Source organism: Jiangella muralis (assembly GCF_001270745.1).
In the GTDB taxonomy this organism is placed as follows: domain Bacteria; phylum Actinomycetota; class Actinomycetes; order Jiangellales; family Jiangellaceae; genus Jiangella; species Jiangella muralis.
On sequence record NZ_LFXL01000035.1, the window covers coordinates 1 to 57,352 of the forward strand.

A 57,352-nucleotide genomic window follows, 5' to 3' on the forward strand; every position below is an offset into this window, starting at 1 on the left:
ACACCGCCGGAGCACACCCACACGCGCCTCGACCCCGGTTGACAAGACCTACAGCCAGCTAGTACGACCGCGCCGCCGCGACGTCGTCCAGGGTCCGGGCCGTCGACCACAGGCTCTCGAACGCGATCTTCAGCGTCGCCGCCAGCGCCTCGTGCTGCACGACCAAGGTCGTCACCGAGCCGTCGCCCTCGGCGGAGTCGGGCATGTTGAACGCCACCGAGCGGCCGTCGACGATGGTCAGCTTGAGCGGCAGCTCGCTGGTGAGCCTGATCTGCTCGCCCAGCGCCGCCCAGGTCCGCACCCGCTCGGTCATGACGGGGTCGTCCAGGATCGACGTCTCGTAGATGGACCGCTGGACGATGCCGGCCGGCACCGCGTCGGTCGACGGCGTCGACGCGCCGAGGTAGGGCGGGTGGACGAACGTCAGCACCTCGTGCCGGGCGTCGGACCACAGCTGTTGCACGCGCTCGACGGCGTGCTCGCGGTCGCGCAGCACGTCGACGTAGTCGAACGGGTCGCCGTGCTCCTGGCCGCGCTGGAACAGCGACCGCAACTGCCCGGCGACGTCCGTCGATGCCTGTGTGAGCCGGTCGAGTTCGCGCCGCCGGACCGCCAGCAGCAGCTCGGTGACGTGGTCGGGCGGCTGCGCGCGGTACCGGACCGCCTGACCGGGGACGTGCTGCACCAGCCCGCGCTCGGCCAGTGTCGCCAGGACGTCGTAGGCGCGCTGCCGCGGGATGGACGCCATGCGCGCGATCTCCGCCGGGGTGGCGTCGCGCCGGCCGATGAGTGCGACGTAGGCCCGCGCCTCGTACCTGGTCAGGCCGAGCTCGACCAGGGCGCCGACGTTCGCGGACGTGTCCATAGGCGCTCACCCTATTGTCACCATTGACAGTGGTGACAAGTTTCGTCTAGTTTCACCGGTTACCGGACACCTTGTGACACTGTGCGTCTCCGCACGTCATCCGTCCGGGAAACGCACGCTCCGTAGGAGGCCGGTGATGCCGACGCCAACGCGTTGTCACCGGCACCGCATCTCCTCCATCCCGTCAGCACGTACGCGTGTACCGCAGACCCGCCGCCACCACACCCCGGGATGGCCGGCGGGTTCGTCGTTGAAGGAGCCCGCATGTTGCGTCGCAGTTTGACCCTTCCGGCGGTGGTGGCTCTCGCCCTGGGACTCACCCAGGGCGCCGGAGCCGCACCCGCGGAACCCCCGTTGCCCGACCAGCTGGAGGCGGTGACCGACGTCTCCATGCAGCAGCAGGAGAAGGGGGTCGCTCTCCGGCTCGGCACCGCCGCCGCGCCGGAGCTGTACATCGTGCAGCTCGAGGCGCCGGCCGTCCCCGCGTACGACGGTGGCGTCGACGACCTCGCGGCCACCGGCCCCGAGGCGCGCGGCGCCGCCCCGCTCGACGCGGACAGCCGGGCCGCCCAGGCCTACGCCGGGCACCTCGAGGAGGCGCAGGCCGAGCTGGTCGCGCGGATCGACGACGAGATCGGCCGCGCGCCCGACGTCGCGTTCACCTACACGTACGCGCTCAACGGCATCGCGGTCGAGCTGACCAAGGACGAGGCGCGGGCGGTCGCGGAACTGCCGGGCGTCACGTCGGTCCAGGTCGACCAGCTGCTGGAGCTGCAGACCGACGTCGGCCCGGAGTGGATCGGCGCGCCGGCGCTGTGGGACGGCTCCGGCACCCCCGACGCCGGCGACACCGGCACGAAGGGCGAGGGCGTCGTCGTCGGCGTCATCGACACCGGCATCAACCCGTCCAACCCGTCCTTCGCCGACGTCGTCGCGACGGCGGACGGCGGCGACGGCCACGACCACACGAACCCGCGCGGCGCCGGCACGTACGTCGGTGTCTGCGACCCGGCGAACCCGGCGTTCATCGCGGACTGGGGCTGCAACGACAAGCTGATCGGCGCGTGGGACTTCACCAGCGTCGACGGCACCAACCCGTACGACTCCGACGGCCACGGCAGCCACACGGCCAGCACGTCGGCCGGCAACCAGGTCTCGGCCACCACGTTCAGCGCCGAGGGCACCGAGCACGAGTTCAGCGCCACCCGCACCATCAAGGGCGTCGCTCCGCACGCGAACGTCATCGCCTACGACGCCTGCAACGCCGACGGCTGCCCCGGATCGGCAACGCTGGCCAGCATCAACCAGGCCATCGCCGACGGCGTCGACGTCGTCAACTACTCCATCGGCAGCCCGTCGGCCTCGCCGGACCCGTGGAGCGACACGGATGCCGTCGCGTTCCTGAACGCCCGCGCGGCCGGCGTCTACGTCGCCACGTCCGCCGGCAACGAGGGCCCCGGCGCGGCCACCACCGGCTCGCCCGGCGACGTGCCGTGGGTGACCGCCGTCGGCGCCGCGCAGCACAACCGCCAGTGGCAGGCCGAGGTGCAGAACCTCACGGCCGACGGCGGCCAGACGCTGCCGGCGATCCGCGGCCAGGGCTTCAGCGCCGCCAGCGAGGCGTTCCCGCTGGTCAACGCCGGTGATCTGGGCAACCCGCTCTGCATGGCGAACGCGTTCCCGGCCGGTACCGACTTCACCGGCGAGATCGTCGTCTGCGACCGCGGCGGGAACGGCCGGGTCGAGAAGGGCCAGGTCGTCGGAGACCTGGGCGCCGAGGGCTTCATCCTCGCCAACGACGCCCCGAGCGGCACGTCGCTGAACGCCGACGCGCACGTGATCCCGGCGGTGCACGTCAGCTTCGACGACGGCGTCGCGCTGAAGGCGTGGATGGCGTCGGTCACCGGCGAGAAGGCATCGCTGTCCGGCGGCCTCGAGGTGATCTCCGATGACCTCGGCGACATCATGGCGTCGTTCTCCAGCCGCGGCCCGAACCGCGCGGTCGAGCTGATCTCGCCGGCCGTCACCGCGCCGGGCGTCGACGTGCTGGCCGCGAACGGCGTCGGCGACGAGGTCTCCTGGGGCTTCATCTCCGGCACCTCGATGGCCAGCCCGCACGTCGCCGGCTCGTACGCGCTGCTCAAGGCGCTGCACCGGGACGACTGGTCGCCGGCCGAGGCGCAGTCCGCGCTGATGACCACGTCCGTCACCGACGTCACCGACGTCGACGGCACGCCCGCCGATTGGTTCGACATGGGCTCCGGCCGGGTCGACCTCAACGTCGCCGCAATGGCCGGGCTGGTCCTGGACGTCACCCCCGCCGAGTACGCGGCCGCCGATCCGTCCGCGGGCGGCGACGTCAAGGCGCTCAACACCGCCAGCATGACCGACCGCCAGTGCCTCCAGACCTGTGAGTGGACGCGGACCGTCACCGGCACCTCGACCGGCGCCGGCACGTGGACCGTCAGCACCGAGTCGGTCACCGACGGCATCACCGTCACCGTGGAACCGTCGACGTTCACCATCGCCGAGGGCCAGGACATCGAGCTGACGATCACGGCTGACGTCACCGGCTCGCCGACCGACGCCTACCAGTTCGGCACCGTCGTCCTGACGCCGGCGGAGGGCTCGGCCGCGCCGGTCGCGCACCTGCCGGTCGCCGCGCTGCCGTCGAACGGCGTCCTGCCCGAGGACATCGACATCGACACCCGCCGCGACGCCGGCTCGCAGGAGTCCGCGCCGATCGAGTCGATCGAGATCGACGACTTCACCGCGACGGTGGGCGGCCTGGTCCCGGTCGAGGAGCAGCAGCTGTCGATCCCCGAGGACGGCACCAACACCGACCCGTACGACGGCAACGGCACGCAGACGATCCTGGTGGACGTGCCGGCGGACACCGCGCGGCTGGTCGCCCAGCTGTCCGACTCCACCGCGCCGGACCTCGACCTGTTCGTCGGCACTGGCGACACCCCGAGCGCGGCGACGATGGTGTGCTCCAGCGCCACCGGCAGCGCCGCCGAGTCCTGCGACGTGGGCAGCCCGGAGGCGGGCACGTGGTGGATCCTGGTGCAGAACTGGGAGGCGTCGGCGCCGGGCGGCACCGACACCGTCACGCTGGGCACCGCGGTCGTGACCGCCGGCGAGGGCAACCTGACGGTCGAAGGGCCGGCGTCGCAGCCGCAGGGCGAGCCGTTCACGATCCGCGCGTTCTACGACGAGCCCGACCTGGACGCCGGCGAGACCTGGTTCGGCGCGGTCGCGCTGGGTTCGTCGCCGGACTCGCCGGGCAACATCGGCGTCATCCCGGTCACCGTCACCCGGCACGCCGACGACGTCACGAAGACGGCGTCCGTCGACACCGCCGGGCCGGGCGACACGGTCAGGTACACGCTGACGGTCGCGCCGAACGTCACGCCGGAGGACCTCGCCTACACGATCACCGACACCCTGCCCGAGGGCACGACGTACGTCGAGGGGTCGGCGACCGAAGGGGCCACCGTCGAGGACGGCGTGCTGACCTGGTCCGGGACGCTGCCGACGCCGGTCGGGGCGGAGGGCGACTACGTCGTCACGACCAGCGCCACCGACGCCCAGTGCGTCAACCCGTTCGCCGGTGACGCGTCGTACACCGACCTGCAGGACTTCGGCATCCTGACGCAGGAAGGGCTCGAGGGCGACAGCATCATCATCAACGCTCTCGCGTCCCGGACGTTCGGCTTCTACGACCGTCCGTACGCCGGCATCGGGATGTCCGACGACGGGTTCCTGATCTACGACTTCCCCAACAACGGCGGCGGCCAGCCGGGCACACCGCAGACCCTTCCGTCGACGGCGCGGCCGAACAACCTGGCCGCGATGCTCTGGCAGGACATGGAGATCGTCTACGACCAGGCCGCCAACCACGGCGTCTCGGTCGCGACGGCCGGCGCCGACCTCGCCGTCGTCGAGTACGACGACCTGCGGCTGGCCGGCGACCCGACCGGTGCGCAGGGCACCTACGACATGGAGGCGTTCCTCTTCACCGGCAGCAACGACCTGGTGTTCGCCTACGACAACCTCACCGGGCCGCTGGCCGGGCCGCTCACCATCGGCACCGAGAACGCCGCCGGCACGTCGGCGACGGCGCTGGTCAACGCGGGCAGCGCGGCCGGCGTCATCGCGAACGGCACCGTCGTCTGCGCGAACTACGCCGGGCCGGACCTCGACCCGGTGGTCATCACCTACGACGTCACCGTCGACGCCGATGTCGCCGACGGCACCGTGCTGACGAACTCGGCTGTGCACGTCACCGACAACCCGGGCGCGCAGGAGGTCACCGTCTCCGACAGCGTGACGGTGTCCCTGCCGGTCGTCACGGTCGCGGCGACGGCGGACGCGGTCGAGCCGGCGACGGACGGCGCGCTGACGTTCACCCGTCCGGCCGGATCGGTGGCCGGTGAGCTGACGGTGAGCTACTCCGTCGAGAACAACCGCTACACCAGGCCGGGCCGCGACTACGAGCCGCTCGACGGCACGGTGACCTTCGCGCCGGGCCAGGCGACGGCGGTCGAGCTGGTCGGCATCATCGACCGGCGCGGACCCGCTCCGAGGGACCGTGCGGTGACGGTGACCATCGAGGACGGCGCCGGCTACCAGGCCGGCGACCCGGACTCGGCCACGGTCGACATCGTCAGCGACGGGCGCTGACGGTCTGATCCGCAGTGACGCCGGCGCGGCGGGCTCCCTCGGGGTCCGCCGCGCCGGCGTTTGCGTTTGTGCCGCGCGTCGTCAGGCCAGGCGGGCGTCCCTGGCCAGGGCGTCACTGAGCTCGCCGACACGGGCCGGGTCGAGGCCGCGGGCGGTGAACCAGCCGCCGACGTTGCGGACGTCGCGGTCGAGGAACTCGCGGCCGTGCGGGTTGCCCACCACGTCCACGATCTGCGGCACGTCGATGACCACCAGCCGGCCGTCCTGCACCAGCAGGTTGTACGCGGACAGGTCGCCGTGCGCGTACCCGGCCAGCGCCAGCACCGTCAGGTTTCCGGCGAGCTGTTCCCACAGGTCGTGCAGCTCGTCCGGGCCGGGCCGGAGCTGGGCCAGCCGCGGCGCCGCGCCCCCGTCGGCGTCGCCGATGAACTCCATCAGCAGTTCGGTGCCGACGATCTGCACCGGGTACGGGACGGCGACGCCGGCCGCCCACAGCGCCGTGAGCGCCGCGAACTCGGCGTGCGCCCACTGCCCGGCGACGGCCTCGCGGCCGAACGCGCTGCCCTTGGCCATGGCCCGGTTGACGCGGGACTCGCGGTCGCGGCGGCCCTCGCGGTAGCCGTCGTCGCGGTGGAACATGCGGTGCTTCGGGTCGCGGTACCGCTTGGCCGCCATCAGCGTGGCTCGTCCCGTGTCGGGGACCGAGCGCTCCAGCAGGAAGACGTCGGCCTCCTTGCCGGTCTTCAGGATGCCCAGCTCGGTGTCGACGGCGCCGAGCTCCGTGACGACCCAGTCCGGGTACGGCCGCGGCCCGCGCTGACCCGCGGTGGAGTCGTCCCAGGTGGTCCACCGATCCCCGTACGGCGGGTCGTCGGTGACCGCTTCCTCGCCGGGCGGGGTGAGCCCGTACTTCGCGGCATACTCCGCGAACACGTTGGGGCCGCGGTCGGCGATGTAGGCGCGGTCCTCACGGGTGCGGGCGCGGCCGCGGGAGCGCATGGGCTGGAACTGATCGTGGTTCGGCACTGCGGTGGTCTCCTGACGAGGAGGTCCCCACCGCGGTGTTCGCTCGGGTCAGGCGGTGGGAACGGCGAAGTGAGGGCCTTCTGGCGCGCAAGCGACAGCGCGCCGCCTCGAGTGGGCAGCCATCGGACACGCCTCCCTTCGCCTCGCCGGGTCAGTGCACCCGGACATCCGTACCGTCCAGCCAACCGTTTCTCCGGCCCCCTGCGCAACCGAATTTCGCGCGGCTCCCCGTCGGCGGCGTCCCCATCCGCGGCAGGACCGGCCTGGCAGCGGTACAGCGGCCGAGCGCGGGTGACGTGCCGCCGCGGCTCGCGAACCGGTCTGTGCCGGCGCATGGCGGGCCGTCTCACCGGTCCCAGCTGGCTGGCAGCACGAGCCCGGTCCGGCGTGGCGACGGCCAGTCGGCCGGCTCGGGCTCCACCGCGCCGACCCTCGGCACCTGCTTCCACCAGCGGACCGGCACCTCGCGCCGAGCGTTGTCGCGGAGCAGGGCGGCAAAGCGGGCCGCCAACTCGGCGCGATCGTGCCAGGCCAGGTCCCAACCGAACCGGACCACGTCGAGTCCCAGCTGCCGCAGCCGCCACTCACGTTCGCCCTGCAGCGCCACGATCCGCGACGCGTCAGACCGGTCGTCATACTTCAGAGCGCCGTCGGCCTCGAACACGGCGCCGTGGAAGGGCCACAGCCCGTCGACCCGGTACTCGGGGCCATCGGCGCCTACCCACGCGTTGCATACCGGCAGTGGCAGGTCGTACTGCAGGCAGGTGAACCTGCCGAGCGTCTCCAGCGGCGACTCCGCCCACGCGTCGGCGTATCGCGCCACCCACCTTGCTCGTCGCACGCCGGGCCAGTGCTCCATGTGCTCGATCGCTCCGGGCAGATCGGCGCCCACGGCCGCGGCCGCGTCCGCGGCGACGAGCGCGGGCAGGATCGGCCCAGTACGGGCGAGGTCGGCCACCGCCCACGCCCGGCTCACGACCTGCACACCGGCGACGCGACGGGCATGGCGCAGCGGGAGTGCAACGGCGCGCAGGTCGCCGAAGGGCGTGTTCCGCACCGAGTGGCCTGCGTCGACAGGGCGGACAGCGCTGTGGCGCGAGGGCGGCCGTCCGATGGCTGGCAGCCGCCACGTGGCCGCGGCCGACCACCCGGACAGGAAGGAGGACGGACCGCAGTAGCCCGCGAACGCACGCGCGCCGAGCCGGAACTCGTCCCACTCGTCCACCGCAACTGAGGTCGTCGCGGCGAAACAGCCGGGCATCAGCAAGGTCAGCAGGCCGGCCGTGCAGAGCCGGTGGAGCCGCCGCGGATCGATCCCCGCGGCCCGCGCGACGGCGACCGTCACCACACCATGCTCACGCGCAATGAGCTCGGCGATGTCGTCGGGAAGTCGGCACGGTCGTCCAGGCATTCGCCCAGCCTCGTCATCGATACGTCCGCACGACAGGGCATGGGGCCGATTTGTGGACGATCACCGAGATTCGGCTGCCCTGTGGATATCGGCAGACCTCACCCGGCCGAGGTACACCTCACTCGCGTGGAGACCGCATGACGAGCCGTTCCCGGGCCCAACCGGTCTTCAGACGAGTGAGGTGTGCCGGGCGCGGGTGAAGTCGGCCGGGTCAGGAGTCGGAGCCGGACGAGAGGCGGTCCCGCAGCGCGGCGCCCTTCGCCGTCGCCGCCTCCTCCAGCGCCACCCGGAAGTCGTCCAGGCGGGCGCGCACCACCGGGTCGGCCGCGCCGAGGATGCGGGCGGCCAGCAGGCCGGCGTTGCGGGCGCCGCCCACCGAGACGGTCGCCACCGGCACGCCGGCCGGCATCTGGACGATCGACAGCAGGGAGTCCATGCCGTCCAGGTACTTCAGCGGCACCGGAACGCCCACCACCGGCAGCGACGTCACCGACGCGAGCATGCCGGGCAGGTGGGCGGCCCCGCCGGCGCCGGCGATCAAGACCCGCAGCCCGCGGCCGGCCGCGTCCGAACCGTAGGCGAGCATTGCCTGCGGCATGCGGTGCGCCGACACGACGCCCACCTCGTGCGGCACGGCCAGCTCGTCCAGCGCCTCGGCGGCGGCGGACATCACCGGCCAGTCCGAGTCGGAGCCCATGACGATGCCGACCAGCGGCGCACCGGAACCGCGCGCCGTCACCAGACCGGAAACCTCACTCATCGATGATCCCTCGGATGTAGTCGGCGGCGTGCCAGGCCCGTTCCCGCAGCGACTCGAGGCCGGCGCCGTACGCCGTGACGTGGCCGACCTTCCGGCCCGGCCGCACGCCCTTGCCGTACCAGTGCACCTTCAGTTCCGGGTCGCGCGCCATGATGTGGCGGTACGTCGAGTACACCTCGGGGAGGTCGCCGCCGAGCAGGTTGACCATGACGGTGTACGGCGCCCGCGCGGCCGGCGAGCCGAGCGGGAGGTCGAGGACGGCCCGCAGGTGGTTCTCGAACTGGCTGGTGACGGCGCCGTCGATGGTCCAATGCCCGGAGTTGTGCGGCCGCATCGCCAGCTCGTTGACCAGCAGCCGGCCGTCCGTCGTCTCGAACAGCTCGACCGCCAGCACCCCCACCACGTCCAGCGCCGACGCCACAGTCAGCGCGAGCCGCTGCGCCTCCACCGCGAGCGACGGGGACAGCCCCGGCGCCGGCGCGACCACCTCGACGCAGATGCCGTCGCGCTGCACCGACTCGACGACGGGGTACGCGACGGCCTGGCCGTGCGGCGAGCGGGCGACGACGGCGGACAGCTCGCGCGCGAAGTCGACCCGCTCCTCCGCCAGCACCGGGACGCCGGCCCGGAACGGCTCCTCGACGATCTCGGCCGGCGTCGACGGCGTGACCAGCCAGACGCCCTTGCCGTCGTACCCGCCGCGCGTCGTCTTCAGCACGACGTCGCCGCCGGCGGACGCGGCGAACGGTGCCACCTCGGCCGGCGACGCCACGATCGCCCACCGCGGGCACGGCACGCCCAGCGCCGTCAGCCGCGACCGCATGACGCCCTTGTCCTGAGCGTGCAGCAGCGCCGCCGACCCGGGCCGCACCAGCACGCCATCGGCCTCCAGCGCTTTCAGCCACGCGGGCGGCACCTGCTCGTGGTCGAACGTCAGGACGTCGCACCCGGCGGCGAACGCGCGGAGGTCGGCCAGCGCCTTCTCGTCGCCGATGACGGGGTCGTTGACCACCTGCGCCGCCGACTCGTCCGGCGCCGCTGCCAGCACCTTCAGGCGGACGCCGAGGGCCACCGCCGCCGGCTGGGTCATCCGGGCCAGCTGGCCCCCGCCGACCATGCCCACCACGGGCCACGTCGCATCATCACCCACGGGCCACGAGCGTACGGCACCCGTCGTCCCGGCCGCCCCGGCCTCGCGCTGAGACGAACGATCACGATCTGACCTGCGCAAACCCGACGGGATATCCCTATCCGGGCGTTGTGCCTTACCCTGGGCGCGTGCTGGATACCGCGCCGCCGAAGCGCCGCGCCCCGCGACTGCCGGGCGCGGTGTCGCGACTCTGGTACGGACTTCACCACCTCGTCCGCGAGGCGGCCAAGTTCGCCACCGTCGGCGGTGTCGGCTTCGTCGTCGACCTCGCGATCTTCAACGCGCTGCTCTTCTGGGGCGCGGACGGCATCGGGCCGCTGCACGACTCCCCGCTCTGGGCCAAGACCATCGCCGTCGTCGGCGCCACGTCCGTCACGTACACCGGGAACCGGCTGTGGACGTTCCGGCACCGCGCCCGCACCGGGCTGGCCCGCGAGTACACGCTGTTCTTCGTGCTCAACGGCATCGGCCTGGGCATCGCGCTGGCCTGCCTCGGGTTCTCGCGCTACGTGCTGGGGCTGTCCGGCCCGCTGGCCGACAACATCGCCGCCAACGTGGTCGGGCTGCTGCTCGGCACGCTGTTCCGGTTCTGGTCGTATCGCACCTGGGTCTTCCCGGCGCACCGGGTTCAGGAGCAGGTCACCTAGTCAGCGGACGGCCGGGCCGGCCCGCAGCACCTGGGAGTCCAGCTTGCGCCCGACCAGCCGCTCGGCCAGCCCGGCCACCTCGATCAGGGCCGGCAGGTCGACCCCGGTGTCGATGCCCATGTCCTCGAGCAGGTACACCAGTTCCTCGGTGGCGATGTTCCCGGACGCGCCGGGGGCGTAGGGGCAGCCGCCCAGGCCGCCGACCGAGGCGTCGAAATCGGTGACGCCCAGTTGCAGCGCCGCGTAGACGTTGGCCAGGCCGGTGCCGCGGGTGTTGTGGAAGTGCAGGCCCAGCGGCAGCGACGGGTGCGCGGCCCGGGTCTCCTCCACCAGCCGGGTCACCCGCGGGGGCGTCGCCATACCGGTGGTGTCGCCGTAGGCCAGGGAGTCCACCCCGGCCAGAATCCCGGACGAGACCACGGAGAGCACCCGCGAGACGGGCACATCGCCCTCGTACGGGCAGCCCCACGCGGTCGACACGATCAGCTGCAGCGTCCCACCCGCGGCGTGCACCAGCTCGGACAGGGCCGGCAGGTCGGCCAAGGACTCGGCCGTCGTCCGGTTGATGTTGCGCCGGTTGTGCGTGTCGGACGCCGACACGACGACCTCGAGCTCGGTGAACCCGGCGGCCAGCGCCCGCTCGGCGCCGCGCACGTTCGGGACGAGCGCCGAGTACCGGATGTCGGGCGAACGGCGGACCCGCGACCACACCTCGTCGGCGTCGGCCATCTGCGGGATCGCCTTCGGGTGGACGAACGACACCGCCTCGATGCGCCGCAGGCCGGTGCGCCCGAGCGCGTCGATCAGTTCGACCTTCGCGTCGGCCGGGACCGGGTCCTCGTTCTGCAGGCCGTCGCGCGGGCCGACCTCGCGGACACTCACGCTGGAGGGGAACGTCATGTCACTCACCTGGCCAATCCGGACGTCGCTTCTCATTGAACGCCGCGACGCCCTCCGTTCTATCCCGGCTGAACGCGGTGGCCCGCCAGGCGGCGTCCTCGATGTCGAGCCCGGCCGCGAGCGGCGCGTCGAAACCCTGCCGCATGGCCCGCTTGGCGTTGCGCACCCCGACGGGGGAATGGGCGGCGATCGACGACCCCAGCGACAGCGCCTCGGCCCGGGCCGAGCCGGCCGGCACCAGGCGGTCCACCAGCCCCAGGCGGTGAGCCTCGGCGGCGTCGAGCCGGCGCGCGGTGAAGATGAGGTCAGCGGCGCGGCTCCAGCCCAGCCGCCGGGTCAGCAGCTGGGTGCCGCCGCCGCCCGGGATGACGCCGACGGACACCTCGGGCAGCCCGAGGACGGCGGACTCGTCGGCCACGATCAGGTCGCACGACAGCGCCAGCTCCAGCCCGCCGCCCAGCGCGTACCCGTGCACGCCGGCAACGACCGGCACCGGCAGCTCCAGCAGCTCGGTGAACATCGCCCGGAACACCAGCCGCTGCGCCCGCAGGCCGTCGTCGTCGATGGAGTTGCGCTCCTTGAGGTCGGCGCCGACGCAGAACGCCTTGGGCGCCGACGACGTCAGGACGACGGCGCGGACGGCGGGGTCGGCGGCCACCTCGCGGACGGTCGCGATGAGCTGCCGCGCGTGGTCGGTGGAGATGGCGTTGTGCGCCTCGGGCCGGTCGAGGACCAGCTCCGTGACACCCGGGACGTCATCGTGCCGGTTGATCGTCACACTGCCCATGCCGAGACCCTACCGGCCCGCGACTGCGGCTCAGTCGCCCAGCCGGGACCGCAGGGCCGCCAGTTCCTTGGCCGCCTCGGAGAGGTCCTTCGCGGTGTCGATGGCCCGCCAGTAGGTCTCGATCGGGTACCCGGCCAGCAGCCGCTGCTTGGCCAGCGACGGGAACGTGGTGCGCTCGTGGTCGCCGACGTCGGGCAGGAGGTCGAGGATGCGCGGCGAGAACACGTACACCCCGCCATTGATGGGGTACGGCGACGGCGGCGACTCGACGAAGTCGGTGACGCGGCCCAGCTCGTCCAGCTCGACGACGCCCCACGGCAGGCGTGGGCGGGCGAGCGCGATGGTGGCGACGGCCTGCCGCTCGAGGTGGTACGCCGTCATGGCGCGGAGGTCGAACCGGGTCCAGATGTCGCCGTTGAGCGCGTACCAGCCGTCATCGGGCGCGGGCAGCTCCTTGCCGGCGTACTTCAGCCCGCCGCCGCGGCCCAGCGGTTCCTCCTCGACGACCGTGCGCACGCGCACCGGCAGCTCGCGGGAGTCGAGGTGCGCCAGCAGCACCTCACTCAGGTGCCCCGCCGACACGACGACGTCGGTGACGCCGGCCTCGGCCAGCCAGTCCAGCTGGTGGTCGATGATGCACCGGCCCGCGATCTCGATCATCACCTTCGGGACGGTGTCGGTGTACGGCTTGAGCCGCGATCCCTGCCCGCCGGCGAGGATCACCGCCTGCCGCACGGTCGCTCCGGTCGTCATGCGCCGGACCCTACCCGGCCGGGCGCGCGTCCAGCACGCCGCGCAGCAGCTCCGGGTAGCGCGGGTCCGGCAGCGTCAGTTCCAGCGCCTCGGCCAGCGTGAACCAGCGCACGTCGTCGTGCTCCTCGGGCGCCCGGTTGGCCGGCGTGCCGGTCCAGCTCAGCAGCTGGACGAAGGTGATGTCCTCGTCGCGCTCGACCCAGCGGGCCAGCTCGCGGTGCGCCGTCCCCGCGTCGATGCCGAGCTCCTCGCCGCACTCGCGCCGCGCGCACTCGGCGGCCGTCTCGCCGTCCTCCAGGTGGCCGCCCGGGAAGTCCCAGACGTCGGGGTACCACGAGCGGTCGGCCCGGCGGTGGCACAGGAGCACGCGCCCGCCGGAGACCAGCACCGCGACAGCGACCTGGTGCTCGATCACGCGGGCGTCCGCGGGTCGCGGCGCGGGGTGACGGTGAACGCGTTGACGACGCCGAGCCCGCGCACCGTCGTCGGCGGGAGGGCGCGCAGCGCGAAGGCCGGCACCGCCGCCAGCTCCTTCGCCGTCGCGTCGTCGACGAGGACGGTGTTGCGCTCGGCCAGCGCGGTCAGCCGGGCGGCGAGGTTCGTCGGGGTGCCGAAGACGTCGCCGAGCCGGGCCACCACGGGACCGGTCGCGATGCCGACCCGGATGTCGGGGAGGTCGGCGTTCTCGCCGATTTCCTCGACCAGCCGGCAGCCGATCTCCGCCGCCGTCTCCGGGTCGTCGGCGGTGAACACGACCTCGTCGCCGAGGGTCTTGATGACCCGTCCGCCGGTGCCGAAGATGACGTCGTTGGTGGTGGCCTCGAACTGCTCGACCAGCTGGCCCAGCTCGTCGACGCTGAGCCCGCGGGACAGCCGGGTGAAGGACACGAGGTCGGCGAACCCGACGGAGGCGGGCGCGGCCAGCAGCGGCGCCTCGCCGATGCGCCCGATCGCGACCAGCCGGTTCACCGACGCGGCCAGCTTGCGCCGCCACGCGTAGATGAGCAGCCGCTCGAACTCGGGCAGCAGCTTCTGCGCCACCAGGTACGCCGACGTCAGCCGGCTGCCGGTGCCGCGGCCGGCGGCCTCGTTGTCCTCGATGATCTCGGCCAGCGTCTCGACGTGCCATTCGGCGAGGCGGCCGGTCATCCGGCCCAGCGCGCGCACCATCTGCACCGCGGTGGCCTCGTCGACGACGCCGTCCTCGATCAGCTCGGTGACGCCGCGCAGCGCCTCCATGTCCCAGACGGTGAACGCCTGCTCCTCGCCGACGTCCGGGAACCCCAGCGCCCGCCAGTACCGCGTCACCTCCTCGACGGTGAGCCCGGCGCCCTCGGCGATCTGTTCCCGCGTGTAGCGGCGGGACGCGCCGAGCAGCAGCCGTTCGAGCTCGTCGGTGGTGGGCTTCCGCGGCGGTTCGGGCGGCAGCGTCACGTGCGTTCGTCCAGGTCGTGCGCCTCACGCACGAGTTCGCTGAGCCGCAGCTGCACCTGGTGCACCCGCGGGACGTCGTGCAGCCGCACCTGGCCCTGCTCGCTGGCGGCCGAGACCACCAGCGTGCCGCAGCGCAGCATCCGGTCGGTGAGCTGCATCTCGTACGCGACGTCATTGATGACGGTGTGCGGGATGTCGCGGCCGGTACGGGTGATGATGCCCTGCCGGGTGATCAGCCGCTCGCTGGTGATGGTGTACGTCGTGGTCAGCCAGGTGAGGAACGGCCAGATGACCCACGCGCCCAGCGCTACGACGGCCACGATGACGATGGCCCAGCGGCCCACCGTCCCGATCAGCTCGTCGTCGGGCAGCGCGCCCAGGCCGAAGCCCACGCCCGCGGCCAGGATCAGCAGCACGAGTACCGGCACGATCAGCGCCTTCACGTGCGTGTGCAGGTGATAGATGACCTGCTCGTCGTCGCTGAGGTGCTTGTCGGAAAACCCCATGGCGTGCATCCTGGCACGTCGGGCCCGCCGGGGAGAACTGGCACTCTCACCGCGGACGGAGATGGACGACGTCGCCGGCGCCGACGGCGACCGGGTCGCCGCCGGTGAACGGCGTGATCAGCAGCCGGCCGGCGTCGTCGACGGCGGTGGCCCGGCCCTCGACGGTGTCGCCGCCGGGCAGTTCGGCCCGGACCTCGCGGCCGAGCGTGTCGCAGCGGGCGGCGTAGGCCTCGGCCAGCCCGGACGCGGACGGGTCGCCCCCGGCGGCGCGCCAGGTCTCGTACCGCGCGGCCAGCCCGGTCGCGACCGCGTCGAGGACGGCGTCGGTCCCCGCGCCGTACGGTGCCAGCGACGCGCCGCCGGGCGGCAGCTGGTCCGGCGTCTGCGCGACGTTCAGCCCGATGCCGACGACGGCGGCCGCACCGGACGGCGTCTCGACCCGTTCGACGAGGATGCCGGACAGCTTGCCGCCGTCGAGCAGCACGTCGTTCGGCCACTTGAGGACGGCGGCCGCGTCGGCCACCGCGTCGACCGCGTCGACCACCACGACGCCGGCCAGCAGCGGCAGCCACGACCACCGGATGACCGGCACGCCGTCCGGCCGGAGCAGGAACGACATGGCCAGCGACGTGCCGGGCGGGGCCTCCCAGCGGCGGTCCAGCCGGCCGCGGCCCGCGCTCTGGTGCTCGGCGACGACGGTGTAGCCCTCAGCGGCGCCGGACCGGGCCGCGGCGGCGACGTCGGCGTTCGTCGACCCCGTGCTGGCGACCCGGTGGACGTCCCACATCAGCCGGTGTTCTGCAGGCCGGCGGCGACGCCGTTGACGCTGATCTGCAGCAGCCGCCGGGTGGCGGCCTCCTCCGCGGAGCCGGCCTCGACGTCGTCGCGCCGGAGCGCTCGCAACGCCCGGACCTGCAGGTACGACAGCGCGTCGACGTACGGGTTGCGCAGCGCGACGGCGCGGCCCAGGACGTGGCGGTCCTCGAGCAGCCGGCTGTGCCCGGTGACGTCGAGCACCCAGCGGGTGGTCAGCGCGTGCTCGGCGAGGATGCGGTCGGTCAGCTCCGGCCGGTCGCCGAGCGCGAGGTAGCGCGCGGCGATGCGGCGGTCGGACTTGGCCAGCGACATCTCCGCGTTCTCCATCATGACCGTGAACAGCGGCCACTCCTCGTACGCGCGGCGCAGCACGTCGAGGTCGCCGACGGCGGCCAGGCCGGAGCCGAGGCCGTACCAGCCGGGCAGCGTGACGCGGGTCTGCGACCACGAGAACACCCACGGGATGGCGCGGAGGTCGTCCAGCGACGACACCGTCAGCCCACGCCGGGCCGGCCGCGAGCCGATGGGCAGCGAGCCGACCTCTTCGAGCGGGGTGACCCGGGCGAACCACTCGGGGAAGCCGTCGGTGCGGACCAGCGCGTGGTACGCCTCGCGGGCCGCGGTGTCGAGCACCGACGCGACCGAGGAGAACTCGACGGAGGCCGCGCGGGCCCGCTCCTCGACCGCCGGCGTGGACGCCAGCAGGACGGCGGACGCGACCTGCTCGATGTGGCGGCGCGCGATGGCGGGATCGCCGTACCGGGCGAAGATGACCTCGCCCTGCTCCGTCAGCTTGAACCGGCCGTCGACCGAGCCCGGCGCCTGCGCCAGGACGGCCCGGTTGGCCGGCCCGCCGCCCCGCCCCAGCGCCCCGCCGCGGCCGTGGAACATCGTCAGCGTCAGCTCGTGCTCGTGCGCCCACGCGGTGAGCCGGTCCTGTGCGTCGTACAGCGCCAGCGTGGCCGACACCGGCCCGACGTCCTTCGCGGAGTCGGAGTAGCCGAGCATGATCTCCAGGCGCCGGCCGGTCTCGGCCAGCCGGGCCCGCACCTCGGGCAGCACAAGCACGCCGTCGAGGATGTCGACGCAGGCCGCGAGGTCGGCGCCGGTCTCGAACAGCGGCACGACGTCGAGCGCCACCGGGCGGCCGTCGAGGGCGTGCCGGGCCAGCTCGAACACGGCGGCGACGTCGTCTGAGGACTGGGTGAACGAGACCACGTAGCGGCGACAGGCGTCGGGGCCGAACCGGGCCTGGATCTGCGCCATGACCCGGATGGTGGCCAGCACCTCCTCGGTGCGGTCGGACAGCACGCCGCCGGCCCGGATCTCCTCCAGCGCCGCCCGGTGCACGGCGCTGTGCTGGCGGACCTCCATCTCGGCCAGGTGGAACCCGAACGACTCGACCTGCCAGATGAGGCCCTGCAGCTCGCCGTAGGCCTGCCGCGCCGCGCCGGCCTCGGCCAGGCTGGCCTGGACGGCGCGCAACTCGCCCAGCAGCTCGCCCGCCGACGCGTAGGCGAGGTCGGCGTCGCGGCGGCGGGTGGCGGCGATGCGGGCGGCCGCGTAGAGGACGGCGATGCGGTGCGGTTCGTTCGGCGAGCGCGACGCCAGCTCGGTGTAGAGGTCGGGCTGCGCGGCCTGCGCGTCGGCCAGGATGCGGCGCAGCTCGGTGGCGGCCGGCGTGCTGCCGGCGTCGAGCGTCAGCCCGCGGCCGACCCGGGTGCACGCGCCCTCGAGCGCGATGAGCACGTGGTCGGACTGGATGGCCATGGCCTGACGGGTGACGGCGCTGGTGACGTGCGGGTTGCCGTCGCGGTCGCCGCCGATCCAGGAGCCGAGCCGGACGAACGCCGGCACCTGCGGCGCGGAGACCGTCTCGGCGCCGCCGGCCAGCGCCATCTCGGCCCGCCGGTACACCTGCGGCACGACGTGGAACAGCACGTTGTCGAAGGCGGACATCGCGGTGCGGACCTCGTCGAGCGGGCCGGGACGGTCGACCCGCAACGGGGCCGTGCGCCACAACACGTCGATCTGCTCGAGCAGGTTCCGCTGCGTCTCGGCGTCCTCGGACGCGCCCAGCCTGGGGTCGTCGCGGCGTTCGAGCAGGTGCGCGATGCGCCGGATGGAGGTGACGATGGCGCGGCGGCGGGCCTCCGTCGGGTGCGCCGTGAGCACCGGACGGAACTCCAGGCCGTCGAGCAGGTGCTTGGCCTTGTCGTGCCCGGCGAGGCGGGCGACGTCCTCGACCGCCTTCGCGACGGTGCCGGCCAGCGGGTGGTCGGCGCGGTCGCCGGCCCGCAGCGAGCGGACCCGGTGGTACTCCTCGGCGGCGTTGACCAGGTGGAAGTAGACGGTGAAGGCGCGGGCGACCTCGTCGGCGCGGGCGAGCGACCACGACGCGACCAGGTGCTCGGCCTGCGAGGCGGCGTCGTCGGCGACCGTCTGGTCCTCGTGGTGCGAGGCGATGGTCAGCTCGCGCAGCCGCTCGACGTCGGCCAGCAGGGCGTCGCCGCCGTACTCACGCAGCACCTGGCCCAGCGCGTCGCCGAGTTGCCGGACGTCGGCACGCAGCCGTTCGGGCATCTCGAAGCGCGCGGCTTCGCGGGATCCGGTGGCAGTGGAGGCCATGCGCCCAGCGTAGACACGCGGCATGGAACGCCGTGGCCGTGCCCCACAGAGCGAGACACCTGTGCTCTACCCTGCTAGGGCTCCACCTCACCACGGAGGCACGACATGACGACGCACGACGGCCCGGACATCCACACGACCGCGGGCAAGCTGGCCGACCTGCGCCGGCGGATGGACGACGCCGTGCACGCCGGCTCCGAGCGGGCGGTCGAGAAGCAGCACGCGCGCGGCAAGGGGACGGCCCGCGAGCGCATCGCGATGCTGCTCGACGACGGCTCGTTCGTCGAGTTCGACGGGCTGGCCCGGCATCGCTCCACCGCGTTCGGCATGGACGGCAACCGGCCCTACGGCGACGGCGTCGTCACCGGCTTCGGCACCGTCGACGGCCGCCAGGTCGCGGTGTTCGCGCAGGACTTCACCGTCTTCGGCGGCAGCCTCGGCCAGGTGTTCGGCGAGAAGATCGTCAAGGTCATGGACTTCGCGCTGAAGACCGGCTGCCCGATGATCGGCATCAACGACTCCGGCGGCGCGCGCATCCAGGAGGGCGTCGTCTCGCTCGGCCTCTACGGCGAGATCTTCCGCCGCAACGTGCACGCGTCCGGCGTCATCCCGCAGATCTCGCTGATCATGGGCCCGTGCGCCGGCGGCGCCGTCTACTCGCCGGCCATCACCGACTTCACCGTCATGGTCGACCAGACGTCGCACATGTTCATCACCGGCCCCGACGTCATCAAGACCGTCACCGGCGAGGACGTCGGCTTCGAGGAGCTCGGCGGCGCCCGCGCGCACAACACTCGCAGCGGCAACGCCCACTACATGGCCGGCGACGAGTCCGACGCCGTCGACTACGTCAAGGCGCTGCTCTCATACCTGCCGCAGAACAACCTCGACCCCGCGCCGTCGTTCGCCGGTGTCGAGGCGTCGCTGGAGGTGAGCGAGTCGGACCTCGCGCTCGACACGCTGGTCCCGGACAGCGCGAACCAGCCCTACGACATGCACGCCGTCATCGAGGCCGTGCTCGACGACGCCGACTTCCTCGAGGTGCAGCCGCTGTTCGCCGGCAACATCATCGTCGGCTTCGGCCGGGTCGAGGGCCAGTCCGTCGGCGTCGTCGCGAACCAGCCGCTGCAGTTCGCCGGCACCCTCGACATCGACGCGTCGGAGAAGGCCGCGCGGTTCGTCCGCACCTGCGACGCGTTCAACATCCCGGTGCTCACCTTCGTCGACGTGCCCGGCTTCCTGCCCGGCACCGACCAGGAGTGGAACGGCATCATCCGCCGCGGCGCCAAACTGATCTTCGCCTACGCCGAGGCGACCGTCCCGCTGGTCACCATCATCACCCGCAAGGCCTACGGCGGCGCCTACGACGTCATGGGCTCCAAGCACCTCGGCGCCGACGTCAACCTCGCCTGGCCGACCGCGCAGATCGCCGTCATGGGCGCGCAGGGCGCCGTCAACATCCTCTACCGCCGCGAGCTCGCCGACGCCGGCGACCCGGCCGAGCGCCGCGCCGAGCTGGTCACCGAGTACGAGGACACCCTCGCCAACCCCTACGTCGCCGCCGAACGCGGCTACGTCGACGCCGTCATCGAGCCGTCGCGCACCCGGGGCGCGGTGACGCAGGCGCTGCGGGCGCTGCGCACCAAGCGCGAGACGCTGCCGCCGAAGAAGCACGGCAACATCCCGCTCTGAGCGCAGCCGTTAGAGTGACGGACGTGAGCGATACGCCGAGCTTCCGAGTCGTCCGCGGGACACCCACGGACGAAGAGCTGGCCGCGCTCACCGTCGTGCTGACGGCGAAGGCGGCGGGCGGGCAGGCGCCGGCCGAGCCGCCGCGGTCGGCGTGGGCGTCGTACTGGGCCCGGCGCCGGGCGCCGCTGACGCCGGGCGACGGCGCGTGGCGGGCCAGCGCGCTGCCGCGCTGACCCCAGGGTGTGTCTCCCGGGTCCGTAGATCTGCCCGTCGTCCGTCCTTTTCGCGGGAAGGATCGCCCGGATAAGGTCGGCTGCGTGACGACTTCGCAGCCGCGCTCCGTCGACGACATCGCTGACGCCTACGTCGACGAGTACGCCGCCCTCGACCCGTACACCGCCACCTACGCCGGCCTGAGCGGCTACGACGCCCAGAGCACGGACCTGTCGCCGGACGGGTTCGCGCAGCGCCGGGCGCTCGTGCAGCGGACCCTCGCCGCGCTCGAGACGGCCACCGCGGCCGACGAGCGCGAGCGGGTCGCGGGCGAGGCGATGCGCGAGCGGCTGTCGCTCGATCTCGAGCTGGACGACGCCGGGCTGAACCGCAACCTCAACGTCATCGAGAGCCCCATGCACTGGGCCCGCGAGAACTTCGACCTGATGCCCACCGACACCGACGAGCAGTGGGCGAACATCGCCGCCCGCATGCGCGCCGTCCCTGTGGCACTGGAGCAGTACCGGCGGACGATGGACGCCGACCTCGCGGCGGGCCTGCCGCCGGCCCGCCGTCAGGTGCTCGCCGTCGCCGAGCAGGCCGGGCGGGTCGCGAACACGTTCTTCACCGGGCTGGCCGGCGGCGGTCCCGAGTCGCTGCGCACCGACCTCGACGCGGCCGCCGCGGCCGCGTCCGAGGCGTTCCGCTCGTTCGGCGGCTACCTCGGCGAGACGGTCGCCCCGGCGGCGCGCGAGCGCGACGCCGTCGGCCGCGACGTCTACGCCGTCGCCTCCCGCTACTTCCTCGGCGCCACCGTCGACCTCGACGAGACCTACGAGTGGGGCATCGCCGAGCTGGCCCGCCTCGAGACCGAGCTGGCCGAGGTCGCGCAGGACATCGTCCCCGGCGGCACCGTCGACGACGCCGTCGCGGCCCTCGACGCCGACCCGGCCCGCCGCATCGTCGGCACCGACGGCCTGCAGGAGTGGATGCAGAAACTGTCCGACCGCACGGTCGAGGCGATGAGCGGCGTGCACTTCGACATCCCCGAGCCGATCCGCCGGCTGGAGTGCCGCATCGCCCCCACCAAGGAGGGCGGCATCTACTACACCGGCCCCAGCGACGACTTCAGCCGGCCGGGCCGCATGTGGTGGTCCGTCCCCGAGGGCGTCGAGGAGTTCTCCACCTGGCGCGAGACCACGACGGTGTTCCACGAGGGCGTGCCCGGCCACCACCTGCAGGTCGCGCAGGTCATGTACCGGCGCGAGGTGCTCAACCGCTGGCAGCGGCTGCTGTGCTGGGTGTCCGGCCACGGCGAGGGCTGGGCGCTGTACGCCGAGCGGCTGATGGCCGACCTCGGCTTCCTCGACGACCCCGGCGACCGCCTCGGCATGCTCGACAGCCAGACCTTCCGCGCCGCCCGCGTCGTCGTCGACATCGGCTTCCACCTGGGCAAGGAGGTCCCGGCGTTGCTGGTGGCGGCCGACGGGCTGCCGGCCGGGGTGTGGACGCCGGAGTCGGCGTACGCGTTCCTGCGCGCCCACTGCCGCATGCCCGACGAGTTCCTCCGCTTCGAGCTGGACCGCTACCTCGGCTGGCCGGGCCAGGCGCCGTCGTACAAGATCGGCGAGCGCATCTGGCTCGCCGCCCGCGACGACGCCCGGCGGCGCCAGGGCGACGCGTTCGACCTGCGCGAGTTCCACCGCGCCGCACTCGACCTCGGCTCCATCGGCCTCGACCCGCTGCGCGAAGCGCTGGCCCGGCTCTGACCACCGCCCCGCTGCTCGACCCGGCGAGTTACCCCGGTGTGCCGGTCACGACCTCCTGCCTCGTGACCGGCGCCGCGGTGCTCCCGCTGCCCGACGTGCGCCTGGACGGACGGCGACCGCTGCTCGCCGTCGGCTCCAACGCCTCACCGAGCCAGCTCCGGCACAAGTTCGCCGCGTCCGGCCGGGACTTCGCCGTCCCGGTCTTCTCGACCCGGGTGGACGGCCTGGCCGTGGGTCATTCGGCGCACGTCAGCCGGGCCGGGTACATCCCGTACGCGCCGTACGCGGCCGCCGGGCAGACCCTGCGTACGGCGATGCTGCTCTGGCTGGACGACGCTCAGCTGGCCCGCATGGACGAGACCGAGCCGAACTACGACCGGGTGCCGCTGGCGTCGGCGGACTACCGGCTCACGCTGGAGTCGGGCCCGGAGGTGGCCGAGTACTTCGTCTACCGCAGCGTCCACGGCGTGATCGTGGACCTGCCGGCCACCACCCAGGCCGACGCCTTCGCGCAGCTCGCGCGGCGGCCGGACTTCCCCGCCGACCCGCTGCCGGTGCTCGCCGGGAGCGCGCTGCGCCGGGCCGCCGTCACCGCTGCCCTGGCCGCCCACGCCACCCCATCCGGCCTGAAAGTCGGAGAAATCTTCCCGAACCGGGAATAGCCAGGTCACACCGGGTCGTTGAGCACGCTGACATGGTGAACATCTGGGGTCTCACTCAGCGCCTGCACGTCGATCTGCGACGTCAGGCCAGCTCTGCCTGTCCGGCCTAGCACCCGCTGCATCCGCGCGCGCCCGGGCGGGGCCCTGTCCCCCGCCGGCGCCGCCGCCTGCCCGCGCGCGGCCCTCGCCTCACCCCGTCCCCTCCTCCGTTCCGGAAGGTTTCCGCATGTCCGAAACCGCGACCGCCGGCGCACCCGCCTCTCGCCGGCTGCGTCTGCCCTCGTTCTCCGTCCAGGTCCTCCTCGGCCTGGCCCTGGGCGTCATCCTCGGGTTGGTGGCCCGCGAGCTGGGCCCGGCCGCCGATGGCAACCCCAACTGGCTGACCAGCACCCTCGACACCGTCGGCGGGCTGTTCGTCGACCTGCTGCGGGCCGCCGTCATCCCGCTGATCTTCACCGCGATCGTCGCGAGCATCGCGAACCTGCGCAACGTCACCAACGCGGCCCGGCTGGCCGGGCAGACGCTGCTGTGGTTCGCGCTCACCGCGTTGATCGCGGTCGGCATCGGCATCGCGCTCGGCCTGATCCTGCAGCCGGGCGAGCACACGTCCGTCACCCAGGACCAGGCGGCCGAGCCGGGCCGCACCGGCGACTGGTGGGCGTTCCTCACCAGCCTGGTGCCGACCAACTTCCTCGCCCTGACGGCGAACACGTCGATCGACCCCGAGAGCGGCGCCGCGGCGACCAGCCTGAGCTTCAACGTGCTGCAGTTCGTGGTCGTCTCGGCGGCCATCGGCATCGCCGCGCTGAAGCTGGGCGAGAAGGCCGAGCCGTTCCTGGCGTTCAACCGGGCGGCGCTGTCGATCGTGCAGAAAGTGCTCTGGTGGATCATCCGGCTGGCCCCGATCGGCACCATCGGCCTGCTCGGGTACGCCGTCGCCGACTACGGCTGGGACGCCATCGGCTCGCTCGGCCGGTTCACCGTGGCGATCTACGTCGGCCTGGCGCTGGTGCTGTTCGTGGTCTACCCGATCCTGCTGCGGGCGCACGGCCTGAACCCGGTCAAGTTCTTCTCCGGCGCCTGGCCAGCCATCCAGCTGGGCTTCGTGTCCCGCTCGTCGATCGGCACGCTGCCGGTGACGGAGCAGGTCACCGAGCGCAACCTCGGCGTCTCGCGGTCGTACGCGTCGTTCGCGGTGCCGTTCGGCTCGACCACGAAGATGGACGGCTGCGCCGCGATCTACCCGGCCATCGCCGCGATCTTCGTGGCGCAGTTCTTCGGCCTCGACCTGTCGATCTCGGACTACCTGCTGATCGTGCTGGTCTCCGTCGTCGGCTCGGCCGCGACCGCCGGCACGACCGGCGCCACCGTCATGCTCACGCTGACGCTGTCGACGCTGGGGCTGCCGCTGGCCGGCGTGGGCCTGCTGCTCGCCGTCGACCCGATCCTCGACATGGGCCGGACGGCGGTCAACGTCGCCGGGCAGGCGCTGGTCCCGACCATCGTCGCCAAGCGCGAGGGCCTGCTGGACCTGGAGATCTACAACTCCGACCGGCGCGGCGACGTGTTCGCCGACGGCGGCGAGGAGCGGCCGGCCGAGCTGGCGACGGCCTGAGCGATAAACCGAGACAGGGTGGCGTACTACGGGTTAATCTCTCCGTGACCATGATCACCCGATGATCGTCGGCGGTCGAACCTGTTTCAGGCATCGACCGCCGATGATCATTTTCGGTAACGTGAGGTCCGTGGTGCGCCTGCTGCTCGCTTCCCAGTCCCCCGCCCGGCTGGCGACCCTGCGCTCCGCCGGCATCGAACCGGTGGTCCAGGTCTCCGGTGTCGACGAGGACGCCGTGCTGGCCGACGCCCGCGCCCGCGGCCCCGTCCCCCCGCACGACGTGCCGATGCTGCTCGGTCGCGCCAAGGCCGAACGGGTCGCCGGCAAGACGTTCGCCGGCATGGTCGTGCTCGGCTGCGACTCCGTCCTCGAGATCGACGGCGAGATCCACGGCAAGCCCGACGGCCCCGTCGACGCCGTCCGCCGCTGGCAGCGCATGCGCGGCCGGTCCGGTGTGCTGCACACCGGCCACTGGCTGATCGACCTGCGCGAGCCCGACGACGGCGGCACCGGCCGATCCATCGGCGACACCGCCAGCACCACGGTGCACTTCGCCGACCTCTCCGACGCCGAGATCCGCGCCTACGTCGCCACCGGCGAGCCGCTGCGGGTGGCCGGCGCGTTCACCATCGACGGCCTCGGCGGCCCGTTCGTCACCGCCATCGACGGTGACCACCACGCCGTCGTCGGGCTGTCGCTGCCGCTGCTGCGGGTGCTCCTCGGCCGGCTCGGCATCTCGATCACCGAACTGTGGCGCACCGACCCCGACCACGAGCCGGTCCGCCGCCGCGCCCGGAGGGCCGCCACCCGCGAGGGCTAGTGACGTCTCACGTCACGTCCTGGTCCCCCGTCGCGCGAATCGCCTGATCCGGGCCGGAAAACGCGACACCAGACCAGGACGCGACGTGAAACCAGGACGCCGGGCCAGCGGGACGTCAGACCGGGGGGACGCCGTGGCGGCGCTCGGTGAAGCCGCGGTCCTTGCCGGCCGCGGCCGCCAGCCGCGCCACCAGCTGGCCCCGTAGCTCCTCCGGCGCGACGATGGCGTCGATGACGAGGTCGGACGCCAGCCGCAGGATGTCGATGTCGGCCTCGTACTCCAGCCGCAACCCCGCCACGTACGCGGCCCGTTCGGCCTCGTCCGAGATCGCCGCGATCTTGTTGAAGTAGACCGCGTTGACGGCGGCCTCCGGGCCCATGACCGCGATCTTCGCCGTCGGCAGCGCGAGGCAGGCGTCGGGGCCGAAGCCGGGACCGCACATCGCGTAGAGGCCGGCGCCGTAGGCCTTGCGGACGATGACCGAGACCGTCGGCACCGTGGCCTCGGCGACCGCCGTGATCATCTTGGCGCCGTGCCGGATGATCCCCTGCCGCTCGACCTCGGAGCCGATCATGAAGCCGGGGACGTCGGCCAGGTAGATCAGCGGCACGTTGAACGCGTCGCACAGCCAGATGAACCGGGCCGCCTTGTCGGCGGAGTCGGTGAACAGCACGCCGCCCTTGACCGCCGGCTGGTTCGCGACGATGCCGACCGGCTGGCCCTCCAGCAGCCCGAACCCGGTCACGAGCTCGGCCGCGAACAGCGGCTTGACCTCGAAGAACGAGTCTTCGTCGATGATCGCGTCGATGACGTCGTGGATGTCGTAGCCGACGGACTCCTCGGCCGGGACGAGGTCGCGGGTGAACTCGCGGACGGCGCCGCCGGCGGCGTACGACGGCGGCGGCTGCCGCCACGAGCTGGGCAGGTAGGAGAAGAACGCCTTGGCCTGCTCGATCGCCTCGGCGTCGTCGGCGGCGAGGTTGTCGCCGCAGCCCGACACCGTGGTGTGCATGCGGGCGCCGCCCATCTCCTCGAGCGTGACCTTCTCGCCGACGACCATCTCGGCCATGCGCGGCGAGCCGAGGTACATCGACGCGTTGCCCTCGACCATGACGACGATGTCGCAGAACGACGGGATGTAGGCGCCGCCGGCCGCGCTCGGCCCGAACAGGCAGCACACCTGCGGCACCCGGCCGGACAGCGCCACCTGGTTGTGGAAGATCCGCCCGGCGCCGCGGCGGCCGGGGAAGAGGTCGACCTGGTCGGTGATGCGGGCGCCGGCGGAGTCGATGAACCAGAACACCGGCAGCTCGTCGCGCAGCGCGGTCTCGGTGACGCGGACGATCTTCTCGACGGTGCGGGCGCCCCACGAGCCGGCCTTGACCGTCGGGTCGTTCGCGACGACCAGCGCCGGACGGCCCTCGACCAGGCCGCGGCCGGTGACGACGCCGTCGGCGGGCAGGCCGGTGGCCAGCGCGTTGGCCAGCTGGCCGTCCTCGACGAAGGTGCCAGCGTCGAACAGCAGGTCGATGCGGTCGCGGACGTAGAGCTTGCCCTGCTTGGCCAGCTTGGCGGCGCCGGCGTCGGACGGGACCTCGGTGGCCTTCCGGGCCGCGTCGACCTCGGCGTAGTGGTCGTGCCCCACTGTCGTCACACCCCGATCATGCCTGAACCGGCAGCCCCAGACCGCGCGCCAGCACGAGCCGCTGGATCTCGCTGGTCCCCTCGCCGATCTCGAGGATCTTCGCGTCGCGGTAGAACCGGGCCACCGGGTACTCCTCCATGAACCCGTAGCCGCCGTGCACCTGCGTGGCGACCCGGGTGGCGGTGACGGCGGACTCCGTGGCGTACAGCTTGGCCGACGCCGCCGCCTGCTTGACCTGCTCGGACGGCGCGCCGGCGTCGCGCAGGGCAGCGGCGCGGTATGTCAGCAGCCGGGCGGCCTCGGCCATGACGTGGAGGTCGGCGAGCTGGAACGCGACGGCCTGCTTGGCGCCGATCGGCACGCCGAACGACGTCCGCTCGTGCGCGTAGCCGAGCGACGCGTCGAGCATGGCCTGGATGCAGCCGACGGCGAGCGCCGCGATGGCGATGCGGCCGTCGTCGAGCGTGGCCAGGAACTGCCTGAATCCCTGGCCGCGCTCGCCGACCAGGTGATCGGCCGGCACCCGGGCGCCGTCGAAGGTCAGCGGGTGGGTGTCGGACGCGTGCCAGCCGAGCTTGTCGTAGGCCGGCTCGACGATGAATCCGGGCGTGCCCGCCGGGACGATGATCGCGGAGATCTCCGCACTGCCGTCGGGCCGATTGCCGGTGCGCGCGGTGATGGTGACGCAGCTGGTCAGCTCGGTGCCGGAGTTGGTGATGAACTGCTTGGCGCCGTCGATGACCCACTCGTCGCCGTCGAGCACGGCGCGGGTGGCCGTGGCACCGGCGTCGGACCCGGCGCCGGGCTCGGTGAGGCCGAACGCGGCCAGCGCCCGCCCGGCGACGAGGTCGGGCAGCCAGCGGGCCTTCTGCTCGTCGGTGCCGTAGGTCAGGATCGGGGTGATGCCCAGGCCGACGGCGGCCTCGAGCGTGATGCCCAGCGACTGGTCGACCCGGCCGATCTCCTCGATCGCGACGCACAGGCTGGTGAGGTCGCCGCCCGCGCCGCCGTACTCCTCGGGGGCGGTGAGGCCGAACAGCCCCAGTTCTCCCATCGCCCGTACGACGCCGACCGGGAACTCGTGCTTGCGGTCCCACTCGGCCGCGTAGGGAGCGATGCGCTCGCGGGCGAAGTCGCGGACGACCGCGCGGAACTCCTCGTGGTCGGCGGACAGCTCGAACATCGTGGCACCTCCAGTGCTTGACGTTTACGTTAACGTAAGTTGAAGGTCCGGGCCAAGGGCTGGAGCGAGGAGACTGCGGTGGACGGCGAGCGGACGTGGAGCATCGCGGAACTGGCCGACGAGTTCGGCGTCACGCTGCGGACGATCCGGTTCTACGAGGAGCAGGGCCTGCTCACCCCGGCCCGCAACGGCACCCGCCGCATCTTCGCCGACGGCGACCGCGTGCGGCTGGGCCTGGTGCTGCGCGGCAAGCGGCTGGGTTTCCCGCTGGACGAGATCAAGACGATCATCGGCATGTACGACGCCGAGCCGGGCGAGGTCGGCCAGCTGCGCTACCTGCTCGACCAGGTCGAACATCGGCGCGCGGAGCTGGAGCAGCGCCGGCGCGACATCGACGCCACCCTGTCCGACCTCGCCGAACTGGAACGCCGCTGCCGCGCCGACCTCGACCGCCTCACCGGCTGAGGCTCACCCGATACAGGTGTGCCCCGCGTCGAGGGCGAGCCGCTGCACGACGTCGGCGTCCCACCGCTCGAACGTCCAGCGCACGCCCTGCGTGGCCGGCGCTCCCGGCAGCGCCGACCCGGGGACCTCGGTGGTGAACCCGGGCTGCGCCGCGGCGACCTGGTCCAGCGTCGACCCGACGCCGACTCCCGCCGGCGTCACCGTCCCGCCCGCCGTGGTGCCGATCGAGCTGACGACGAACTCGTCCTCCGAGACCGCGGGCGCCGGTAGCTCGCCGGTCGAGATGTCCCGCAGCACCGACACGAGGCCGGTCACGTCGCCGGCCCGGAACTCGCCGTAGCAGTACGGGCGGCTGCGCCCGGTCCACTCGGTGATCTCGACGCCGGGTGTGGCGCGCAGCTCGGCCAGTGTCATCCCCAGCCGGACCGGCCCGAACAGGTCGCCGCCGGGAACGGAGAAGTCCGCCGTCGCCGGGGCCGGCGCGGGCACCGGCGCGTCGCCGCAGTTGTGCATGCCCTCGTGGCCGATCGACGTCACGACGTCGCCGTCGAGCTGGAGGTTCCAGACGGAGAAGACGCCGCCGAGGTCCGGGACACCGGCCGACACGACGTCGCCGTCGACCACCGCGTCGGAGTAGGCGGTCAGGACGTCGCCGAGCGTGCTGCCGACGCCGACGCCGGCGGGTGTGCGCACCGGCACGTCCACGACCACCCGCGACACCTCGTACCCACCCAGCAGGTCGGCCGGCGGCTCACCGATGGCGCCCCGCAGCGAGATGTACCCGTGCGTCTGCGCGGTGCGGAACGCGCCGTAACACAGCTGCGGCCGGTCGAGGTCGTCGGCGCGCAGCCGGGTGATCTCGACGCCGGGCACCTGCTGCAACTCGGCCAGCGTCATGCGCACCTGGACGCCGTCGAACGGTGCGGCCGGGTCGAACAGCGGCAGCGCCGAGACGTCCACCGGTGACTCGTCGACGCCGGCCGGCTGCTCGCCGCCGCCGGGGTCGGTGCCGGCGCCGGTGGGCTGCTCCGTCGCCTGGCCGGCCGTGGAGGGGCCGCTCGGCTCGCCGGTCGCGTCGCCGGTGATGTCACCGGACGGGCCGGCCGCGGCCTTGGGCGGCGCCGCGGGGTCGAGCGGCGGCAAGGCCTCCGGCGACTCGGCCGGCTGCGGCTCGTACGTGGGCGCCGCGGTGAACTGCCCGGTGACGGCCATGGAGCCGAACGCGACCGCCGCCACCAGGCCGGCCGAGCCGGCGGTGGAGGCGACCATGCGCACGGTGCGCCGCCGGCGAGCGCCGCGGACGATCCGCCCGACCGCGTTCGCGCCGGGCGGCACCGCGAGCCGGTCGTCGCCGAAGATCCGGCGCAACTCGTCGTCGAACTCGTTCATCGGTCTCTTCCCTCCACCGAGGACAGGCTCGTCCTCAATTTGGCCAGCGCCTTGCTCGCCTGGCTCTTCACCGTGCCCGCGGAGATACCGAGCGCCGCCGCGATCTGCGCCTCGGAGAAGTCCTCGTAGTACCGCAGCACCAGGACCGCCCGCTGCCGCGGCGGCAACTGCGCCAGCGCCTGCCACACCGGCTCGCCGTCGAGCCGGTCGGCCGGCGTGGCCGCGCGCTCCGGGAGCTCGTCGACCAGCACCTCACGCCGTCGCCGCCGCCAGCGGCTCACGTGCGCGTTCGCCATCGACCGCCGGATGTAGGCCTGCGGGTCGACGCCCTGGCGCAGCAGCTTCCCCCAGCGCGACCCCACCTTCTCCAGCACCGTCTGCACCAGATCGGCGCCGTCGTGCGGCGACCCCGTCAGCGCGTGCCCGTACCGCAGCAGCCCGGGCAGACTCGCCCGGACGAAGTCCTCGAACTCCACCGTCGCCTCGCCCGTCTCCGAGCGGCCCACCACCGTCGCGCCCACGGCCGGTGCGGCCTCCCCGCCTGGGGACTGAATGAACATCACGACCCCGCTTCGCCGTCCCTGCCTCGTTGACCAGGAACACGCGCGGACGGGCCGTCCGGTTGCCTCGCTCAGCCCCAGCAGTTCTGCCCGGCGTCGAGCCCCAGGCTCGCGACGGTCTCGCCGTCGCCCGACACGAACAGCCAGCGCACCGCCGGGTTCCCCGGATCGGGCAGGTAGGCGTCGAACGTCGCACCGGTGACGACGTCCGGGTATGCCTGGCGCAGCTGCTCGAAGGTCGAGCCCGGGCCGATCCCGAGCGGCGTCGTCGCGGCCGGATCGCTGGTCGAGAAGTACGTGACGCGGTAGTCGTCGTCCGAGCCAGCCGGCTCCGGTGGGTCGTCGCCGTCGACCCGTCAGCCGGCCTCGGCGCCGACGGGCGGGTCGAGGACCGGCACCCGGTCGCAGGCCGGGAGGCCGTCCATCACGACCTCGGCTACCACGCCGTCGACCGCGGAGAACTCCCACGCCCGGACGATGTTCTGCTCGCCCTGGAACTCGGCGCGGTACCCGTCGGCCAGGTCGAACTGGGCGGCACCCGGGTAGGCGGCGAGCACCTCGTTCGCGGACGAGCCGGCCGTGATGCCCTCGGGTGTCACCACCGGCACGTCGAAGTGCATCGTCGACACCTCGTAGAACGGGTCCAGGTCGTCCGGGACCGAGCCGAAGGCGCCGCGGGTCGAGATGTACCCGTGCGCGCTCGGGCTGCGGTACTCGCCGTAGCAGAGCTCGCTGTAGCCGTCCTCCGGCGTGAACCGGGTGATCTCGACGCCGTCGATGTCCTCGAGGTCGGCCAGCTTCGTGCCGACCGTGAAGCCGTCGATGCCCTCGTTCGGGTAGACCACCACCGGCGCGGCGGCCGTCGGCGTCAGGCTGGGCTCGGGCGTGGGCGTGGGCGTGGGCGTCGGGACGGACGGGGTCTCGGCCGGCTGGACGGGGTCCGGCGCGGCCGTGAACTGGCCGGCCACCGCGAACGAGCCGACCGTCACCGCGGCCACCAGGCCCACGGTGCCCGCCGCCGTCGCGGCCAGCCGGGCGGCGCGGCGGCGCCGGGCGCCCCTGACGATGCGGTCGACGGCGTCGGCGCGCGGCGTCAGCGCCAGCCGGTCGTCGCCCAGCAGGCGGCGCAGGTCGTCGTCGAAGTCGTTCATCGGTCTCTTCCCTCCACCGCGGACAGGCTGGCCCGCAACTTCGTCAGCGCCTTGCTCGCCTGGCTCTTCACCGTGCCCGCGGTGATGCCCAGAGCCGCGGCGATCTCCGCCTCGGACAGGTCCTCGTAGTAGCGCAGCACCACCACCGCCCGCTGCCGCGGCGGCAGGTCCGCCAGCGCGTGCCAGAGCGGCTCGCCGTCGAGGCGGTCCGGCAGGGCCGCGCCCTGGTCCGGGAACTCGTCGACCAGCACCTCGCGCCGTCGCCGCCGCCAGCGGCTCACGTGCGCGTTCGCCATCGACCGGCGCACGTAGGCGAGCGGGTCGGCGTCGTGCCGGGTGATCTTCGACCAGCGGGCGCCGGCCTTCTCCAGCGCCGTCTGCACGAGGTCGGCCGCGTCGTGCGGCGACCCCGTCAGCGCGTGCCCGTAGCGCAGCAGCCCCGGCAGGCTGGCCCGGGCGAACCCCTCGAAGTCCATCGTCGCCTCGTCCGGCTCGATGCGGCCCGCCATCACCGTCGCGCCCACGGCCGGTGCGGTCTCCCCGTCAGGGGACTGTATTAGCATCACACCCCGCTCTGTCCGTATCGCGTCATTGCCGTGAACACGCAGGACCGGCCGTTCGGGTTGCCCGGGGACGGGACGTCCTAGACTCGCCACAGTTCTGGGAGGGAGCCAGCGTGGAGTACCGCCGGATCAGCAAGGTTCTGGTAGCCAACCGGGGCGAGATCGCGGTGCGGGTCATCCGCGCCTGCCGCGACGCCGGCCTCACCAGCGTGGCCGTCTACGCCGACGGCGACCGCGACGCGCCACACGCCCGGCTCGCCGACGAGGCGTACGCGCTGGGCGGCGAGACCGCCGCCGAGACCTACCTCGACATCGCGAAGCTGCTCGACGCCGCCGCGCGCTCCGGCGCCGACGCCGTCCACCCCGGTTACGGCTTCCTCGCCGAGAACGCCGGGTTCGCGCAGGCCGTCATCGACGCCGGACTGGTCTGGATCGGCCCACCGCCGGCCGCCATCACCGCGCTGGGCGACAAGGTCAGCGCCCGGCACATCGCCGCGCGGGCCGGCGCTCCGCTCGTCGCCGGCAGCTCCGACCCCGTCACCGGCGCCGCCGAGGTCGTCGCGTTCGCCGAGGAGCACGGGCTGCCGGTCGCCATCAAGGCGGCCTTCGGCGGCGGCGGGCGCGGCCTCAAGGTGGCCCGCACGCTGGACGAGATCCCCGAGCTGTACGAGTCCGCGGTGCGCGAGGCCGTCGCGGCGTTCGGCCGCGGCGAGTGCTTCGTCGAGCGCTACCTCGACCGGCCGCGGCACGTCGAGACCCAGTGCCTGGCCGACCGATTCGGCGCCGTGGCGGTGATCTCCACGCGCGACTGCTCCCTCCAGCGGCGGCACCAGAAGCTGGTCGAGGAGGCGCCCGCGCCGTTCCTCACCGACGAGCAGAACGCCGAGCTGTACCGCGCGTCCAAGGCGATCCTGCGCGAGGCCGGCTACGTCGGAGCCGGCACCTGCGAGTTCCTGGTCGGCACAGACGGGACCATCTCGTTCCTCGAGGTCAACACCCGGCTGCAGGTCGAGCACCCGGTCACCGAGGAGGTCACCGGCCTCGACCTCGTCCGCGAGATGTTCCGCATCGCCGAGGGCGAGGCGCTGGGCTACGACGACCCTGTCGTGCGCGGCCACTCGATCGAGTTCCGCATCAACGGCGAGGACCCCGGCCGCAACTTCCTGCCCACCCCGGGCGCCGTCACGACGTTCCGGCCGCCGTCCGGGCCGGGCGTGCGGGTCGACGCCGGTGTCGAGGCCGGCAGCGTCGTCGGGCAGAACTTCGACTCGCTGCTGGCCAAGCTGGTCGTCACCGGCGCCACGCGGCGTCAGGCGGTCGAGCGGGCGCGGCGGGCGCTGGCCGAGTTCGAGGTCGGCGGCCTGGCGACGGTCATCCCGTTCCACCGCGCCGTCCTCGACGACGCCGCCTTCGTCCCCGCCGCCGACGACGAGCCGTTCGCCGTCCACACCCGCTGGATCGAGACCGAGTGGGCGAACTCGTTCACGCCGTTCACCGCCGATGCGGCGCCGGAGGGCGACGACGCGCGCGAGCGGATCACCGTCGAGATCGGCGGGAAGCGGCTGGAGGTCGTGCTGCCGGCCGGGCTGGGCTCGTCCAACCTCGTCGGCGCGGGCGTGGGCGCGGCCCGGCGGCCGGTACGACGCTCCGCCGGGCGTACCGGTGCGGCCGCGGCGGGCGGCGACGCGCTCACCTCGCCGATGCAGGGGACGATCATCAAGGTGGTCGCCGAGGACGGCCAGAGTGTCGCCGAGGGCGATGTCGTGGTCGTCATGGAGGCGATGAAGATGGAGCAGCCCATCACGGCGCACAAGGCCGGCACGGTCACCGGGCTGACCGCCGAGGTCGGAGCCACCATCGCGAACGGCGCCGTCATCTGCACGATCGAGGGCTGATTCCGGGAAGCGCCGCGGGTGCGTCCGGCGTTGTCGATGCTGGCAACACTTGAGACGTCAACCTTTCTGAAGGGATGCACCCGTATGCCCGCTCTGTCGGACACCGCCCGTGAGCTGTTCTCCCGCCCGATCCCGGCCTGGGCCACGGTCCTCGACGCCGACGGCCGCCCGCACAACTCGATCGTCTGGGTGGACGTCGACGGCGACGGCATCGTCTTCAACACCGCCGCCGGCCGGGTGAAGGAGCGGCGGCTGCGCGAGAACGACGTCGTCTCGGTGAGCGTGCTGGACCCGGACAACGCGTGGCGGTGGGCCAGCGTCACCGGCCGCGCGACCCTCACCACCGACGACGGCGACGACGTGATCGACCGGCTGGCGAAGAAGTACCTCGACGCCGACAGCTACCCCTTCCGCAAGGAGGGCGAGCAGCGGGTGACGGTGCGCGTCGCCGTCGACCGGGTGCACGAAGAGGCGGCCTGACGGCTCGGGTCACCCCCAGGTGAGCCGCGGCTCGGCGTCGAACAGCTCTCCGTAGCGCCGGGCCGCGGCCGTCGCCGCCTTCGTGGTGGCGGCGCTGACCTGCGCGAACGGCTCGACGGTGATGGTCAGCGCGCCGTTCTTCAGCTCGTGGCTCCACACGCCGCGCACGACGCCGTCGACCAGCAGGACCGGCGAGATCCAGCCGGCGGTGCGCGACACGCGGTCGATGAAGCCGTCGGGCACCGTGTGCGTGCGGTGCCCGATGGGCGCGATGACGTACGGGTCGAAGCCGGGCAGCAGGTGGACGCCGGTGCTCGTGCCGTCGGCCTCGTCGTGCTCGTGGAGGTCGGCCAGCGCCGCCGGCGTCGACCAGCACGCGACGCCGTCGACCTCGGCCTCGACCATGACCTCGGCGTGTTCCTTGAAGACCCGGCGCGCCTTCGCGGCGTCGATGCCCCACCAGCGGCTGAAGTCGACGTGGGTGGCCGGCCCGTAGATGTCGAGGAACCGCTGGATGAGCGTGCTCAGGGCGGTGTGCTGGTCGGGTTGGTCGTCCCACGACACGTCGGGCAGCCAGGTGCGCGGGCTGGTGAAGGTGACGTTGCGGTCGCGCTCGGGCCCCGAGCAGAGCAGGCCGCCGGCCGCCGCGGGCTTGAACATCTGGCCCCAGCCCGACTTCACCGCGTCGGCGATGCCGGGTGCGCGGACCTCGCGGGCGATCTCGGCCAGCAGTTCCTCGCGGGTGAGCACCCGGCCCGGCAGCACCTCGCCGATGATCTCGGTGACCTGGCGCAGCACGGCGAGGTTGACGCCGTGGTAGCGCTCCCAGGCCGCGTTGACGTTGGGCCACTGCCGCTGCGCCCATGCCGCCACCAGCAACGGCAGCTCCTGCGCCGGGAACAGGTGCAGCGTGCCGCGCATGCCCCACGTCTTCACCAGCGTGCGGTCGGTCCACAGCGCCGTGGTGGTGTCGCCGAGCGCGTAGCTCGGGGTGCGGACGGCGGCGATCAGCTCGGCGGACGACGCCACCTGCGCGTGCAGCCCGACCAGCCGGCCCGCCGTGCCGACGAGACCGGCGGACGGGTCGGTGACGTGCAGGCGCCGCAGCCGGCGGGCCAGCACCTGGTTCCAGGTGAGCTTCTCCACGGGTCCATCGAACCACCCGGCGCCGACAACGTCGGCGCGGCTGATCGACTCGGCCGGACCTGCTCGTGGCACGACGCGCCAGACCGTGGATGATGGGTGTATGTCGAGCAGCTTGGACGACGTCGCCGCCGCCCTCCGTGAGAACCCGCTCTACGTCGACCAGACCGGCGTGGACGAACTCGAGGCCGAAGACTTCACGTTCGACGGCGACGCGGAGTCCTCGGTGCGCGACACGATCGAGGCTGCGGACACCCCGTTCTACGTCGCCGTGCTGCCCGGGGCCGACTACGACGCCGATGCGGCGCGGACCCTGGGACAGGACATCGGCACCGGCACCTACCTGGTGATATTCGGCAGCCGCCAGCTCAGCGCCGGATCGACGGAGATCCAGAACGGCGTCAACGAGGCGGCCAGCCAGGCGATCAGCGAGTCGGGCGGCGACCTCGGCGCCGGCATCACCAGCTTCATCGAGTCGGCCGAGCAGGTCATCGCCGACGGCGGCTCGAGCGCTGGCGGCGGCGGGACCTCCGGCGACGGTGGCGGCGGCGGTGGACTGCTGCCGCTGGCGATCCTGGCGGCGGCGGGCGGCGGTGGTTTCCTGCTGTACCGCCGCAACAAGCGCAGCAAGGAGCGCGCCCAGCTCGAGCAGGTCCGCGGCGCCCTCGACGAGGACATCACCAAGTACGGCGAGCGGCTGTCCGAGCTCGACCTCGACCTGGGCAAGGACTCCAAGATCCCGATCGAGGCGCGCAACGAGTACGGCCGCGCCCTCGACCTCTACGAGAACGCCAAGACCTTCGCCGACCGCGCCGAGCGGCCCACCGACCTCAAGCCCGTCACCACCGCCCTCGAAGAGGGCCGCTGGCTGCTGGCCTGCGTCGATGCCCGGACGAAGGGCGAGCCGATCCCGGAGCGCCGGCTGCCCTGCTTCTTCGACCCCGGTCACGGCCCGTCCGCCGAGGACATCGAGTGGGCGCCGATGGGCGGCACACCACGCACCGTCCCGGCCTGCGCCGCCGACGCGTTGCGCATCAGGAACGGCGCCGACCCCGAGACTCGCATGGTCCCGGTCGGCGACGGCGAACGCCGTCCGTACTACGACGCCGGTCCCGCGTACGGCGGGTGGGCCGGCGGCTACTTCGGCGGTCTGCTGCCCGGCATGCTCATGGGCACCATGCTGGGCTCGGCGATGTCCTCTCCGATCTCCGCCGACGGCGGCGGTGACTGGGGCGGCGGCGATTTCGGCGGCGGCGGTGGTGGCGGCGGCGACTGGGGCGGCGGCGACTTCGGCGGCGGTGGCGACTTCGGCGGCGGCGACTTCTGACCGGTGCCGACCCCTGAGTTCATCCTGGCGCTGCGCGAGCGCGTGGGCCACGACCTGCTGTGGCTGACCGGCGTCACGGCGGTGATCGTCGACGACGAGGGACGGGTGCTGCTGCACCAGCGTTCCGACACCGGTCAGTGGGCGACGATCTCCGGGATCCTCGAGCCCGGCGAGCAGCCCGCCGCCGCCGTGGTGCGGGAGGCGTGGGAGGAGACCGGCGTGCACATCGAGGTCGAGCGCATCAGCAGCGTCACCACCGACCCGCCGATCACCTACCCGAACGGCGACGTCGTCCAGTACCTCAGCATCGCGTTCCGGTGCCGGCCGGTGGGCGGCGAGGCGCGGGTCAACGACGACGAGTCGCTGGCGGTCGAGTGGTTCGCACCCGACGACCTGCCGCCGCTCGACGTCACCGCGCGCGAACGTCTCGCGCACGCGCTGAAGGACGACCCGGCGCCGTACTTCGTCAGGTAGCGCTCAGTCGCGGCGGTGCAGCTGCCGCGCCGCCTCGGCCACCGAGCCGGACAGCGACGGGTAGACGGTGAAGGCGCGGGCCATCTGGTCGACGGTGAGGGCGGCCTCGACGGCGAGCGAGATGGGGTGGATCAGTTCGCTGGCCCGCGGCGCCACCACGACCCCGCCGACGATGATGCCGGTGCCGGGCCGGCAGAACAGCTTCACGAAACCGTCGCGGATGCCCAGCATCTTCGCCCGCGCGTTGGTGGCCAGCGGCAGCTTGACGGCCACGGCGTCGATGTCGCCGGCGTCGACCGCGGCCTGGGACCAGCCGACGGTGGCGATCTCGGGGTCGGTGAAGACGTTCGCGGCGACGGTCTTGAGGTTCAGCGGCGACACGGCGTCGCCGAGGGCGTGCCACATCGCCGTGCGGCCCTGCATGGCCGCCACCGACGCGAGCATGTTGACGCCGGTGACGTCACCGGCCGCGTACACGCCGCGGGCGGACGTGCGGGAGACGCGGTCGACCTTGACGAAGCCGCGGTCGTCGAGCGCGACGCCGCACTCGGACAGCCCGAGCCCTTCGACGTTCGGCACCGACCCGACCGCCATGAGGCAGTGCGAGCCGCGCACCGTCCGCCCGTCGGTCAGGCTGACGACCACCCCGTCGCCGTCGCGCCGCACCGACGCCGCCCGCGACCGCGACAGCACGTTCAGGCCGCGCCGCGCGAACACCTCTTCCAGGACGTACGCGGCGTCGGCGTCCTCGCCGGGGAGGACGCGGTCGCGCGACGACACCAGCGTGACCTCGGCGCCGAGCGCGTTGTAGGCGCTGGCGAACTCCGCGCCGGTGACGCCGGAGCCGACCACGATCAGGTGCTCGGGCAGCTCGTCGAGGTCGTAGACCTGCTCCCAGGTGAGGATGCGCTCGCCGTCGGGCTCGGCCTCGGGCAGGATGCGCGGCCGCGCGCCGGTGGCCAGCAGCGCGACGTCGGCGACGAACTCGTGGGCGTCGTCGTCGACGACGACGCGGTCGCCGGGCGCCAGCCGTCCGCTGCCGCGCAGGATGCGCACCCCGGCCTTCTCGACCGTCGCCGCGGTGTCGGCCGACTGCGCCTTGGCCAGTTCGAGCACCCGCTTGTTGACCCGCCGCAGGTCGACGCCGACGGAGTCGTGGCCCAGCTCGACGCCCAGTTCCGCGGACTCCGCCGCGTCGCTGACCACCTCGGCGGTCGCGATGAGGGTCTTGCTGGGCACGCAGTCGGTGAGGACGGCGGAGCCGCCCAGGCCGTCGCGGTCGACCAGCGTGACGTCCGCTCCGAGCTGCACCGCCACCAGCGCCGCCTCGTAGCCGCCGGGTCCGCCGCCGAGAATCGCCACACGTGTCACCCGGCCATTGTCCCGTACGCCGGTACGCCCTGTCGTCCGCCCGGTGCTGGGGCGCGGCGCGCCGACATGGCACGCTTGCCCCGTGCCGACCACACCCGACCCCGAGCAACCCGCGGGCGCACCCGCGCCGGCGAACTGGCGCCTGATCGGCCGGGTCGCCGCCATCGCCGTCGTGGTGACCGGAATCGACCAGCTGACGAAATGGTGGGCCGAGTCCGAGCTGACCGGCCGCGAGCCGATCCAGCTGATCGGCGACCTGCTGCAACTGCGGCTGCTCTACAACTCCGGCGCCGCGTTCTCGATCGCGACCGGGCTGACGTGGCTGCTCACGCTGATCGTGATCGTGGTGATCGTGGTCGTCATCCGGGCGTCGGCGAAGCTGGGCTCCGGCGGCTGGGCGGTCGCGTTCGGGCTGCTGCTCGGCGGCGCGTTCGGCAACCTCATCGACCGGCTGTTCCGCGACCCGGGCTTCCTGGAGGGCCACGTCGTCGACTTCATCGACTACGGCGGGCTGTTCGTCGGGAACATCGCCGACATCGCGATCACCGCCGCCGCCATCCTGATCGCGCTGCTCACCTGGCGTGGCGTCAAGCTGGAGGGCGCCCGCGGTACAGTCGGCCGGTGACCGAGCCGCTGGACGATCCCCAGGCCGTCGCGCGGGCCGCGGCCGAGCACATCGCCGCCGCCACCGGGGTCGAGCGGCACGACATCGCGCTGGTCCTGGGGTCCGGCTGGGGCGGCGCGGCCGACCTCCTCGGTGAGACCGTGGCGACCATCCCCAGCACCGACGTCCCGGGGTTCGCGCCGCCGGCCGTCGTGGGGCACGTGGGCACGCTGCGCTCCGTCCGCATCGACGGCACCGGCAAGCACGCGCTGGTCCTCGGCGCCCGCACCCACCTCTACGAGGGCCGCGGCGTGCGCGCCGTCGTGCACGGGGTGCGGACGGCGGCCGCGGCGGGCGTGCGGACGCTGGTGCTGACGAACGGCTGCGGCGGGCTGCGCGAGGAGTGGCCGGCCGGCACGCCGGTGCTGATCAGCGACCACCTCAACCTGACGGCGACCTCACCCATCGAGGGGGCGAACTTCGTCGACCTCACCGACCTCTACGCGGCCCGGCTGCGCGCCGTCGCCCGCGAGGTCGACCCGGACCTCCCCGACGGCGTCTACGTCCAGTTCCGCGGCCCGCACTACGAGACCCCGGCCGAGGTCCGCATGGCGCAGCGCCTCGGCGGCGACCTCGTCGGCATGTCGACGGCGCTGGAGGCCATCGCCGCGCGCGAGGCCGGCCTCGAGGTGCTCGGCATCTCGCTGGTGACCAACCCCGCCGCCGGCATCAGCGCGACACCGCTGAGCCACGCCGAGGTCATCGAGGCAGGTCAGGCCGCCGGCCCGCGCATCAGCGCGCTGCTCGCGGCGGTCGTCGCCAAGCTCTGACGACCAGCCTCTGACAGCCCTCGTCAGCGCTCTGTCAGCGGCCGGTCAGCCGCTCCTCCGAGCCTTGTTCTCGAGCACTACCGTGCCCGTGAACCTCGGGAGGACCGCATGAGCACACTGGACACCCAAACCATGGCCATCGAGGCGCACGGCCTGGTCAAGACGTTCGGTGAGAACCGCGCCGTCGACGGCGTCGACCTCGCCGTCCGCGCCGGCACCGTGTACGGGGTCCTCGGGCCGAACGGCGCCGGGAAGACCACCACCGTCCGCATGCTCACCACCCTGCTGCGCCCCGACGGCGGCAGCGCGCGGGTGCTGGGCCGCGACGTCGTCGACGACGCCGACGAAGTGCGCAAGTTCATCGGCCTGACCGGCCAGTATGCGTCGGTCGACGAGGACCTCACCGGCACCGAGAACCTGGTGCTGCAGTCGCGGCTGGTCGGCCTGAGCCGGGCCCAGTCGAAGCGGCGGGCGGCCGAACTGCTGGAGAGCTTCGACCTCACCGACGCCGCGAGCCGCCCGGTCAAGCACTTCTCCGGCGGCATGCGCCGGCGCATCGACCTCGCGGCCAGCATCGTCGTCACGCCGGACGTGCTGTTCCTGGACGAGCCGACCACCGGCCTGGACCCGCGCAGCCGCGGGCAGGTCTGGGACATCATCCGCGACCTCGTCGCCGGCGGCACCACCGTGCTGCTCACCACGCAGTACCTCGACGAGGCCGACCAGCTGGCCGACCGGATCGCCGTCATCGACCGCGGCACCGTCATCGCCGAGGGCACCAGCGCCGACCTCAAGGCGTCCGTGGGCCGCAGCTCGCTGCACCTGCGGCTGGCCGACGAGACGCAGCGCGACCTCGCCGAGCGGCTGGTCGCGCAGACGCTGGACACCACGCCGCGCAGCACGCCGGAGGCCGGCGTCATCACCGCGCCGGTCGCCGACCCGGACCTCGTCGCCGACCTGATGATCCGGCTGCGCGCCGAGGGCGTCCGCATCGACGAGATCGGGGTGCAGCGCCCCAGCCTGGACGAGGTCTTCCTCACCCTGACCGGCCACGCCGCGGAGGACGACGACACCGAGAGGACCGCCGCATGACGACCACCACCACCGAGACCCGCGCCGCCGAGCGCTCGGCCAGCCGCGTCGCCGCCCGGGTGGACCGGCCGCAGCCGCCGAGCGCGCTGTCGGCCAGCCTGACGCTGGGCTGGCGCAGCGTGCTGAAGATCCGGCGCATCCCGGAGCAGCTGTTCGACGTGACGTTCCAGCCGGTGATCTTCATCCTGATGTTCGTCTACCTGTTCGGCGGCGCGGTCTCCGGCAGCACCCAGGAGTACCTGCAGTTCGTGCTGCCCGGCATCCTCGTGCAGACCGTCGTGATGGCGTCGCTGTACACCGGCATCTCGCTGAACACCGACATCGGCAAGGGCATCTTCGACCGGTTCCGGTCGCTGCCGATCTGGCGGCCGGCGGCGCTGGTCGGCGCGCTGCTGGCCGACAGCATCCGCTACGTCGTGGCGGCCGCGGTCTGCCTCGCGGTCGGCATGGCGATGGGCTTCCGGCCGGACGGCAGCGTGTTCGACGTGGTCGCCGCCGTCCTGCTGGTGCTGGTGTTCGCGTTCTCGCTGAGCTGGATCTTCGCCTTCCTCGGACTGGTCATGCGCTCGGCCGGCGCGGTGCAGGGCGTCAGCATGCTGGCGATGTTCCCGCTGACGTTCGCCAGCAACGTGTTCGTCGACCCGTCGACGATGCCCGGCTGGCTGCGCGCGTGGGTCGACGTCAACCCGGTGTCGCACCTGGTGACGGCGGTCCGCGGGCTGATGGCGGGTGGTCCGGACGCCGGTGACATCGGCTGGTCGCTGATCGGCTGCGCCGTGCTGATCGCGGTGTTCGCACCGCTCACCGTCCGGGCCTACCGCCGCAAGTCCTGACCCTCACGGGCGGAGCAGCGTCCCGATCTCCCGCGCGACGGCGATGCCGGGGAGGTCGCGGACGCGCTCGCGTTCGGCCGCCAGCAGCTGCTCGTCGGGCTCGGGAAGCTCGACGAACGCCGGGTGGCGGACGTCGCCCAGCAGCTCGACGGCGCCGATGCGACGGCCGAGGGCGATCAGCCGGGCCGCGCGGTCGCCGTCGCCGCGGACGAGGGCCAGCCGACCGTAGGCGACCGCGACCACGCCGATGACCGGCCGGTCGCCGTCGGCCACCGCCAGCCGGTACGCGTCGGCGAGCAGGTCGTCGATGTCGTCGCGGCCGACCCGCAGCCGGGCGAGCGCCGCGCCGGCCAGCGCCATGACCCGCAGCTGCGGCGGCCCGCCGATCTCCTCCGACCGCGCCGCCGCGACCGCGACGTCGTAGTGCGCCAGCATGGACACGGCGTCGCCTAGCCGGGCCGCCGCCTCGGCCAGCCCGGCCTCGGCCATGGTGGCGACCTCGGGGTCGTTCGGGTAGCGCTCCTGCAGCGCGGTCAGCTCGGCGACGCCGCGCGCGACCTCGCCGCTGCGCACCAGCACGATCGCGCGCAGCAGCTGCACCTGGCGGCCGTCCTCGCGGATGCCGAGGATGTCGAAGCTGCGCACCGCCTCATCCAGCAGCTCGATGGCCGAGGCGCCGTCGCCGTCGGCGGCCTCCGTCAGCCCGAGGGTCATCGAGGTCATCGCCACGCCCCACCGGTCGCCGAGCGCGGCGAAGCCGGTCCGCGCCTCCTGCGCGAGCCGGCGCGACTCGCCCCGTTCGCCCTCGTTGTCGGCCAGGATGCTGAAGAACAGCGCCGCCATCGACCGCGCCCACGGGTCCCCGGACGCCTCGACGGTCGCGTAGGCCCGCTCCAGCGCGGCCGGCCGGCCGTTCATCGCGGCGAGCACCAGCTCACCGAAGGCCCGGGCCAGCGGGGTCAGCCCGGTATCGTCGCGGACCAGGCGGCGCAGCCGCCGGATGAATTGCACGCCCATGCGGGTCGGCCCGGCGACCAGCGAGTTCGGGATCATGATGGCGTACAGGACGGCGGCGGTGCTGGGGTCGGCCGGCCCGTCCATCGCGATCAGCTGCTCGCCCCAGGCGGCCACCTCGAAGTGCAGCCCGAGCGCGGCCCAGTACCAGCACATCGTCACCGCGACGGTGTACGCCGACCGGGTGTCGCCGGCGTCGATGGCGGCGCGCAGCCCGGCGACCAGGTTGTCGTGCTCGGCGGCCAGCACGCCGAACCACGTCACCTGGGTGTGGCCGCGCAGGTTCGGCTCGGCCCGGGCGGCGAGATCGGCGGCCCAGTCGACCAGCCGGGCCGTCGTCGCGGCGCGTTCGCCGGCCGCGTCCAGCTCGGCGTCGGCGAACTCGCGGACGGTCTCCAGCAGCCGGAACCACACCGTGCCGCCGGACTCGTCGACGACCAGCAGCGACTGGTCGGCCAGCCCGGTGAGGGCGGCCTCGACGGCGCCCGCGTCGATCGCGCCGAACCCGCAGACGGCCGTGGCCGTCACGGCGTCGGCGCCGACGGGCAGCACGGCCAGCCGGCGCAGCACCGCCTGCTCCACCGGGTCCAGCAGCTCCCAGCTCCACCGGACGACGGCGAGCAGCGTGCGGTGTCGCTCCGGCGCCGACCGCGGGCCACCGACCAGCAGTCCGAACCGGTCGTCGAGCCGGGCTGCCAGCTGCTCCACCGACATCGTCCGCACCTTGGCCGCGGCCAGCTCGATCGCCAGCGGCAGGCCGTCGAGGTGCCGGCAGATCTCGGTGACGACCTCGGGGTCCAGCCGGGCGGCCGGGCGGGCCGCGCGAGCGCGCTCGTGGAACAGCCGCACCGCCGGGTAGTCGAGCGGGCCGGCGCCGTCGGGTGGCAGCGCCAGCGTGGGCAGCGGGTGCACGACCTCGCCGTCGACGGCCAGCGGTGTGCGGCTGGTGGCCAGCACGCGGACCTGCGCCGACGCCGTCACGATCTCGTGCACGACCTGCGCGACGGCGTCGACCAGATGCTCGCAGTTGTCGACGACGATCAGCGCGTCGCTGTCGGCCAGCAGGTCGCGCAGCCGTTCGATCGGCGTCCGCGACACCGGGTACCCGCCGCGGTCGACCAGGCTGACCTCGCGCAGGCCGAGCGCGCCCAGCACGGCGGGCAGCACGTCAGCGTCGTCGCGCAGGCCGGCCAGCTCGACGAGGTGCACGGTGCGGCCGGTGCGGTCCTGCCGGCGCAACCCCAGCTCGGTGGCGAACCGGGTCTTGCCGACGCCGCCCGGGCCCAGCAGCGTGACCAGCCGGGCGTCGTCGAGGAGCGCCTCGACCTGGGCCAGCTCGTCGTCGCGGCCGAGCAGCGGGGTCGCGGAGCGGCGCAGCCGGGGCCGGCCGGACCCGCCCGCCGCCGGGGCATCGGGAGCGTCGGGCGGGTGGGGCGCGGCCGTCGCGATCGGCGGCACGGGGCCGAGCCGCAGCGCCGCGCGGTCGTGCGTCAGCACCGCCAGATGGACGTCGCGCAACTGCACGCCGGGGTCGGCGCCGAACGCCTCGGCCAGCCGCTCGCGGACGTCCTGGAACGCGGCCAGCGCCTCGGCCGATCGCCCGGTCGCGACCAGCGCGCGCATCAGCTGGCCGAGCAGCGCCTCGTCCAGCGGGTGATCGTCGACCAGCCCGGCCAGTTCGGCCGGGAGGTCGGCATGGACGCCGCGGCGCAGGTCGGCCTCGATGCGGGTGCGGCGCAGATCCAGCCACAGCGTGGCCAGCCGGACCGCCTCGACCGGCGCGAACGGCGCGTCGCCGACGTCGGCCAGCGGCTCGCCCCGCCACAGTCCCAGCGCCTGACCGGACTCGGCGGCAGCGGCCGCTGGATCGCCGTCGCGCAGTGCCGCCGCCGCGCCGGCCAGCAGCGCGTCGGCCACGGCGGCGTCGACGTCGTCGCGGCCGACCGCGAGCCGGTACCCGCCGGCCGCCGCCTCGACCGCCACCGGGTGCCCGTTCAGCGCCTTGCGCAGCCGCGACGCCGTCGCCTGCACGGCATTGGCCGGGTTTCCCGGCCGCCCGGTCCACAGGTCGTCGACGATCGTCTCCACCCCGACGACCCGGCCCGGCGCCAGCGCCAGCCGCGCGAGCAGCGCGCGTACACCCGCGCCGGGGATCTCACCGGCCGCGCCGACCCGCACCGGGCCGAGGATGGAGACCTGCATGCTCCTAGGATCTCCTGAACATGGACCGGCGCATCGTCCCGCCCCGTGAGAAGGGGAGCCCCGCCCCGCGAGAAGGGAAAATTGTGCGATGACCGACGTGCTCGAGCAGGCCCGTGCCTGGCTGGCCGACGACCCCGACCCGGCCACCCGGGCGGAGCTGCAAGCGGTGCTCGACGCCGCCGCGACCGGCGACGATGCCGCGACCGCGGATCTCGCCGACCGGTTCGCCGGCATCCTGCAGTTCGGTACGGCCGGGCTGCGCGGCGCCATCGGCGCGGGCCCGAATCGGATGAACCGCGCCGTCGTCATCCGCGCCGCCGCGGGGCTGGCCGCGTTCCTGCTCGCGGCCCGCACCCCGGTGAACGGCACCCGGCACCGCGTCGTCATCGGCTACGACGCCCGGTACCGCTCCTTCGACTTCGCCACCGACACCGCCGCCGTGCTGACCGCGGCCGGCATCGAGGCGCTGGTGCTGCCGCGGCTGCTGCCGACGCCGGTGCTGGCGTTCTCGGTGCGGCGGCTGTCCGCCGACGCCGGGGTCATGGTGACGGCCAGCCACAACCCGCCGCAGGACAACGGCTACAAGGTGTACCTCGGCGGTCCCGACGGCGGTTCGCAGCTGGTCGCACCGGCCGACGCCGAGATCGCCGCACACATCGACGCCGTCCGGTCCGTCGCGTCGGTGCCGCGGGCCGCGGACGGCTGGGCGGAGATCGGCGAGGACGTCGTGACGGCGTACCTGGCCTCCGCCGCCGGGGTGGCCGCCGACGACGGGCCGCGCGACCTGCGCATCGTGCACACGTCGCTGCACGGCGTCGGCGGTGTCACCGCCGGCGAGGCGCTGATCCGGGCCGGCTTCACCGACCTGCACACCGTCGCCGAGCAGGCCGAGCCGGACCCCGACTTCCCCACCGTCGCGTTCCCCAACCCGGAGGAGCCGGGCGCCATCGACCTCGCGCTCGCCCTGGCGCGGCGCGTCGAGGCGGACATCGTCATCGCGAACGACCCGGACGCCGACCGGTGCGCCGTCGCGCTGCCGTCGGCGGACGGGTGGCGGATGCTGCACGGCGACGAGGTCGGCGCGCTGCTCGGCTCGCACCTCGCGGAGCGCGGGCGCACCGGCGTGCTGGCCAACTCGATCGTGTCGTCGCGGCTGCTCGGGCGCATCGCCGCGGCGCACGGGCTGCCGCACGCCGAGACGCTGACCGGGTTCAAGTGGATCTCGCGGGTGCCCGGCCTGACCTACGGCTACGAGGAGGCGCTCGGCTACTGCGTCGACCCCGAGTCGGTGCGCGACAAGGACGGCATCTCGACGGCGGTGCTGGTGGCCGAGCTGGCCGCTTCGACGGCGGCGGCGCGGCGCACCTTGTGGGACGTGCTCGACGACCTCGCGGTGGCGCACGGCCTGCACGCCACCGACCAGCTCTCCGTCCGCGTCGAGGACCTGTCGCTGATCGCCGCCGCGATGGCCCGGCTGCGCTCGGCGCCGCCGTCCTCGCTGGGCGGCTCGGCGGTGGTGACCGCGGACGACCTGCTGACCGACGGCGGGCTGCCGCCGACCGACGGCCTGCGCTACCTGACCGCGGACGCCACCCGCGTCGTCGTCCGGCCGAGCGGCACCGAACCGAAGCTCAAGTGCTACCTCGAGGTCGTGGTCCCGGTCGATGGCAGCGACGTGGCGGCCGCGCGGGTGGCTGCCCGGGACCGGCTGGCCGCCGTCCGCGCCGACGTCGGTGCGGCTCTCGGGCTGCCGTCATGAGCACCGACGAGCCCGACCCCCGCCTGCTGCGGGTCTCGCACGCCGACCGCGACCGGATGGTCGAGATCCTGCGCGACGCGGCGGCCGACGGGCGGCTGGACACGTCCGAACTGGAGGAACGGGTCGAGCGGGCGCTCAACGCGCGCACCTTCGCCGACCTGGAGCCGCTGACGGAGGACCTGCCGGTGGCGGCACCCGCCCCGCCGGCCGTGCCCGACGCGTTGGCGTCGGCGTCGGCGTCGGCCGAGGTTGCGGGCGCGGCGGACGAGGTGGTGCGGTGGCAGGCGGCCGGTCAGCGGTTCCGCCGCGAGGGCGCCTGGACGGTGCCGCGGGTCATCGAGCTCGGCGTGATCGGCGGCTCGGCCCGGCTGGACTACACGGTGGCGCGGCTGCCGGAGGGCGGGCGGAGCGCGCTGCGCATCTCGACGTCGGGCACCCGGCTGCGGCTGACGGTGCCACCGGACGTCGCGGTGGACCTGAGCGGGGTCTCGGCGACCGGCAGCCGGGTCCGCGACCACGCCTCCCGGCAGGCCGTTCCGGGCGCGGTGACTCACGTGATCACCGTGACCGGCACCATGTTCGGCGGCAGCCTCCGCGTCGACCCGTCGGGCCGCTCCTAGCCCGGCTGGCCCCAGCCTCCGCAGGGCCTCGCCCACGCCGGCTGCGTGGCTGCGTCGGCTGCGTCCGCTGCTTCGGGCTGCTGCTTCGGCTGCTTCGGCTGCTTCGGCTGCTTCGGGCTGCTTCGGCTGCTTCGGCTGCTTCGGCTGCTTCGGGCTGCTTCGGCTGCTTCGGCTGCTTCGGCTGCTTCGGCTGCTTCGGCTGCTTCGGCTGCTTCGGCTGCTTCGGCGAGTGTGTCGGCGCCCGCCCGTAGGGTGGGCCCCACCCGGGCCGGGCGGGGTCTGCCGTAGCACGCGACGACGTGCACACCGATGAGCATGGCGCTATTTGTGTCGCCAGAGCAGCACAAACAGCGCCATGATCATGGCTCTCATCCAGGGCGGCCCCTCAGGCGGTGCGGGTGCGCCGCAGCACGTGTAGCCGCGTCGACCACCTCAGCCACCCCAGCCGCGTCGGCGAGTCTGTCGGTGCCCGCCCCTAGGGTGGGCCCCACCCGGGCCGGGCGGGGTCTACGTACCACCCGGCGCACGCGGCACCCGGTGCACGCGGCGATCCGTGCTCGCGGCAAACCCGTTGCGACGCCGGCGAGCGGGCTTCGAGAATGGCCGGCGTGGACGAGATCGAGATCGTTGTCGCGCATCAGGAGCGGGCGACGCTACGCGTGGGTGACGTGTTCTTGAAGATCGACGCCGAGCGGGGGCGCACCGACGTCGAGGTCGAGGCGATGGCCCTGGCGCCCATCCCGACGCCGCGGATGCTGTGGCACCAACCGCCCGTACTGGCGCTCGCCGCCCTGCCGGGGACGGAGCTCGGCCGCCTCGGCGAGCCGTCGCCCGCGTCGCCGGCGGCGTGGGCCGCGACCGGCGCCGCCGCCCGGAAGCTGCACGACGCGCCGCTGCCGCCGTGGCCCGGCCGGACCCCCGAGAAGGCCGCGGCGAACCTCGACGCCGAGTGCGAGTGGCTGGTCACGACCGGCGGCCTCCCCGCCGACCTGGTCAAGCGCAACCGCCAGGTCGCCGAGGCCGCGCTCCGGCCGTGGACGCCGGTGTTCGCGCACGGCGACTTCCAGATCACCCACGTGTTCGTCGACGGCGACGAGGTCACCGGCGTGCTGGACTGGTCCGAGGCGGGCCGCGGCGACCCCCTGTGCGATCTCGCCAGCCTGACGCTCGGCCACGAGGAACACCTCGGCGACGTCGTCGAGGGCTACGGCAAGGACGTCGACCTCGACGTCGTCCGCGCGTGGTGGTCGATGCGCAGCCTGCTGAACATCCGCTGGCTGATCCAGCACGGCTTCGACCCGGCGGTGCCCGGCGGCGAGATCGACGTGCTGCGCGCACGGATGTGAATTGGCCGTCCTCGACTCCCACCGACGTCTTCGATGGCGGGAGTCGTCTTCGAGGGGCCGTTCGGACGGTTCTCGCTATCGAAGACGGCGGCGGGCATCGAGGTGTGCCCAGACTGCCCCCGTCCCACTGATAGGTGCCGCGGGGCCGCGGGTCAAGCGGACACCCAACGCGCGAAGCGCCCCATGGGTCCGCTTGAAGCGCACGATCCCCACCCCACCGTGTGGAGCCGCTGCGCCGGGTGGGGCGGATCACTGTTGCCCTGGCAACAGCGACGCCACCCAGCAACACAGCGATCCCACCCAGCGGCGCGCCAGGCGGCGCACAATCGCCGCGGCCCAACGATGCGGGGATCGATGTGAGATCGCTGCGCCGGGCCGTGCCACCCAACGTGGCCGGTCAGACCCTTGCGTCTGCACCTACGCAGCGGGACCAGCCACCCGACGCTCGCTCGAACTCGGTTCGAGTGTCGGAGTTTCGGAGACCAAGCGAGGCTAGGCCGGGCCGGTCGTCGTACGGACGACGAGTTCGGCCGGCAATACCTCGTGCCGCGGCGGCAGCGCGGGGTCGTCGATGCGCTCGTTCAGCAGCGCGACGGAGCGGGCGGCCATCGCGGCCTGCGGCTGGCGCACCGTCGTCAGCCCTAGGGTGGGCCAGGACGCCTGGCGGACGTCGTCGAAGCCGGCGACGGACAGCTGCGACGGCACCGCGACGCCCAGGGCGGCGGCCGCATTGAGGGCGGCGAACGCGACCTGGTCGTTCAGCCCGACGATCGCCGTCGGAGGCCGCGACCCGGTCAGCAGCGCCGTCGCGACCGAAAAGGCGCGGGAGTAGTCGAACCCGGTGTCGACGACGGACGGCGCCGGCAGGCCGAGCGCAGCCAGCCGGGTCCGGATCCCGGCCAGCCGCCGCGCCGACGTGCTCGCGCCGGGCAGCCCGGCCAGCACCGCGAGCCGCCGGTGCCCCAGCCCGGCCAGGTGGTCGACGACGGCGGCGGCGCCGGCCGGGTGGTCGCCCTCGACGGTGTCGCAGGCGGCGTCGAGGACCCGGTTCGCCAGCACCACCGGGAACCGGCGCGCCACCAGGTCCGCCACCGCCGTGGACCCCTCGACCGCGGCGGTGAACACGATCCCGTCGACGCGTTGCTGCAGCAGCAGCTCGACCGACTCCCCGGCGTTCTGCAGCACCATGTGCTGGCGCCGGGCGCCGAGGCAGGCGGCGATCTCTTCCAGGAACTCCGGGTAGAACGGGTTGGTGAGGTCCGAGACGACGACGCCGATCAGCCCCGTCCGGCTGGTCACCATCGACCGGGCGGCCGCGTTGGGGGTGTAGCCGAGCTCGCGGCTGATCGCCAGGATGCGGTCGCGGGTGGCCGCCGCGACGCGCCCGCCGTTGAGCGCCCGCGACACCGTCGCCTGCGACGTGCCCGCCGCCCGCGCGATGTCGACGCTGGTCGGCGGGCGTCCGCGGTCGGCCGGTCTCGCCATACCGGTCAGTCTCGCACGCCCCCGAAGGCGTGGTCGGTCCACTCCAGCGACGCGCCGGTGTGCGCCGCCGCGCGGATGTCGCCGGAGCGGGCGTGCCCCTCGAACAGCTCGACCCGCGACGCGCGGCCGCAGACCTCGCCGAGCAGCGCGCTGGACGCCGGATCGGTGATCTCCTGGTACGTGACGGTCTTGAGGTACTTCCCGACCCACAGCCCGCCGGTGTAGCGGGCCGCGCCGCGCGTCGGCAGCACGTGGTTGGTGCCGATCACCTTGTCGCCGTACGACACCGTCGTCAGCGACCCGAGGAACAGGCTGCCGTAGTTGCGCAGCCGGCCCAGCGCCGCCCGCGGGTCCGCCGTCAGCACCTCCACGTGCTCGAACGCCCGCTCGTCGACGAGCGCGTACGCCTCGTCCAGCGAGGAGGCGACGTGCACCTCGCCGTGGTCGCGCCAGGCCGGCTCGGCCATGTCCTTCGTCGGCATGCCGGGCAGGATCTCCTCCACGTGCGCCATCGCCGCGCGGGCCAGCGCCTCGCTCGTCGTGATGAGGACGGCGGGCGAGTCGGGCCCGTGCTCGGCCTGCGACAGCAGGTCGACGGCGACGGCGAACGGGTCGGCGGTCTCGTCGGCCAGCACCAGGATCTCCGTCGGCCCGGCGAACAGGTCCAGCCCGACCCGGCCGTAGAGCTGCTTCTTCGCCTCGGCGACGTAGGCGTTGCCCGGCCCGGCGATGAGGTCGACGCGCGGAACGGTCTCGGTGCCCAGCGCCAGCGTGCCGACGGCCTGGACGCCGCCGAGCAGGTAGATCTCGTCGGCGCCGGCCAGCGACATCGCCGCGATCGTCGCGGCCGGGATCTCGCCGCGGATCGGCGGCGTGCAGGCCGCCACCCGCGGCACGCCGGCCACCTTCGCCGTCACGATCGTCATGTGCGCCGACGCGGTCAGCGGGTAGCGCCCGCCCGGGATGTAGGCGCCGACGGACGCGATCGGCAGGTGCTTCTGCCCGAGGCGCACCCCCGGCAGCGTCTCGACCTCGAACTCGTGCAGCGACGCCAGCTGGCGTTCGGCGAACCCGCGCACCTGCGCCTGCGCGAACCGGATGTCCTCGAGCGCCTGCTCGGGCACCGTCGCGACGATCCGCTCGATCTCGTCCTCGGTCAGCCGGAACGACGGCGGCGACCAGGAGTCCAGCTGCTCGGAGTACGTGCGGACGGCGGCGTCGCCACCGGCCTCGATCTCGGCCAGCATGCTAGCGACGGTCGCCGTGACGGCGGCGGCTTCGGCCCTGCGATCCACGGCGGCGGAGCGGTCCTTGAGCGTCTTCATGATGTATACGTATACACCCGCCCGCCGCACGGAGTCGATCCGAGCGCCTAGACTCCGAGGTGTGACCATGCTCGACGACGCGCGGCTGTCCGACATCGCCTCCTCCGAGGCGTCGTTGCGCCGCTTCCTGCACGGCCTGCCGGGGGTCGACCAAACCGGCGCCGAGGCCCGGGCGGCCACGCTGGCCACGCGGTCCATCAAGACCACGGCCAAGCAGTACGCCATCGACCTCGCCATCTCGATGATCGACCTCACCACGCTGGAGGGCCAGGACACTCCGGGCAAGGTGCGGGCGCTGTGCGCCAAGGCGCTGCGCCCCGACCCGTCCGACCGCACGGTCCCGCAGGTCGCGGCCATCTGCGTCTACCCCGACCTCGTCGCCACGGCGAAAGAGGCCCTGGCCGGCTCGGACGTGAAGGTGGCCAGCGTCGCCACCGGGTTCCCGTCCGGACGCACCAGCCTGGCGGTCAAAGAGGCCGACACCCGCGACGCGGTCGCGGCCGGCGCCGACGAGGTCGACATGGTCATCGACCGCGGCGCGTTCCTGGCCGGCCACTACGGCGCGGTGTTCGACGAGATCGTCGCGGTCAAGCAGGCCGCCGGCGACGCCCACCTCAAGGTCATCCTCGAGACCGGCGAGCTGGCCACCTACGACAACGTTCGCCGCGCGTCCTGGCTGGCCATGCTGGCCGGCGGCGACTTCATCAAGACCAGCACCGGCAAGGTCGCGCCGGCCGCCACGCTGCCCGTCACGCTGGTCATGCTCGAGGCGGTCCGCGACTTCCGCGAGGCCACCGGCCGCCAGGTCGGCGTCAAGCCGGCCGGCGGCATCCGCACCAGCAAGGACGCCATCAAGTACCTGGTGCTGGTCAACGAGACCGCGGGCGACGACTGGCTCGACCCCGACTGGTTCCGGCTGGGCGCGTCGAGCCTGCTCAACGACCTGCTCATGCAACGGCAGAAGCTCACCACCGGCCGCTACGCGGGCCCCGACTACTTCACCCTCGACTGACCTCCACTCACCCGGCCGTCCGGAAGAACGTACTGGCCGGGTCGGTGCCGTGCGACTGGGAGAAGAACGCCGCGAAGTCCGTCCCGATGTTCGACAGGCCCTCGTAATCGCCGGTGAAGAACCCGAGCGCGAACGGCGCCAGCCGCATGTCGAACGGCGTGTTCGTGAGGCGCACCTCGTCGGCCCAGTTCGCCGCGTCGGCGCAGCTCGTCGGCGTCATCGGGTGGCAGTGCGCCAGCCAGTAGTCGGTGGGCAGCGTTGTGGTCGACGGCGTGTTGTTGCGGAAGTCGTAGTACGTCACGCCGATCGTCCCGTCGTCCGCCACGTGCACCGACGCCGTGAACGCCTGCTGGTTGCCGGGCGGAACGGTGCCAGGCGTCAGGTTCACCTTGATCGGCTCGGACCAGGTGAGCCCGCCGTCGAGCGACTGTGAGAAGGCGACGCTGTCGAACTGACCGCCGCTGAAGCGCGCGTCCTGCCAGACGGCGTACAGCGCACCGCTGTCACGGTCGACCGCGACCTCGGGGATGATATCGCCGGTCCGGATGGGGTCGCCGGTGTCCGGGTCGGTGACCTCGATGGTGCCCAGCCGGCTCACGAAGATCCGCTCGGACCAGGTGACGCCTTGGTCGTCGGAGATCATGACGGCCACGTTGCTGCCGCGGTGGCCGCCGCTGTTGTCGTTGCGGATCTCGTTGAAGATGTCCACCAACGTGCCGTCGGGCAGGACCACGATCTGGTTGCCGATGGTCTGGTCGCGCATGCCCGGGTCGTAGATCTCCTTCGGCGCCTCCCACGTCACTCCGCCGTCGGTGCTGCGGGCGAACCATGCCGGTCCGGTGAACGCCTGGGTGACGAAGCCGGCGATCACGTTGGCGCGCTCGCTGCCCGGGAAGACCAGCCGGTCCCAGACGGCGTACACGAGATCCGGGTCGGTGGGATCGGCAGTGATCGTCTGCTTGTCGTTGAAGACGTTGGCGTCCAGGTCGCGGATCACCTCGACCGGGTCGCTCCAGGTCAGGCCTCCGTCGTCGGACCAGCTGGCCAGCAGCGCGTGGTCGAAGTCACGCGGCTCGAACGGAGGCGCGACGTCGTTGAAGGACAGCGCCAGCTGGTGCAGCCGTCCGTCGGGGCCGAACGACACCCACGGGTCGGTCGCGCGGTCGTACGTCCCGCCGGAGCACAGCGTGATGCCTGGGATCGTCACCTCCGCCCAGGTGCTGCCGCCGTCCTGACTGACCCCGGCCACCAGGCCGCGGGCACCGCCGTTGGACCAGCGGTCGGCCTGCCAGATCCCGGCTACGTTGGCCGGGTCGGCCGGATTCACGTCGATCCAGGGCTCCACCTCGCTGTTGAGGTACACCGTCCCCGACTGGCCGCCGACGGCGTCGGCGGTGCAGTCCAGGAACGGACTCGTCCCCGACACCTGGACCAGCGGCCCGGTGACCAGCGGCCCGGCGATCGCCGGGATCGCGCCGGCCACGATGAGTCCGGCACCCGCGATGAACGTGACAGCTCGCCGACTGGGCATGGAACTCGCCCCCCGAGGTCGATTCACACGGCTCTCGACGCTGGCACCGCGGCCGGGCCCGCGCAAGCACCGGTACGGACATCACGATCGCGCCCGGCAGGCCATGGCTCTCCATCCGGCTCGCGGTGTTGACGGTGTCGCCCCACAGGTCGTAGATGAACTTGCGCCGGCCGATGACGCCGGCCACCACGGGTCCGGTGTCCATGCCGATCCGGAACCGCAGGCCGTCCGGGCCGGGCCCACGACGCTCGCACTCGCGCAGCATCGCCAGCGCCATCTCCGCGACGGCCTCGCAATCGTCACGCGGAACCGGTACGCCGCAGGCCACCATGTCAGCGTCGCCGATCGTCTTGATCTTCTCCAGTCCGTGCTCGTCGGCCAGCCGGTCGAAGGCGGTGAAGACGCCGTCGAGGAGTCGCACCACCTCTTCCGGCGGCAGTGCCGCCGACAGCGGCGTGAAGCAGACGGCGCCCGACGCGGCGAACCGCCGAGCGACCACTGCAGGGCGAACGGCAGCCAGCTGGACGGTACGGAACGGGACGAAGCGCCGGGTTCCGCGAACCACGCCAGCGAACCGGCCGACACCACGAGGTACACCAGCGGGATCAGCGCCGCCACCGGCAGCCCTGGCAGGCGTCCCGAGCGTCTACGCTGGGAAACGTGACGGACATCTACGTGACGCTGGACTGATCGCCATGACGAAGTTCGAGTACGCGCCCGCGCCGGAGTCGCGGGCCATCGTCGACATCAAGAGCTCGTACGGGCTGTTCGTCAACGGCGAGTTCGCCGAGCCCGTCGACGGCTCGACGTTCAAGTCGGTCAACCCGGCCACCGAGGAGGTGCTGGCCGAGATCGCGTCGGCCGGCGCCGAAGACGTCGACCGCGCCGTCCAGGCGGCCCGCCGCGCCTACGAGCGCACCTGGTCGAAGCTCTCCGGGCGCGACCGCGGCAAGTACCTGTTCCGCATCGCCCGCATCATCCAGGAACGCGCCCGCGAGCTCGCCGTCCTCGAGTCCATCGACAACGGCAAGCCCATCCGCGAGTCGCGCGACGTCGACATCCCGCTGGTCGCGGCGCACTTCTTCTACTACGCCGGTTGGGCCGACAAGCTGGCGTGGGCCGGCGCCGGGCCCGGCCCGAAGCCGTACGGCGTCGCCGCCCAGGTCATCCCGTGGAACTTCCCGCTGCTCATGCTGTCGTGGAAGATCGCGCCCGCGCTGGCCGCCGGCAACACCGTCGTGCTCAAGCCGGCCGAGACCACGCCGCTGACGGCGCTGCTGTTCGCCGAGATCTGCCAGCAGGCCGACCTCCCGCCGGGTGTCGTCAACATCCTCACCGGCGCCGGCGACACCGGCCGCGCGCTGGTCGAGCACCCGGGCGTCGACAAGGTCGCGTTCACCGGGTCCACCGAGGTCGGCAAGCAGATCGCCCGCAGCGTCGCCGGCACCGCCAAGAAGGCGACGCTCGAGCTGGGCGGCAAGGCCGCGAACATCGTGTTCGACGACGCGCCCGTCGACCAGGCCGTCGAAGGGATCGTCAACGGCATCTTCTTCAACCAGGGGCACGTGTGCTGCGCGGGCTCGCGGCTGCTGGTGCAGGAGTCGGTGTACGACGACGTCCTGGGCCGGCTGAAGCGGCGGCTCGGCACGCTGCGCGTCGGCGACCCGCTCGACAAGAACACCGACATCGGCGCCATCAACTCCGCCGAGCAACTGGCCCGCATCCGCGAGCTGTCCGAGGTCGGCGAGGCCGAAGGGGCCGAGCGCTGGTCGCCTGAGTGCGAGCTGCCCGAGCGCGGCTTCTGGTTCCCGCCGACGCTGTTCACCGGCGTCACCCAGGCGCACCGCATCGCCCGCGAGGAGATCTTCGGCCCGGTCCTGTCGGTGCTGACGTTCCGCACCCCGGCCGAGGCGGTCGAGAAGGCCAACAACACGCCGTTCGGCCTGTCCGCTGGCGTGTGGACGGACAAGGGCTCGCGCATCCTGTGGATGGCGCAGCAGCTGCGGGCCGGCGTCGTCTGGGCCAACACGTTCAACCGGTTCGACCCGACGTCGCCGTTCGGCGGCTACAAGGAGTCGGGCTACGGCCGCGAGGGCGGCCGGCACGGCCTGCTGGCCTACCTGAAGACGGAGGGATGACGTGGCCGAGCGCCTCGCGGTGAAGAAGACCTACAAGCTGTACGTCGGCGGCAAGTTCCCGCGCTCGGAGTCCGGCCGGTCCTACGAGGTCACCGACGCCAAGGGCCGGTTCCTCGCCAACGCGGCCTGGGCCTCGCGCAAGGACGCCCGCGACGCCGTCGTCGCCGCCCGCAAGGCGGTCGGCGGGTGGTCCGGGGCGACGGCGTACAACCGCGGCCAGGTGCTGTACCGCGTCGCCGAGGTCATGGAGGGCCGGCACGCCCAGTTCGTCGACGAGGTGGCGGCCGGCGAGGGCGTGGCCCGCGCGAAGGCCGTGTCGCTCGTCGACGAGGCCATCGACCGCTGGGTCTGGTACGCCGGGTGGGCCGACAAGATCGCCCAGGTGGTCGGGTCGAGCAACCCGGTCGCCGGGCCGTACTTCGACTTCTCCGTGCCCGAGCCGACCGGCGTGGTCGCCGTGCTGGCGCCGCAGCGCTCGTCGCTGCTGGGGCTGGTCTCGGTGCTGGCGCCGGTCATCGTCGGCGGCAACACGGCGGTGCTGACGGCGTCGGCGGAGCGGCCGCTGCCCGCCATCACGCTGTCCGAGGTGCTGGCGACGTCCGACGTGCCCGGCGGTGTGGTCAACATCCTGACGGGGACGCTCGCCGACACCGCGCCGATCCTGGCCGCGCACATGGACGTCAACGCCGTCGACCTCGCCGGCGCCGCGGGCGATGCCGAGCGGGCGAGCGCCCTGGAGCTGGCCGCGGCCGACAACCTCAAGCGGGTGGTGCGC

General features: G+C 73.2%; 48 protein-coding genes and 1 pseudogene (1 of these 49 cut by a window edge). 23 read left to right on the top strand and 26 right to left on the bottom strand.

Going from position 1 to position 57,352, the window contains the following annotated elements; all coding sequences use genetic code 11:
* Window positions 1-58: 58 nt before the first annotated feature.
* Window positions 59-865: a TrmB family transcriptional regulator gene (locus tag ACW62_RS25665; protein WP_053206967.1), complete on the bottom strand. Its 807-nt coding sequence runs from the start codon at window positions 863-865 to the stop codon at window positions 59-61.
* Window positions 866-1,129: 264 nt separating this feature from the next.
* Between ACW62_RS25665 and ACW62_RS25670 the strand changes: the two genes are divergently transcribed.
* Window positions 1,130-5,551: a S8 family serine peptidase gene (locus ACW62_RS25670; protein WP_169792124.1), complete on the top strand. Its 4,422-nt coding sequence runs from the start codon at window positions 1,130-1,132 to the stop codon at window positions 5,549-5,551.
* 81 nt (window positions 5,552-5,632) lie between these two features.
* On the opposite strand, the gene ACW62_RS25675 is transcribed toward ACW62_RS25670, so the two are convergent.
* The 4 genes from ACW62_RS25675 to ACW62_RS25690 form a co-directional block, all read right to left on the bottom strand.
* Window positions 5,633-6,577, bottom strand: a complete 945-nt coding sequence (locus tag ACW62_RS25675) for a serine protein kinase RIO (RefSeq protein ID WP_053206969.1) — start codon at window positions 6,575-6,577, stop codon at window positions 5,633-5,635.
* 346 nt (window positions 6,578-6,923) lie between these two features.
* Window positions 6,924-7,988 carry a type IV toxin-antitoxin system AbiEi family antitoxin domain-containing protein gene (locus tag ACW62_RS25680; RefSeq protein WP_157574978.1) on the bottom strand — a complete coding sequence of 355 codons (1,065 nt, stop codon included), beginning with the start codon at window positions 7,986-7,988 and terminating at the stop codon, window positions 6,924-6,926.
* 211 nt (window positions 7,989-8,199) lie between these two features.
* Entirely contained in the window at window positions 8,200-8,727 is a 528-nt protein-coding gene (gene purE, locus ACW62_RS25685) for a 5-(carboxyamino)imidazole ribonucleotide mutase (protein WP_053206971.1), read from the bottom strand.
* A 13-nt stretch (window positions 8,728-8,740) separates the two neighbouring features.
* Complete coding sequence (locus tag ACW62_RS25690) at window positions 8,741-9,865, bottom strand: 5-(carboxyamino)imidazole ribonucleotide synthase (RefSeq protein WP_053207042.1); 1,125 nt, start codon at window positions 9,863-9,865, stop codon at window positions 8,741-8,743.
* A gap of 161 nt (window positions 9,866-10,026) precedes the next feature.
* On the opposite strand from ACW62_RS25690, the gene ACW62_RS25695 reads away from it, so the two are divergent.
* Window positions 10,027-10,545, top strand: a complete 519-nt coding sequence (locus tag ACW62_RS25695; protein ID WP_205629599.1) for a GtrA family protein — start codon at window positions 10,027-10,029, stop codon at window positions 10,543-10,545.
* Here ACW62_RS25695 and ACW62_RS25700 read toward each other — a convergent pair whose 3' ends face one another.
* From ACW62_RS25700 to ACW62_RS25735, 8 genes are read right to left on the bottom strand one after another with little or no spacing between them, the layout of a single operon-like run.
* Window positions 10,546-11,445, bottom strand: a complete 900-nt coding sequence (locus tag ACW62_RS25700; RefSeq protein WP_053206972.1) for a hydroxymethylglutaryl-CoA lyase — start codon at window positions 11,443-11,445, stop codon at window positions 10,546-10,548.
* A 1-nt stretch (window position 11,446) separates the two neighbouring features.
* Window positions 11,447-12,232 (bottom strand): enoyl-CoA hydratase/isomerase family protein, encoded by a 786-nt coding sequence (locus ACW62_RS25705; protein ID WP_053206973.1) that lies wholly within the window; start codon window positions 12,230-12,232, stop codon window positions 11,447-11,449.
* A gap of 30 nt (window positions 12,233-12,262) precedes the next feature.
* Window positions 12,263-12,985 (bottom strand): nucleotidyltransferase family protein, encoded by a 723-nt coding sequence (locus ACW62_RS25710; protein WP_053206974.1) that lies wholly within the window; start codon window positions 12,983-12,985, stop codon window positions 12,263-12,265.
* 10 nt (window positions 12,986-12,995) lie between these two features.
* A complete protein-coding gene (locus ACW62_RS25715; RefSeq protein WP_053206975.1) occupies window positions 12,996-13,400 on the bottom strand; it encodes an NUDIX domain-containing protein in 405 nt (134 codons plus the stop codon).
* Window positions 13,397-14,419 (bottom strand): adenylate/guanylate cyclase domain-containing protein, encoded by a 1,023-nt coding sequence (locus ACW62_RS25720; protein ID WP_053206976.1) that lies wholly within the window; start codon window positions 14,417-14,419, stop codon window positions 13,397-13,399. The genes ACW62_RS25715 and ACW62_RS25720 overlap by 4 nt, the downstream gene beginning before the upstream one ends.
* Complete coding sequence (locus tag ACW62_RS25725; protein ID WP_157574979.1) at window positions 14,416-14,925, bottom strand: PH domain-containing protein; 510 nt, start codon at window positions 14,923-14,925, stop codon at window positions 14,416-14,418. Before ACW62_RS25725 ends, ACW62_RS25720 begins: the two co-directional genes overlap by 4 nt.
* Window positions 14,926-14,971: 46 nt before the next feature.
* Complete coding sequence (locus tag ACW62_RS25730; protein ID WP_053206978.1) at window positions 14,972-15,712, bottom strand: biotin--[acetyl-CoA-carboxylase] ligase; 741 nt, start codon at window positions 15,710-15,712, stop codon at window positions 14,972-14,974.
* Complete coding sequence (locus tag ACW62_RS25735; protein ID WP_053206979.1) at window positions 15,712-18,369, bottom strand: phosphoenolpyruvate carboxylase; 2,658 nt, start codon at window positions 18,367-18,369, stop codon at window positions 15,712-15,714. The genes ACW62_RS25730 and ACW62_RS25735 overlap by 1 nt, the downstream gene beginning before the upstream one ends.
* A gap of 105 nt (window positions 18,370-18,474) precedes the next feature.
* Between ACW62_RS25735 and ACW62_RS25740 the strand changes: the two genes are divergently transcribed.
* The 6 genes from ACW62_RS25740 (at window position 18,475) to ACW62_RS25765 (ending at window position 25,140) form a co-directional block, all read left to right on the top strand.
* Window positions 18,475-20,061, top strand: coding sequence for an acyl-CoA carboxylase subunit beta (locus ACW62_RS25740; protein WP_053206980.1), 1,587 nt, complete (start codon window positions 18,475-18,477; stop codon window positions 20,059-20,061).
* A 23-nt stretch (window positions 20,062-20,084) separates the two neighbouring features.
* Window positions 20,085-20,294 carry an acyl-CoA carboxylase subunit epsilon gene (locus tag ACW62_RS25745; RefSeq protein WP_053207044.1) on the top strand — a complete coding sequence of 70 codons (210 nt, stop codon included), beginning with the start codon at window positions 20,085-20,087 and terminating at the stop codon, window positions 20,292-20,294.
* Window positions 20,295-20,378: 84 nt separating this feature from the next.
* A complete protein-coding gene (locus ACW62_RS25750) occupies window positions 20,379-22,043 on the top strand; it encodes a DUF885 domain-containing protein (protein WP_053206981.1) in 1,665 nt (554 codons plus the stop codon).
* A 38-nt stretch (window positions 22,044-22,081) separates the two neighbouring features.
* Window positions 22,082-22,705 carry a hypothetical protein gene (locus ACW62_RS25755; protein WP_053206982.1) on the top strand — a complete coding sequence of 208 codons (624 nt, stop codon included), beginning with the start codon at window positions 22,082-22,084 and terminating at the stop codon, window positions 22,703-22,705.
* 226 nt (window positions 22,706-22,931) lie between these two features.
* Window positions 22,932-24,320: a dicarboxylate/amino acid:cation symporter gene (locus ACW62_RS25760; protein ID WP_053206983.1), complete on the top strand. Its 1,389-nt coding sequence runs from the start codon at window positions 22,932-22,934 to the stop codon at window positions 24,318-24,320.
* Between the two features lie 130 nt (window positions 24,321-24,450).
* Window positions 24,451-25,140, top strand: a complete 690-nt coding sequence (locus ACW62_RS25765; protein ID WP_240477421.1) for a Maf family protein — start codon at window positions 24,451-24,453, stop codon at window positions 25,138-25,140.
* Window positions 25,141-25,255: 115 nt separating this feature from the next.
* Here ACW62_RS25765 and ACW62_RS25770 read toward each other — a convergent pair whose 3' ends face one another.
* Entirely contained in the window at window positions 25,256-26,794 is a 1,539-nt protein-coding gene (locus ACW62_RS25770) for an acyl-CoA carboxylase subunit beta (RefSeq protein ID WP_205629600.1), read from the bottom strand.
* A gap of 7 nt (window positions 26,795-26,801) precedes the next feature.
* On the bottom strand, window positions 26,802-27,968 hold the full coding sequence (locus tag ACW62_RS25775) for an acyl-CoA dehydrogenase family protein (protein WP_053206986.1): 1,167 nt from the start codon (window positions 27,966-27,968) through the stop codon (window positions 26,802-26,804).
* A gap of 39 nt (window positions 27,969-28,007) precedes the next feature.
* On the opposite strand from ACW62_RS25775, the gene ACW62_RS25780 reads away from it, so the two are divergent.
* Window positions 28,008-28,433, top strand: coding sequence for a MerR family transcriptional regulator (locus ACW62_RS25780; RefSeq protein ID WP_169792126.1), 426 nt, complete (start codon window positions 28,008-28,010; stop codon window positions 28,431-28,433).
* A 3-nt stretch (window positions 28,434-28,436) separates the two neighbouring features.
* Here ACW62_RS25780 and ACW62_RS25785 read toward each other — a convergent pair whose 3' ends face one another.
* The 4 genes from ACW62_RS25785 to ACW62_RS25800 all read right to left on the bottom strand — a co-directional run bounded on the left by ACW62_RS25785 (window position 28,437) and on the right by ACW62_RS25800 (window position 32,042).
* Window positions 28,437-29,822 carry a hypothetical protein gene (locus ACW62_RS25785; RefSeq protein WP_053206988.1) on the bottom strand — a complete coding sequence of 462 codons (1,386 nt, stop codon included), beginning with the start codon at window positions 29,820-29,822 and terminating at the stop codon, window positions 28,437-28,439.
* Window positions 29,819-30,382, bottom strand: coding sequence for a SigE family RNA polymerase sigma factor (locus tag ACW62_RS25790; protein ID WP_083460173.1), 564 nt, complete (start codon window positions 30,380-30,382; stop codon window positions 29,819-29,821). Before ACW62_RS25790 ends, ACW62_RS25785 begins: the two co-directional genes overlap by 4 nt.
* Window positions 30,383-30,738: 356 nt before the next feature.
* A complete protein-coding gene (locus ACW62_RS25795) occupies window positions 30,739-31,533 on the bottom strand; it encodes a hypothetical protein (RefSeq protein ID WP_053206989.1) in 795 nt (264 codons plus the stop codon).
* Window positions 31,530-32,042: a SigE family RNA polymerase sigma factor gene (locus ACW62_RS25800; protein WP_053207046.1), complete on the bottom strand. Its 513-nt coding sequence runs from the start codon at window positions 32,040-32,042 to the stop codon at window positions 31,530-31,532. Before ACW62_RS25800 ends, ACW62_RS25795 begins: the two co-directional genes overlap by 4 nt.
* Window positions 32,043-32,224: 182 nt before the next feature.
* Between ACW62_RS25800 and ACW62_RS25805 the strand changes: the two genes are divergently transcribed.
* On the top strand, window positions 32,225-33,991 hold the full coding sequence (locus ACW62_RS25805; RefSeq protein WP_053207047.1) for an acetyl/propionyl/methylcrotonyl-CoA carboxylase subunit alpha: 1,767 nt from the start codon (window positions 32,225-32,227) through the stop codon (window positions 33,989-33,991).
* 84 nt (window positions 33,992-34,075) lie between these two features.
* Entirely contained in the window at window positions 34,076-34,471 is a 396-nt protein-coding gene (locus tag ACW62_RS25810) for a PPOX class F420-dependent oxidoreductase (RefSeq protein WP_053206990.1), read from the top strand.
* A gap of 9 nt (window positions 34,472-34,480) precedes the next feature.
* Here the strand turns inward: ACW62_RS25810 and ACW62_RS25815 are convergent, their stop codons facing one another.
* The gene (locus ACW62_RS25815; protein ID WP_053206991.1) at window positions 34,481-35,617 is read right to left on the bottom strand and encodes a winged helix DNA-binding domain-containing protein; all 1,137 of its coding nucleotides are present in this window, start codon (window positions 35,615-35,617) and stop codon (window positions 34,481-34,483) included.
* A 100-nt stretch (window positions 35,618-35,717) separates the two neighbouring features.
* Between ACW62_RS25815 and ACW62_RS25820 the strand changes: the two genes are divergently transcribed.
* Window positions 35,718-36,941 carry a hypothetical protein gene (locus tag ACW62_RS25820; protein ID WP_053206992.1) on the top strand — a complete coding sequence of 408 codons (1,224 nt, stop codon included), beginning with the start codon at window positions 35,718-35,720 and terminating at the stop codon, window positions 36,939-36,941.
* 3 nt (window positions 36,942-36,944) lie between these two features.
* Window positions 36,945-37,415 (top strand): NUDIX hydrolase, encoded by a 471-nt coding sequence (locus ACW62_RS25825; protein ID WP_053206993.1) that lies wholly within the window; start codon window positions 36,945-36,947, stop codon window positions 37,413-37,415.
* A 3-nt stretch (window positions 37,416-37,418) separates the two neighbouring features.
* On the opposite strand, the gene ACW62_RS25830 is transcribed toward ACW62_RS25825, so the two are convergent.
* Window positions 37,419-38,786 carry an NAD(P)H-quinone dehydrogenase gene (locus tag ACW62_RS25830; RefSeq protein WP_053206994.1) on the bottom strand — a complete coding sequence of 456 codons (1,368 nt, stop codon included), beginning with the start codon at window positions 38,784-38,786 and terminating at the stop codon, window positions 37,419-37,421.
* 82 nt (window positions 38,787-38,868) lie between these two features.
* Here ACW62_RS25830 and lspA point away from each other — a divergent pair, with 82 nt between their 5' ends.
* From lspA to ACW62_RS25850, 4 genes are all read left to right on the top strand, one after another.
* Window positions 38,869-39,411 carry a signal peptidase II gene (gene lspA / locus ACW62_RS25835; RefSeq protein WP_083460175.1) on the top strand — a complete coding sequence of 181 codons (543 nt, stop codon included), beginning with the start codon at window positions 38,869-38,871 and terminating at the stop codon, window positions 39,409-39,411.
* Complete coding sequence (locus ACW62_RS25840) at window positions 39,408-40,220, top strand: purine-nucleoside phosphorylase (RefSeq protein WP_053206995.1); 813 nt, start codon at window positions 39,408-39,410, stop codon at window positions 40,218-40,220. Before lspA ends, ACW62_RS25840 begins: the two co-directional genes overlap by 4 nt.
* Window positions 40,221-40,328: 108 nt before the next feature.
* The gene (locus tag ACW62_RS25845; RefSeq protein WP_053206996.1) at window positions 40,329-41,312 is read left to right on the top strand and encodes an ATP-binding cassette domain-containing protein; all 984 of its coding nucleotides are present in this window, start codon (window positions 40,329-40,331) and stop codon (window positions 41,310-41,312) included.
* Window positions 41,309-42,145 (top strand): ABC transporter permease, encoded by an 837-nt coding sequence (locus ACW62_RS25850; protein WP_053206997.1) that lies wholly within the window; start codon window positions 41,309-41,311, stop codon window positions 42,143-42,145. The genes ACW62_RS25845 and ACW62_RS25850 overlap by 4 nt, the downstream gene beginning before the upstream one ends.
* A 3-nt stretch (window positions 42,146-42,148) precedes the next feature.
* On the opposite strand, the gene ACW62_RS25855 is transcribed toward ACW62_RS25850, so the two are convergent.
* Window positions 42,149-45,361, bottom strand: coding sequence for an AfsR/SARP family transcriptional regulator (locus ACW62_RS25855; protein WP_053206998.1), 3,213 nt, complete (start codon window positions 45,359-45,361; stop codon window positions 42,149-42,151).
* 88 nt (window positions 45,362-45,449) lie between these two features.
* Between ACW62_RS25855 and ACW62_RS25860 the strand changes: the two genes are divergently transcribed.
* The 3 genes from ACW62_RS25860 to ACW62_RS25870 all read left to right on the top strand — a co-directional run bounded on the left by ACW62_RS25860 (window position 45,450) and on the right by ACW62_RS25870 (window position 49,086).
* Window positions 45,450-47,120 carry a phospho-sugar mutase gene (locus ACW62_RS25860; RefSeq protein ID WP_053206999.1) on the top strand — a complete coding sequence of 557 codons (1,671 nt, stop codon included), beginning with the start codon at window positions 45,450-45,452 and terminating at the stop codon, window positions 47,118-47,120.
* Window positions 47,117-47,740, top strand: coding sequence for a DUF1707 SHOCT-like domain-containing protein (locus ACW62_RS25865; RefSeq protein ID WP_053207000.1), 624 nt, complete (start codon window positions 47,117-47,119; stop codon window positions 47,738-47,740). The genes ACW62_RS25860 and ACW62_RS25865 overlap by 4 nt, the downstream gene beginning before the upstream one ends.
* Before the next feature lie 608 nt (window positions 47,741-48,348).
* Window positions 48,349-49,086, top strand: coding sequence for a phosphotransferase family protein (locus tag ACW62_RS25870; RefSeq protein ID WP_053207049.1), 738 nt, complete (start codon window positions 48,349-48,351; stop codon window positions 49,084-49,086).
* A gap of 492 nt (window positions 49,087-49,578) precedes the next feature.
* Here ACW62_RS25870 and ACW62_RS25875 read toward each other — a convergent pair whose 3' ends face one another.
* Window positions 49,579-50,571 (bottom strand): LacI family DNA-binding transcriptional regulator, encoded by a 993-nt coding sequence (locus tag ACW62_RS25875; RefSeq protein ID WP_053207001.1) that lies wholly within the window; start codon window positions 50,569-50,571, stop codon window positions 49,579-49,581.
* A 5-nt stretch (window positions 50,572-50,576) separates the two neighbouring features.
* Window positions 50,577-51,896: a histidinol dehydrogenase gene (gene hisD / locus ACW62_RS25880; protein ID WP_083460176.1), complete on the bottom strand. Its 1,320-nt coding sequence runs from the start codon at window positions 51,894-51,896 to the stop codon at window positions 50,577-50,579.
* Window positions 51,897-51,963: 67 nt separating this feature from the next.
* On the opposite strand from hisD, the gene deoC reads away from it, so the two are divergent.
* Window positions 51,964-52,908 (top strand): deoxyribose-phosphate aldolase, encoded by a 945-nt coding sequence (gene deoC, locus ACW62_RS25885; RefSeq protein ID WP_053207051.1) that lies wholly within the window; start codon window positions 51,964-51,966, stop codon window positions 52,906-52,908.
* Between the two features lie 7 nt (window positions 52,909-52,915).
* On the opposite strand, the gene ACW62_RS25890 is transcribed toward deoC, so the two are convergent.
* Both ACW62_RS25890 and ACW62_RS36615 read right to left on the bottom strand, forming a co-directional pair.
* A complete protein-coding gene (locus tag ACW62_RS25890) occupies window positions 52,916-54,439 on the bottom strand; it encodes a sialidase family protein (RefSeq protein WP_053207002.1) in 1,524 nt (507 codons plus the stop codon).
* 118 nt (window positions 54,440-54,557) lie between these two features.
* A pseudogene (locus ACW62_RS36615) lies at window positions 54,558-55,004 on the bottom strand (adenylate/guanylate cyclase domain-containing protein); the annotation flags it as partial.
* Window positions 55,005-55,134: 130 nt separating this feature from the next.
* On the opposite strand from ACW62_RS36615, the gene ACW62_RS25895 reads away from it, so the two are divergent.
* Together ACW62_RS25895 and ACW62_RS25900 are read left to right on the top strand one after the other, a co-directional pair.
* Window positions 55,135-56,577: an aldehyde dehydrogenase family protein gene (locus tag ACW62_RS25895; RefSeq protein ID WP_053207003.1), complete on the top strand. Its 1,443-nt coding sequence runs from the start codon at window positions 55,135-55,137 to the stop codon at window positions 56,575-56,577.
* Window position 56,578: 1 nt separating this feature from the next.
* Window positions 56,579-57,352, top strand: the 5' portion of a protein-coding gene (locus ACW62_RS25900) for an aldehyde dehydrogenase family protein (RefSeq protein WP_053207004.1). The gene runs 99 nt beyond the window's last position; only the first 774 of its 873 coding nucleotides appear in the window; it begins with the start codon at window positions 56,579-56,581; its stop codon lies off the right edge, out of view.

Excerpts from the sequence above, each read along its gene's own strand:
- ACW62_RS25890 (WP_053207002.1), bottom strand. The coding sequence starts at position 54,439 with ATGCCCAGTCGGCGAGCTGTCACGTTCATCGCGGGTGCCGGACTCATC.
- ACW62_RS25735 (WP_053206979.1), bottom strand. The coding sequence starts at position 18,369 with ATGGCCTCCACTGCCACCGGATCCCGCGAAGCCGCGCGCTTCGAGATG.
- ACW62_RS25705 (WP_053206973.1), bottom strand. The coding sequence starts at position 12,232 with ATGGGCAGTGTGACGATCAACCGGCACGATGACGTCCCGGGTGTCACG.
- ACW62_RS25690 (WP_053207042.1), bottom strand. The coding sequence starts at position 9,865 with ATGGTCGGCGGGGGCCAGCTGGCCCGGATGACCCAGCCGGCGGCGGTG.
- ACW62_RS25710 (WP_053206974.1), bottom strand. The coding sequence starts at position 12,985 with ATGACGACCGGAGCGACCGTGCGGCAGGCGGTGATCCTCGCCGGCGGG.
- hisD (WP_083460176.1), bottom strand. The coding sequence starts at position 51,896 with ATGAAGACGCTCAAGGACCGCTCCGCCGCCGTGGATCGCAGGGCCGAA.
- ACW62_RS25725 (WP_157574979.1), bottom strand. The coding sequence starts at position 14,925 with ATGGGGTTTTCCGACAAGCACCTCAGCGACGACGAGCAGGTCATCTAT.
- ACW62_RS25665 (WP_053206967.1), bottom strand. The coding sequence starts at position 865 with ATGGACACGTCCGCGAACGTCGGCGCCCTGGTCGAGCTCGGCCTGACC.
- ACW62_RS25795 (WP_053206989.1), bottom strand. The coding sequence starts at position 31,533 with ATGAACGACTTCGACGACGACCTGCGCCGCCTGCTGGGCGACGACCGG.
- ACW62_RS25855 (WP_053206998.1), bottom strand. The coding sequence starts at position 45,361 with ATGCAGGTCTCCATCCTCGGCCCGGTGCGGGTCGGCGCGGCCGGTGAG.
- ACW62_RS25775 (WP_053206986.1), bottom strand. The coding sequence starts at position 27,968 with ATGTTCGAGCTGTCCGCCGACCACGAGGAGTTCCGCGCGGTCGTCCGC.
- ACW62_RS25810 (WP_053206990.1), top strand. The coding sequence starts at position 34,076 with ATGCCCGCTCTGTCGGACACCGCCCGTGAGCTGTTCTCCCGCCCGATC.
- ACW62_RS25800 (WP_053207046.1), bottom strand. The coding sequence starts at position 32,042 with ATGGCGGGCCGCATCGAGCCGGACGAGGCGACGATGGACTTCGAGGGG.
- ACW62_RS25670 (WP_169792124.1), top strand. The coding sequence starts at position 1,130 with ATGTTGCGTCGCAGTTTGACCCTTCCGGCGGTGGTGGCTCTCGCCCTG.
- ACW62_RS25895 (WP_053207003.1), top strand. The coding sequence starts at position 55,135 with ATGACGAAGTTCGAGTACGCGCCCGCGCCGGAGTCGCGGGCCATCGTC.
- ACW62_RS25845 (WP_053206996.1), top strand. The coding sequence starts at position 40,329 with ATGAGCACACTGGACACCCAAACCATGGCCATCGAGGCGCACGGCCTG.
- ACW62_RS25820 (WP_053206992.1), top strand. The coding sequence starts at position 35,718 with ATGTCGAGCAGCTTGGACGACGTCGCCGCCGCCCTCCGTGAGAACCCG.
- ACW62_RS25865 (WP_053207000.1), top strand. The coding sequence starts at position 47,117 with ATGAGCACCGACGAGCCCGACCCCCGCCTGCTGCGGGTCTCGCACGCC.
- deoC (WP_053207051.1), top strand. The coding sequence starts at position 51,964 with ATGCTCGACGACGCGCGGCTGTCCGACATCGCCTCCTCCGAGGCGTCG.
- ACW62_RS25760 (WP_053206983.1), top strand. The coding sequence starts at position 22,932 with ATGTCCGAAACCGCGACCGCCGGCGCACCCGCCTCTCGCCGGCTGCGT.
- ACW62_RS25860 (WP_053206999.1), top strand. The coding sequence starts at position 45,450 with ATGACCGACGTGCTCGAGCAGGCCCGTGCCTGGCTGGCCGACGACCCC.
- ACW62_RS25875 (WP_053207001.1), bottom strand. The coding sequence starts at position 50,571 with ATGGCGAGACCGGCCGACCGCGGACGCCCGCCGACCAGCGTCGACATC.
- ACW62_RS25850 (WP_053206997.1), top strand. The coding sequence starts at position 41,309 with ATGACGACCACCACCACCGAGACCCGCGCCGCCGAGCGCTCGGCCAGC.
- ACW62_RS25785 (WP_053206988.1), bottom strand. The coding sequence starts at position 29,822 with ATGAACGAGTTCGACGACGAGTTGCGCCGGATCTTCGGCGACGACCGG.
- ACW62_RS25790 (WP_083460173.1), bottom strand. The coding sequence starts at position 30,382 with ATGTTCATTCAGTCCCCAGGCGGGGAGGCCGCACCGGCCGTGGGCGCG.
- ACW62_RS25730 (WP_053206978.1), bottom strand. The coding sequence starts at position 15,712 with ATGTGGGACGTCCACCGGGTCGCCAGCACGGGGTCGACGAACGCCGAC.
- ACW62_RS25680 (WP_157574978.1), bottom strand. The coding sequence starts at position 7,988 with ATGCCTGGACGACCGTGCCGACTTCCCGACGACATCGCCGAGCTCATT.
- ACW62_RS25700 (WP_053206972.1), bottom strand. The coding sequence starts at position 11,445 with ATGACGTTCCCCTCCAGCGTGAGTGTCCGCGAGGTCGGCCCGCGCGAC.
- ACW62_RS25740 (WP_053206980.1), top strand. The coding sequence starts at position 18,475 with ATGACGACGCACGACGGCCCGGACATCCACACGACCGCGGGCAAGCTG.